General features: G+C 66.7%; 50 protein-coding genes (1 of these 50 running past the window's edge). 34 read left to right on the plus strand and 16 right to left on the minus strand.

The genetic code is table 11. The features are described 5' to 3' along the window. Together VFP86_10445 and VFP86_10450 are read right to left on the minus strand one after the other, a co-directional pair. The coding region (locus VFP86_10445; protein HET9000055.1) for an ABC transporter permease at nucleotides 1–707 on the minus strand (707 nt) is incomplete at its 3' end. Next, nucleotides 704–1540, minus strand: a complete 837-nt coding sequence (locus VFP86_10450; GenBank protein ID HET9000056.1) for an ABC transporter ATP-binding protein — start codon at nucleotides 1538–1540, stop codon at nucleotides 704–706. The genes VFP86_10450 and VFP86_10445, both read right to left, overlap by 4 nt. 92 nt (nucleotides 1541–1632) lie before the next feature. Between VFP86_10450 and VFP86_10455 the strand changes: the two genes are divergently transcribed. The 4 genes from VFP86_10455 to VFP86_10470 all read left to right on the plus strand — a co-directional run bounded on the left by VFP86_10455 (nucleotide 1633) and on the right by VFP86_10470 (nucleotide 6164). Next, nucleotides 1633–2091, plus strand: a complete 459-nt coding sequence (locus VFP86_10455; protein HET9000057.1) for a RidA family protein — start codon at nucleotides 1633–1635, stop codon at nucleotides 2089–2091. Nucleotides 2092–2196: 105 nt separating this feature from the next. Beyond that, entirely contained in the window at nucleotides 2197–3213 is a 1017-nt protein-coding gene (locus VFP86_10460) for a methyltransferase (protein ID HET9000058.1), read from the plus strand. Nucleotides 3214–3373: 160 nt separating this feature from the next. Further along, complete coding sequence (locus tag VFP86_10465) at nucleotides 3374–4390, plus strand: methyltransferase (protein ID HET9000059.1); 1017 nt, start codon at nucleotides 3374–3376, stop codon at nucleotides 4388–4390. A gap of 43 nt (nucleotides 4391–4433) precedes the next feature. After that, entirely contained in the window at nucleotides 4434–6164 is a 1731-nt protein-coding gene (locus tag VFP86_10470; protein HET9000060.1) for a gamma-glutamyltransferase family protein, read from the plus strand. A gap of 1 nt (nucleotide 6165) precedes the next feature. Here VFP86_10470 and VFP86_10475 read toward each other — a convergent pair whose 3' ends face one another. Genes VFP86_10475 through VFP86_10485 form a run of 3 tightly spaced genes read right to left on the minus strand, consistent with a single transcriptional unit; the run spans nucleotide 6166 to nucleotide 8602 of the window. Further along, nucleotides 6166–7284, minus strand: coding sequence for an FAD-dependent oxidoreductase (locus tag VFP86_10475; protein HET9000061.1), 1119 nt, complete (start codon nucleotides 7282–7284; stop codon nucleotides 6166–6168). 35 nt (nucleotides 7285–7319) lie between these two features. Beyond that, nucleotides 7320–8057: a hypothetical protein gene (locus VFP86_10480; protein ID HET9000062.1), complete on the minus strand. Its 738-nt coding sequence runs from the start codon at nucleotides 8055–8057 to the stop codon at nucleotides 7320–7322. Between the two features lie 2 nt (nucleotides 8058–8059). After that, nucleotides 8060–8602 (minus strand): CPBP family intramembrane glutamic endopeptidase, encoded by a 543-nt coding sequence (locus VFP86_10485; protein ID HET9000063.1) that lies wholly within the window; start codon nucleotides 8600–8602, stop codon nucleotides 8060–8062. Between the two features lie 942 nt (nucleotides 8603–9544). Between VFP86_10485 and VFP86_10490 the strand changes: the two genes are divergently transcribed. After that, nucleotides 9545–11254, plus strand: a complete 1710-nt coding sequence (locus tag VFP86_10490) for an amidohydrolase (GenBank protein ID HET9000064.1) — start codon at nucleotides 9545–9547, stop codon at nucleotides 11252–11254. Nucleotides 11255–11269: 15 nt separating this feature from the next. On the opposite strand, the gene VFP86_10495 is transcribed toward VFP86_10490, so the two are convergent. The 3 genes from VFP86_10495 to VFP86_10505 form a co-directional block, all read right to left on the minus strand. Further along, nucleotides 11270–12511 carry an ABC transporter substrate-binding protein gene (locus VFP86_10495; GenBank protein HET9000065.1) on the minus strand — a complete coding sequence of 414 codons (1242 nt, stop codon included), beginning with the start codon at nucleotides 12509–12511 and terminating at the stop codon, nucleotides 11270–11272. Nucleotides 12512–12552: 41 nt separating this feature from the next. After that, nucleotides 12553–12960: a hypothetical protein gene (locus tag VFP86_10500; protein ID HET9000066.1), complete on the minus strand. Its 408-nt coding sequence runs from the start codon at nucleotides 12958–12960 to the stop codon at nucleotides 12553–12555. A gap of 107 nt (nucleotides 12961–13067) precedes the next feature. Continuing rightward, on the minus strand, nucleotides 13068–15017 hold the full coding sequence (locus VFP86_10505; GenBank protein HET9000067.1) for a copper resistance protein CopC: 1950 nt from the start codon (nucleotides 15015–15017) through the stop codon (nucleotides 13068–13070). A 204-nt stretch (nucleotides 15018–15221) separates the two neighbouring features. Here VFP86_10505 and VFP86_10510 point away from each other — a divergent pair, with 204 nt between their 5' ends. Genes VFP86_10510 through VFP86_10540 form a run of 7 tightly spaced genes read left to right on the plus strand, consistent with a single transcriptional unit; the run spans nucleotide 15222 to nucleotide 22135 of the window. Further along, entirely contained in the window at nucleotides 15222–16874 is a 1653-nt protein-coding gene (locus VFP86_10510; protein HET9000068.1) for a peptide-binding protein, read from the plus strand. Between the two features lie 9 nt (nucleotides 16875–16883). Beyond that, nucleotides 16884–17834 carry an ABC transporter permease gene (locus tag VFP86_10515; protein HET9000069.1) on the plus strand — a complete coding sequence of 317 codons (951 nt, stop codon included), beginning with the start codon at nucleotides 16884–16886 and terminating at the stop codon, nucleotides 17832–17834. Next, complete coding sequence (locus tag VFP86_10520) at nucleotides 17825–18712, plus strand: ABC transporter permease (protein HET9000070.1); 888 nt, start codon at nucleotides 17825–17827, stop codon at nucleotides 18710–18712. Before VFP86_10515 ends, VFP86_10520 begins: the two co-directional genes overlap by 10 nt. Further along, nucleotides 18709–19545 (plus strand): alpha/beta hydrolase, encoded by an 837-nt coding sequence (locus VFP86_10525; protein HET9000071.1) that lies wholly within the window; start codon nucleotides 18709–18711, stop codon nucleotides 19543–19545. The genes VFP86_10520 and VFP86_10525 overlap by 4 nt, the downstream gene beginning before the upstream one ends. A gap of 15 nt (nucleotides 19546–19560) precedes the next feature. Beyond that, complete coding sequence (tcuA, locus tag VFP86_10530) at nucleotides 19561–21045, plus strand: FAD-dependent tricarballylate dehydrogenase TcuA (GenBank protein ID HET9000072.1); 1485 nt, start codon at nucleotides 19561–19563, stop codon at nucleotides 21043–21045. A gap of 14 nt (nucleotides 21046–21059) precedes the next feature. Further along, complete coding sequence (locus tag VFP86_10535; GenBank protein ID HET9000073.1) at nucleotides 21060–21569, plus strand: hypothetical protein; 510 nt, start codon at nucleotides 21060–21062, stop codon at nucleotides 21567–21569. Continuing rightward, nucleotides 21566–22135, plus strand: coding sequence for a thiamine pyrophosphate-dependent enzyme (locus VFP86_10540; GenBank protein HET9000074.1), 570 nt, complete (start codon nucleotides 21566–21568; stop codon nucleotides 22133–22135). The genes VFP86_10535 and VFP86_10540 overlap by 4 nt, the downstream gene beginning before the upstream one ends. Here the strand turns inward: VFP86_10540 and VFP86_10545 are convergent. Continuing rightward, nucleotides 22120–22902, minus strand: coding sequence for an SDR family NAD(P)-dependent oxidoreductase (locus VFP86_10545; GenBank protein HET9000075.1), 783 nt, complete (start codon nucleotides 22900–22902; stop codon nucleotides 22120–22122). The two genes, VFP86_10540 and VFP86_10545, sit on opposite strands and share 16 nt — an antisense overlap. Before the next feature lie 129 nt (nucleotides 22903–23031). Between VFP86_10545 and VFP86_10550 the strand changes: the two genes are divergently transcribed. The 3 genes from VFP86_10550 to VFP86_10560 are packed head-to-tail and all read left to right on the plus strand — an operon-like array spanning nucleotide 23032 to nucleotide 26554. Then, nucleotides 23032–24666, plus strand: a complete 1635-nt coding sequence (locus VFP86_10550; protein ID HET9000076.1) for an ABC transporter substrate-binding protein — start codon at nucleotides 23032–23034, stop codon at nucleotides 24664–24666. Nucleotides 24667–24700: 34 nt separating this feature from the next. Beyond that, nucleotides 24701–25648, plus strand: a complete 948-nt coding sequence (locus VFP86_10555) for an ABC transporter permease (protein HET9000077.1) — start codon at nucleotides 24701–24703, stop codon at nucleotides 25646–25648. 15 nt (nucleotides 25649–25663) lie between these two features. Beyond that, a complete protein-coding gene (locus tag VFP86_10560) occupies nucleotides 25664–26554 on the plus strand; it encodes an ABC transporter permease (protein ID HET9000078.1) in 891 nt (296 codons plus the stop codon). A 3-nt stretch (nucleotides 26555–26557) separates the two neighbouring features. Here the strand turns inward: VFP86_10560 and VFP86_10565 are convergent, their stop codons facing one another. Both VFP86_10565 and VFP86_10570 read right to left on the minus strand, forming a co-directional pair. Then, on the minus strand, nucleotides 26558–27457 hold the full coding sequence (locus VFP86_10565; protein ID HET9000079.1) for a TIGR03619 family F420-dependent LLM class oxidoreductase: 900 nt from the start codon (nucleotides 27455–27457) through the stop codon (nucleotides 26558–26560). Next, complete coding sequence (locus VFP86_10570; GenBank protein HET9000080.1) at nucleotides 27454–27993, minus strand: SPOR domain-containing protein; 540 nt, start codon at nucleotides 27991–27993, stop codon at nucleotides 27454–27456. Before VFP86_10570 ends, VFP86_10565 begins: the two co-directional genes overlap by 4 nt. A 168-nt stretch (nucleotides 27994–28161) precedes the next feature. On the opposite strand from VFP86_10570, the gene VFP86_10575 reads away from it, so the two are divergent. The 7 genes from VFP86_10575 to VFP86_10605 all read left to right on the plus strand — a co-directional run bounded on the left by VFP86_10575 (nucleotide 28162) and on the right by VFP86_10605 (nucleotide 37841). Then, nucleotides 28162–30162, plus strand: coding sequence for a S9 family peptidase (locus tag VFP86_10575; protein ID HET9000081.1), 2001 nt, complete (start codon nucleotides 28162–28164; stop codon nucleotides 30160–30162). Between the two features lie 29 nt (nucleotides 30163–30191). Next, complete coding sequence (locus VFP86_10580; GenBank protein ID HET9000082.1) at nucleotides 30192–31379, plus strand: enolase C-terminal domain-like protein; 1188 nt, start codon at nucleotides 30192–30194, stop codon at nucleotides 31377–31379. A 102-nt stretch (nucleotides 31380–31481) separates the two neighbouring features. Further along, the gene (locus VFP86_10585; protein HET9000083.1) at nucleotides 31482–32531 is read left to right on the plus strand and encodes a LacI family DNA-binding transcriptional regulator; all 1050 of its coding nucleotides are present in this window, start codon (nucleotides 31482–31484) and stop codon (nucleotides 32529–32531) included. A 57-nt stretch (nucleotides 32532–32588) separates the two neighbouring features. Next, the gene (locus VFP86_10590; protein ID HET9000084.1) at nucleotides 32589–34520 is read left to right on the plus strand and encodes an ABC transporter substrate-binding protein; all 1932 of its coding nucleotides are present in this window, start codon (nucleotides 32589–32591) and stop codon (nucleotides 34518–34520) included. 34 nt (nucleotides 34521–34554) lie between these two features. Beyond that, complete coding sequence (locus tag VFP86_10595; protein ID HET9000085.1) at nucleotides 34555–35538, plus strand: ABC transporter permease; 984 nt, start codon at nucleotides 34555–34557, stop codon at nucleotides 35536–35538. A gap of 83 nt (nucleotides 35539–35621) precedes the next feature. Beyond that, nucleotides 35622–36680 (plus strand): ABC transporter permease, encoded by a 1059-nt coding sequence (locus VFP86_10600; GenBank protein ID HET9000086.1) that lies wholly within the window; start codon nucleotides 35622–35624, stop codon nucleotides 36678–36680. A 36-nt stretch (nucleotides 36681–36716) separates the two neighbouring features. After that, entirely contained in the window at nucleotides 36717–37841 is a 1125-nt protein-coding gene (locus VFP86_10605) for an enolase C-terminal domain-like protein (GenBank protein HET9000087.1), read from the plus strand. Here VFP86_10605 and VFP86_10610 read toward each other — a convergent pair. Further along, nucleotides 37819–39045 carry an MFS transporter gene (locus tag VFP86_10610; GenBank protein ID HET9000088.1) on the minus strand — a complete coding sequence of 409 codons (1227 nt, stop codon included), beginning with the start codon at nucleotides 39043–39045 and terminating at the stop codon, nucleotides 37819–37821. The two genes, VFP86_10605 and VFP86_10610, sit on opposite strands and share 23 nt — an antisense overlap. A gap of 55 nt (nucleotides 39046–39100) precedes the next feature. Between VFP86_10610 and VFP86_10615 the strand changes: the two genes are divergently transcribed. After that, a complete protein-coding gene (locus VFP86_10615; GenBank protein HET9000089.1) occupies nucleotides 39101–40054 on the plus strand; it encodes an ABC transporter permease in 954 nt (317 codons plus the stop codon). A gap of 5 nt (nucleotides 40055–40059) precedes the next feature. Next, nucleotides 40060–40881, plus strand: a complete 822-nt coding sequence (locus VFP86_10620) for an ABC transporter permease (protein ID HET9000090.1) — start codon at nucleotides 40060–40062, stop codon at nucleotides 40879–40881. On the opposite strand, the gene VFP86_10625 is transcribed toward VFP86_10620, so the two are convergent. Genes VFP86_10625 through VFP86_10635 form a run of 3 tightly spaced genes read right to left on the minus strand, consistent with a single transcriptional unit; the run spans nucleotide 40878 to nucleotide 44288 of the window. Continuing rightward, on the minus strand, nucleotides 40878–41876 hold the full coding sequence (locus tag VFP86_10625) for an LLM class flavin-dependent oxidoreductase (GenBank protein ID HET9000091.1): 999 nt from the start codon (nucleotides 41874–41876) through the stop codon (nucleotides 40878–40880). The genes VFP86_10620 and VFP86_10625 overlap by 4 nt on opposite strands. Beyond that, entirely contained in the window at nucleotides 41873–43474 is a 1602-nt protein-coding gene (locus VFP86_10630) for an ABC transporter substrate-binding protein (protein ID HET9000092.1), read from the minus strand. The genes VFP86_10625 and VFP86_10630 overlap by 4 nt, the downstream gene beginning before the upstream one ends. 4 nt (nucleotides 43475–43478) lie before the next feature. Next, a complete protein-coding gene (locus VFP86_10635) occupies nucleotides 43479–44288 on the minus strand; it encodes a creatininase family protein (protein ID HET9000093.1) in 810 nt (269 codons plus the stop codon). Between the two features lie 121 nt (nucleotides 44289–44409). On the opposite strand from VFP86_10635, the gene VFP86_10640 reads away from it, so the two are divergent. From VFP86_10640 to VFP86_10680, 9 genes are all read left to right on the plus strand, one after another. Next, on the plus strand, nucleotides 44410–45081 hold the full coding sequence (locus tag VFP86_10640; GenBank protein HET9000094.1) for an AzlC family ABC transporter permease: 672 nt from the start codon (nucleotides 44410–44412) through the stop codon (nucleotides 45079–45081). After that, entirely contained in the window at nucleotides 45074–45361 is a 288-nt protein-coding gene (locus VFP86_10645; protein HET9000095.1) for an AzlD domain-containing protein, read from the plus strand. Before VFP86_10640 ends, VFP86_10645 begins: the two co-directional genes overlap by 8 nt. A 201-nt stretch (nucleotides 45362–45562) precedes the next feature. Then, entirely contained in the window at nucleotides 45563–48721 is a 3159-nt protein-coding gene (gene fdnG, locus VFP86_10650; GenBank protein ID HET9000096.1) for a formate dehydrogenase-N subunit alpha, read from the plus strand. Then, the gene (gene fdhE / locus VFP86_10655; protein HET9000097.1) at nucleotides 48721–49611 is read left to right on the plus strand and encodes a formate dehydrogenase accessory protein FdhE; all 891 of its coding nucleotides are present in this window, start codon (nucleotides 48721–48723) and stop codon (nucleotides 49609–49611) included. Before fdnG ends, fdhE begins: the two co-directional genes overlap by 1 nt. Before the next feature lie 15 nt (nucleotides 49612–49626). Beyond that, a complete protein-coding gene (locus VFP86_10660) occupies nucleotides 49627–50457 on the plus strand; it encodes a 4Fe-4S dicluster domain-containing protein (protein HET9000098.1) in 831 nt (276 codons plus the stop codon). A gap of 3 nt (nucleotides 50458–50460) precedes the next feature. After that, a complete protein-coding gene (gene nrfD, locus VFP86_10665) occupies nucleotides 50461–51381 on the plus strand; it encodes an NrfD/PsrC family molybdoenzyme membrane anchor subunit (GenBank protein HET9000099.1) in 921 nt (306 codons plus the stop codon). Nucleotides 51382–51502: 121 nt separating this feature from the next. Continuing rightward, on the plus strand, nucleotides 51503–53278 hold the full coding sequence (gene mobB / locus VFP86_10670) for a molybdopterin-guanine dinucleotide biosynthesis protein B (protein ID HET9000100.1): 1776 nt from the start codon (nucleotides 51503–51505) through the stop codon (nucleotides 53276–53278). Nucleotides 53279–53357: 79 nt separating this feature from the next. Then, nucleotides 53358–54284, plus strand: coding sequence for a formate dehydrogenase accessory sulfurtransferase FdhD (fdhD, locus tag VFP86_10675; protein HET9000101.1), 927 nt, complete (start codon nucleotides 53358–53360; stop codon nucleotides 54282–54284). A 70-nt stretch (nucleotides 54285–54354) separates the two neighbouring features. Next, nucleotides 54355–56562, plus strand: a complete 2208-nt coding sequence (locus tag VFP86_10680; protein HET9000102.1) for an FdhF/YdeP family oxidoreductase — start codon at nucleotides 54355–54357, stop codon at nucleotides 56560–56562. Nucleotides 56563–56580: 18 nt separating this feature from the next. On the opposite strand, the gene VFP86_10685 is transcribed toward VFP86_10680, so the two are convergent. Then, complete coding sequence (locus tag VFP86_10685; GenBank protein ID HET9000103.1) at nucleotides 56581–56832, minus strand: hypothetical protein; 252 nt, start codon at nucleotides 56830–56832, stop codon at nucleotides 56581–56583. Between the two features lie 231 nt (nucleotides 56833–57063). Between VFP86_10685 and VFP86_10690 the strand changes: the two genes are divergently transcribed. Then, on the plus strand, nucleotides 57064–57671 hold the 5' portion of the coding sequence (locus VFP86_10690) for an aspartate aminotransferase family protein (GenBank protein HET9000104.1). The gene runs 724 nt beyond the window's last position; the window shows 608 of its 1332 coding nt (coding positions 1–608); its start codon is at nucleotides 57064–57066; its stop codon lies beyond the right edge, outside the window.

Consider the following 57671-nt stretch of genomic DNA (forward strand, 5'->3'; position numbering starts at 1 on the left):
CCGAGGCCGGAGTTCGAGCCGATCCATTCCCCGACGATCGCGCCGAGCAGGCTCGCGGTGCTCGCGATTCGCAGCGCCGAGAACAGGTACGGGAGCGACGTCGGCCACCGCAGGTACCGGAACACTTCCCACCGGCTGGCCGAGAGGACGTGCATGAGTTCGAGCGCCTGAGGATCTACCGCGGTCAGCCCATCGGCCATGTTCACCAGGGTCGGGAAGAACGTGATGAGGGCCGCGATCGCGATCTTCGGCGCGTATCCGTTGCCGAGAAGGAGGACGAGGATCGGGCTGATCGCGACGATGGGGAGCGTCCGCACGGTCACGGCGAGCGGATAGACGCTCTGGCGGAAGATCCGATTGTGGACAAACCCAACCGCCGCCACGATAGCGATAAGGTTCCCGACGATGAACCCGCCCACGGTTTCGATCAGCGTGGGCCACGTGTTGACGAGAAGCGTGTGCGACTCCGCGCGGAGCGCGTGGACCACCATGAGCGGTGACGGCGCGAGGTAGACCGGTACGTGAAACACGACCACGATGCCCTGCCAGGCGGCCAGCACGGCCAGGAGGGCGGCGACGGAGACGAGCGAGTGTCGCCAACCGGACGGCCGGCGCTTCGCGGGGCGGACGCGACCCCCGGCGCGGCGCGCGCGTGCCTTCGGCTCGATCGCTCCACCGGGCGTGGACGGGGCCGCAGGCAGCGTCACGGATGCTCCAGCGCGTTCCGCAGCGCGGCGGTGAAGTGCGTGAACCGCGGCGTGTCCCGCATCTGCGGTTGGCGGGGGTAGGGGAGATCGATCTCCATGAGCGCGCGGATCTCGGCGGGCCGGGACGAGAAGACCGCGACCCGCGTCGACAGGTACACCGCCTCCGGGATGCTGTGCGTGACGAAGACCACTGTTCGGCGGGTTTCGGTCCAGATCCGGAGGAGCTCCTCGTTGAGCCGGTCCCGCGTGATCGCGTCGAGGGCGCCAAACGGCTCGTCCATGAGAAGGATCGGAGAGTTGTTCATCAACGCCCGGGCGATTGCGACTCGCTGCTGCATCCCGCCGGAGAGCTGCGCCGGCCGTGCCCGCTCAAATCCCTGCAGGCCGACGAGGTCGAGGAGCGCGGGAGGCGACGGGGCATCTGGATGCCGCGCGCCCCACCGTCCGATCCGGAGGGGCAGGGCGACGTTGTCCTCCACGGACAGCCAGGGGAGCAGCACAGGCTGCTGGAACACGATCCCCAGCGCGCGCTCGCGGCGGGCCTGGGCAGGGGATTGGCCCAGGACGGAGATCGTCCCGTTCGTCGGGACCAGGACGTCGGCGATCAGGCGGAGCAAGGTGGATTTGCCGCAGCCCGATGGACCGAGGAGCGACAAAAATTCGCCGTCGGTGACGGTGAGCGAGATGCTCTCGAGGACGCGCAGCGGGGAGCCTCCGTGCTCAAACGCCATGCTGACGCCGTCGACGACAATGGCCGGAGCGCTCACCCGCGCACCCCTTCCCCTCCAGATGATCGGGTACGCGATCTGTTTCTGTGTGGCCGGGGGCGTCACCTCCGCTGGCGCTCCTCCGGAAGGGGTGAGAGGATACCGGTCGGGCGGAGCAGGATCTATCACTCGATCCTGACCGCGAGGAGTGCATGGGAATGGGGCGGATCGACAAGCGATTGCGCGAACTCGGCATTGTTGTTCCGACGATGCCCAAACCTATCGCGAACTACGTTCCCGCCAAGCGCGTCGCTAACATCGTCTACACCGCTGGGCAGGTGTCCGCCGCAAAGGATCGCGAGTACAAAGGGAAGCTCGGTGTCGACTTCAGCATTGAACAAGGCCGGCAGGCGACTCGCGCTTGTGCGATCAACTGTCTCGCCGCAATGCTCACGGTCCTGGATTCGCTCGACAAGGTGAAGCAGCTGGTGCACGTAGGGGGCTTCGTGAACAGCGCCCCGGAGTTTCAGGGTCAGGCGGCGGTCATGAACGGTGCGTCCGATGTGCTCGTCCAGGTGTTCGGAGAAATCGGAACCCACACGCGAACCGCGGTCGGAGTCGCCGGCCTGCCTCTAGGCTACGCAGCCTCCGTATACGTGATAGCTGAGGTCGAATAGGTCGACTGCGTCTTTCTTGCTGAGACGGAGTAGGTACTAGGAAGACTCCGCACGAGTGAGAAACACTGGATTGTATCGGTGCGTCTCTTGGAAGAGGCGAAGGCGATGGATAAGGGTGACCAGAGGCCGTCGGCTAGGATCTTGGACTCAGTCAACGGATTCAAAGTGTCGCAGGCGCTCCATGTCGCCTCGACGCTCAGACTCGCCGATCTCTTGAAGGACGGCCCGCGGAGCAGCGATGACCTCGCCGCAGCGACGGGCACGCATCCGGCTTCCTTATACCGGCTGCTGCGAGCGCTGGCCGCCATCGACGTCTTCCTGGAAGACTCGCACCGCCGCTTCGCGCTGACCCCGCTCGGCGAGTGCTTGCGGTCAGATGCGACAGAACCAGTCGCCCCTTGGGCGGTTTTCATCGGTCAGCCGGAATACTGGCAAGCATGGGGGCATCTTCTCGACAGCGTGCGCACCGGTGAACATGCCTTTCGCCATGTCCACGGCATGAACACGTGGGAGTACTATGCGCGCAATCCAGAGGCAGGAGCAGCTTTTGACGGCGCAATGACGAGTCGCTCCCGCCGCCAAGCCAATGCCGTGCTCAACGCCTGCGATTTCAAACGGTTCGCATGCGTGGTCGACGTGGGAGGCGGGCATGGGCTGCTCCTTTCCGCGATCCTGGCCAACCACCCTCCGCTCCGCGGCGTGCTCTTCGACCAGCCGCATGTCGTGGCCGGCTCCGAACCGGTGCTGCGGGCCGCTGGGGTTGCCGATCGTTGCCAGGTCGTTGGGGGAGACTTCTTCGAGTCCGTCCCGCACGGTGGCGACGCCTACGTATTGAAATTTATCCTCCACGACTGGGAGGACGAGCAAGCGACGGTCATTCTGCGGAACTGCCGCCGCGCAATTGCACCGAACGGGAAACTGCTAGTCATCGAGAGCGAGATCAGCCCGCCGAACGAAGGTGCCACGGGCAAGTTCCTCGATCTGACCATGTTGGTGCATACTGGAGGGCGAGAGCGCACGCGCGAAGAGTGGACGGCCCTTTTTGCCACGGCTGGGTTCCGGATGGTAGGTGCGACGCCGACCGAAGCACAGGCGAGCATCATCGAGGGCGTCCCGGTGTAGCAACGAGCAGAGAACATCAGGCGTCGCTGCCGGGGGCGTCCCTTCGCTGCGAGACCGGCTCGATCACTGCTCGCTTCATGACCTAGATAGACCAGGAAGACTCCGCACGAGTGAGAAACACTGGATTGCATCGGTTCATCTCTTGGAAGGGGCGAAGACAATGGATAAGGGTGACCAGAGGCCGTCGGCTGCGTTTCTGGACTTGATCAACGGCTTCCGTGTATCGCAGGCGATCCACGTCGCCGCGACGCTCGGGATCGCCGACCTCTTGAGGGACGGCCCGCGGAGCTCCGATGAGCTGGCGGCGGCGACCGGTACCCACGCGGGCGCGCTGTACCGGTTGCTGCGCACGCTCGCCGGCGTGGGGGTGTTCCGGGAGGACGTGGACCGCCGCTTCGGCCTGACACCGCTCGGCGAGTGCCTGCGGTCCGACGCGCACGAACCACTGGGTCCGTGGGCCGTGCACATTGGTCAGCCGTATGTGTGGCAGGCGTGGGGGCATCTGCTGGAGAGCGTGCGCACCGGGGAGAACGCCTTCCGCCGCGTCCACGGCGTGAGCGTGTGGGACTACTACGCGCGCAATCCAACGGCGGGAGCCATCTTTGACCGCGCCATGACGGGTCACTCCCGTCTCCAGGCCGATGCCGTGCTCAAGGCCTACGACTTCGGGCGATTCGGGTGCGTGCTGGACGTGGGAGGCGGTCATGGGCTGCTCCTTTCCGCGGTCCTGGCCAAGCACCCGTCGCTCCGCGGCGTGCTCTTCGATCAGCCGCATGTCGTCGTGGGGGCCGAACCCGTGCTGCAGGCGGCCGGGGTTGCCGATCGCTGCCAGGTCGTCGGCGGAGATTTCTTCGAGGCGCTGCCCGATGGCAGTGACGCTCACGTGATGAAGTTTATCCTCCACGACTGGGAGGACGCGCAAGCGACGGCCATTCTGCGGACCTGCCGCCGCGCCATTGCGCCGAACGGGAAGCTGCTGGTCATCGATAGCGAAATTAGCCCGCCGAACGAGGGGGCCCTGGGCAAGCTCCGCGACCTGACCATGTTGGTGCATACCGGAGGACGAGAGCGCACGCGCGAAGAGTGGACGGCTCTCTTTGCCGCGGGCGGGTTCCGGCTGGTGCGTGCGACCCCGACCGAGGCGGGCTTGAGCATCATCGAGGGCGTCCCGACGTAGCGGCAAGCTGGGAAGACCGCGCGTCGAGGTGGAGGCGAGGCTCGTGGAATTTGAATCGTTGCCGACGTTGCGTCCGACGATTCTTGGCACGAAGTACGTGGTGGCGTCCGGCCACTACCTGGCCAGCATGGCGGGGGCGAAGATCCTCGAGCGGGGCGGGAACGTCGTCGACGCGGGTGTCGCCGCCGGACTGTGCATCAATGTACTCCAGCCCGATATGACCAACATCGGCGGCGTCGCACCCATCATCCTGCGGCTCGAGGGGATGCCGGAGGTGGTGACGATCAGCGGCCTTGGGCGCTGGCCCAGGCAGCTTACGCTCGAAGACTACCGGCGGCGGGGAGATGATCTTTCCACGGGCATGGGGAGCGCCGTGGTCCCGGCCGCCCTCGATGCCTGGGTGACGGCCCTCGACCGGTACGGGACGATGACCTTCACCGAGGTGGCGATGCCGGCGATCGAACTGGCCGAGGGCGGATTCCCGGTGAACCGGTTCCTGCACGACAACCTTGGCAAGGCGGCTGAAAAGCTCGCGCAGTGGCCGTCCTCGCGAAGCGTCTTCCTCAGCCGCGGGCGAGCCCCCCGGGTGGGTGAGCGGTTGGTCCAGCCGGAACTCGCCCGTACCCTCAGGATTCTCGGAGAGGTGGAAGCCGGAGTACCGGGCCGGCATGCCGGGTTGCGGGCCGTACGGGATCTTTTCTATAAAGGGGACATCGCGAGACAACTGGTGACGTTTTGTGGGCGAATGGGGGGCTTCCTGACTGCCGAGGACCTGGCGCAGTTTCATGTTCAGGACGAGCCGCCGGTGAGGACCGCGTACCGCGGGTACGAGGTGTACGGCTGCGGCCCGTGGTGCCAGGGCCCGGTCGTCCTCCAAGTTTTAAACATTCTCGAAGGATACGATCTGCCGGCTTACCCACACAACTCTGCGGCCGTGCTGCACCGGATCACGGAGGCGCTCAAGGCGGCGTTTGCAGACCGGCACGGGTATTATGGAGATCCGGAGTTCACGAAGGTCCCGATTCGTGGGCTCCTCTCGAAAGAATACGCTATCGACTGGCGCCGGCGGATCGATCTCACGCGCGCCGCTCCAGGGATGCCGGATCCCGGCGATCCGTGGCCGTATGAGGAGGGCAGGGATCGATCCCTCGCCGCGGGCAGGGTCGCCGCCGTGCCTGGGGCCGAGCCCGCCGACACGAGTTACCTGTGCGTGATGGACTCCGACGGCAACGCCTTTTCGGCGACCCCCAGCGACGGGGTGTTAGATACGCCGCTTGTGCCCGACCTGGGCGTGATCATCTCTCCGAGGGGAAAGCAGTTCTGGCTCGATCCCGACCATCCCAGCTGCGTCGCGCCGGGCAAGCGGCCCCGGCTCACGCCGAACCCCGGTCTCGTCCTGAAGGACGGGCACGTCGCCATCGCCTACGGGACTCCGGGTCTCGACGTCCAACCGCAGGCGATGACGCAGTTTCTAATCAACCTCATCGACTACGGGATGGACGTGCAGGAGGCTATCGAGGCTCCGCGCATCGCGACCTACAGCTTCCCCGCCTCGACGCATCCGCATCCATACCACCCCGGATTGCTGCACGCGGAGAGCCGGATCCCGGCCGACGTCCGCGAACAGCTGGCGCGGATGGGTCACCAGGTCGAGGCGTGGCCCGCCTATATCCCCCAGGCGGGCGGTTTGTGCGCCATCTATAGAAATCGAGACGAGCGGATCCTCGCCGGAGGGGCCGATCCACGTCGCGTGGCCTACGGCGTCGGTTGGTGAGCTATCTCGCGAACCGCGATACGCCAAACGGGGTCAGGTCGATGTCGGACGGGTGTCCGAGCATGAGGTCGGCCGTCACCTTCCCGCTGTAAGGGCCGAGCTGCAGTCCGGTCGGGCCGTGGCCCGTCGCGAGGTACACGCCTCCGATCCCTGGAACCGAGCCGAGGACGGGGAGCCCGTCCTCCGACAGCGGACGGAGGCCGACTCGCATCTCGTGGATCTCCCAGTCGGCGAGACCAGGCGCCACCCGGATCGCCTCGTCGAGCACTTCCCGCACGCCGGCCACGGTCAGGCGAGGATCGAACCCCGAGCCGGTCTCCCTCGTCGCTCCCACGACGACCCGGCTGTCCGGCCAGGGGACCATGTAGTGACCGTGAAAGGCGCTGACAATGGGCCAGTCCGCCGTCGAGACCTGAGGGTTCCGCAGGTGGATGATCTGGCCGCGCTGGGGCGCGACGGGAATCCGGATCCCGAGTTGCTTGCCAAACGCGTTCGACCATGCGCCTCCCGTAATGGCGACGAGCCCCGCCGAAACGGTGTCCTCCCCAATCGCCACGCCGTTGATGCATTGGTTCGTGAGGATCAACCGATCCACGCTCCCCTGCCGCACGCTCAATCCATGGCGCTCGGCCCCCGCCCGCACCGCCCGCGACAGCAGCCTCCCGTCCACGCGGGCGCCGTGGCGGTAGAAGATGGCGCCGTGGACCGCCGCGAGCGGAGGGAACATGCGGTGCGCGTCGGCGGGCGACACCTCGTGGAGATCCTGCTGCGGGGGAGCGCCTCTCTGCTCTCGTCGGTTGAAGATCTGCGCCCGCGCTGCCGCAAACGCCCCGCGCTCATCATCGGTGGCCGCGACGACCAGGAGGCCGCACCGCGCGTATCCCGTCTCGCCCGCATCATCGGCCTCAAGGTGGGCGAGCAGGGTCGAGTAGTACGACACGGCCCGGACGGCGAACTGGACCCACGCATCGGGATCACGCGAGTTTGTCTCCGGCGAGAGGATACCCGCTCCGGCATCGGTCGCCCGTCCAGGGTCCCCTCGGTCGACCAGGAGCGTTTTGGCCCCTCCCCGCACAAGGTGGTACGCTGTGGCGACGCCGAGCAGCCCTCCGCCGATCACGACGGCATCGTACCCTTTTGCGTTTCGTCGAATACTCATCGATGACGAGGGAGGGGGCGGCGCCGGCGGTTGAGGGAGAGCGCCGCGATCGCGGCGAGCACGCCCGCGACCGCCGCGGCAACGGGCACATATCTGGCCCAGGGGACCGGCGCGGTGGCCGGGGGCGCCGCGGCCACAAACACGCCGAGCCTGTCGGTCGGGCCGAAGAGTTGCAGCGAGCCGGCGACGACGTGTGTTTCGAGCGACGTCCAGCCCGACTCCGACAAGCGGAGAAGCATCGTGGCGTGCTTCGGATAGCGGAGCACGGGTGTCGCGGACGTGAGCAGCGCGATTGGGCCCCCGGTATCATACGTGCCTTCCATGCGGTACGCGTTGCCGTCGAACCGCAGGCCTGACGGAGGCGGCGACACGGTCGCCGGATCCAGCGGGGTGATCCGGATGGTGACGGAGGATGCGCCGCCGTGGGGCGCGATCGCGCCGAACCGCAGGATCAGCGCCGCCTGGCCATCGTCGGTGAGCACTGACGATGATTGGGAGCCGGTCGGGGTCAGAGCAACCGTCCCCGACCCCGGCGTCGGCGGTTGGTTGGGCTCGGGGAGGTTCGCCGGTGGGCGGACCCACCGGTACGGCAGAGGGGGCGCCTCGCCTTCGTAGAGGATCTTGGGCGGAACAGCCGGCCAAACGAACGTACCCGCCACGAGATAGGCGACCGAGGCCGCGAGCCCCCACGCCAGCCACCGCCATTGTCCCCCACGTTGCCGTTGAGGGTCCATCCCTAGAGGAGCTGCAGCACGTTCGCGGCCCCATGCGTCAACGCGGGAGCCATCCACCCACCGGTCGCCCACCGCTGCCATCCGAAGATGATGCCTGCCGCCAGATCGAGCGGGAACACACGCACTCCGTACGCGGGAACGTGCACGGCGGCGAAGAGGACGGCGGCCCCGATGATTGCGACCGGGTCCCCGGCCGAGGCCAACCAGCCGTAGACGAGTCGCCTGAAGAAGATCTCCTCTGCGACCGCGGCCACGATCGTCGCGCCGACGGTGAGCGCGGAAAACGGCAGCGGCAGCGGGGTCGTGATTGCCCGTGCCGTCGCAAACGCGAGCACGCCGAGGGCGACGACCGCGATCACACGCGCCGGCCCTCGGTGAGCGTCGCGGCGACCCGGCAGCGGTGCCAGCGCCCCGATCGTGCCGACCGTGATGACCACGAAGGAGGCGCTCCACAAGGCCGGGGGGCGGATCGCCAGCGCCACGCATCCAAGCAGCATGGCCGCCGGCACGAGGAGGAAACCGACGGACTGACCGCGGGCGATCATGAGACACCCTGAGAGTCGTGAGCGGCGCGACGCGCGCTGGTTCGCATTGACGGCATATCGCTGATGGACTATTAGTTTCCGGCGGATTGGGCGAACACCTCTCGCAGGCAAGCGGGGCGTGGATTTCCGCATCCTGCCTGCGTTTGCGGGCGATGCGCCCCATTCGGAGCCGGTCGGCGGTGTTCGGGGTCGGTCGGCCTCATTCGTCCACGTTTTGGCACCAGGAAGGCACCAGCTCATGCGACCCGTTCGTTGGCTAGGTGAGCAACGTATGCGGATCCGAGCTGCGCCCCAGAAGAATACCGGGCCGATCCTACGTTCGTGCCATCATCTGTTTTGCTTCCCACCATTTTAGTGTTTGACGGTGCTCGCTTGTCGATATATTGTAGATATACCGTGGAAATAGTGCTGTAAGATCCAACAAAATCGACTGGCGACCATATATACGATCTTGTCCTTTGCTGACATGGGAGGTCCCGGCACGATGAACGATGAGACTGACTCCCAGTGTCTCTCGCCGCTCGAACAGGCGATTTGGTCTGAAAAGATGAAAGGTGCAAGCTACCTTGAAATCGCCCTGAAGATGTTCCTCTATGAGGCTACTGTCAAGCAACGTCTCAAAATGATATCGCACAAACTCCACGCCCTGCCGCAGACACGAGGAAGCCTGTCCTCTGGCGACCACGCTAACTCCCCACCCAGACCTGCCGCTTAGGCCCACCCTGGAAGGCCACAACACAAGCCGCAGGCGTTCGCGGGGATCGGCGGGAAGCTGGACGGCCTCATGTATGGCACGAGGAAGGCACCAGCCGCAAAGGAGGTCGCGGCCGGATCGCGCCAGCCCTAGCTAGAGGCGACCTAGCGGGGCGCAGGGGATCGACGACCTGCTGATGGACTATAAGAATACCATAGCGTGGTCGCGAACCCTGCGGATGGTGGCCGATGATGCGGTTTCGGGTAATCTCCATCGGGTGTTTGGTGGCGGCGCTGGCGCTCGGCTCAGGGCTGGGAGCGCGGGCCGCAGTCGCGCCTGCCGACATGATCCTGATGAACGGCAAGATCGTCACTCTCAACCCAAAGTCTTCGATTGCGCAGGCGGTCGCGATCGAGCAGGGGAAGATCGTGGCGGTGGGGACCAACACCGACCTCCACCAGTACATGGGCCATACGACGCGGGTGATCGATCTGCACGGCCGAACGGTGATCCCGGGGCTCATCGATTCCCACATGCACGCGATCCGCCAGGGCCTGACATGGGACGACGAGGTGCACTGGCAGACCGTCACATCGCTCGCGCAGGGCCTCAAGATGATCCGCGACCAGGCGGCGCGGACTCCGCCCGGCACGTGGATCGTGGTCGCGGGCGGCTGGCACGAGAGCCAGTTCGCCGAGAATCGCAAGCCGACCCTGGACGAGATCGAGGCGCTCTCCGCGGACCATCCGATTTGGGTGCAGTATCTGTATGACGAGGCGATGATGAACAAGGCGGCGGTCAAGGTGCTCGGATTGACCGCCGAGACCAAGGATCCATTCGGTGGCAAGGTGCTCAAGGACGCGTCCGGGCAGCCTACCGGTGTGGTGACGGGGTTCGGGGGCATCAATGCATTCTACTTTAAGATCCCACGTCCTCCGCTGGACCGGCAGACCACCGACACCCGCAACTGGTTCCGTGAGTTGAACCGCCTCGGCATCACCGATGTCGGAGATGTGGCCGGCGGCGGCCTGATCTGGCCCGACAACTATCAGGCCGTCACGACGCTCCACGACCGCGGGGAGCTCACCGTGCGGTTGCACTGGTACATGCAGCCGAACCGGCCCGGCGGCGAGCTGGACGTGATCAAGCGCTTCGTCACCACGGTCCGGCCGGGCAGCGGGGATGACATGCTGCGGCCGATCGGGGTCGGTGAGCAGGTGCTCGCTTCCTCCTATGACGGAGACGCCTTTGGGCCCCTGCCTCCGCAGTTCTCGGAGAAGGCGATCGAAGACTGGCGGAAGGCCGTCCGGATGATCATCGAGAGCGGCTGGCGCTTCCAGGTGCACACGACCCGCAACCACTCCGCCGAGCAGCTGCTTCCCACGATCGAGGAGATCAACCGCGAGATCCCGCTGGCCAACCGCCGGCTCGGCTTCGCGCACATGGAGGACGTCACCGTCGCCACGATCCGGCGGATCAAGGCGCTCGGGGGAGGGATCACGATTCAGGACCGGTTCGTGTACTCAGGCGACGAGATCGCACACAACTGGCCCGAAGATGTCGCCCGAAAGGCGCCGCCCATGAAGACGATGTTGGCGATTGGGCTTCCCGTTGGCGGGGGCACCGACTCCACGCGGGTCGCACCCTACAATCCGTTCGTCTCCATCTGGTGGCTCGTCACCGGGAAGACGGTCGCCGGACATGTGATTCGCGGATCGCAGGAAAATCTCTCCCGGCTGCAGGCCTTGCGCGTGTACACGCTCGGGAGCGCCTGGTTCAACATGGACGAGGACAAGGTCGGATCGATCGAGCCGGGCAAGTACGCCGACCTCGCCGTCCTCTCGGCCGACTATCTCAGCGTGCCCGTGGATAAGATCAAGGATCTGGCCTCCGTGCTCACGATCGTCAACGGGAAGCCCGTGTACGCAGCCGGGGACTATCAGAGCCTGGCGAGGTAACGGGCGCGCTCGTCTTCACGGAAACACGATGGGGTGCGTCGCAAACGACTCCGGCCACACGACGGCCCGGGTGTAGGGCCGGATCCACTCCCAGATAACGCTGGCCGCGTGCAGATTGGCCCCGGCATCGGGCGAACCCGCCGTCGCGAAGGCCAGGCCGCTGCCGTTCGGCAGCGTGCCTTCCGGGAGGTTGACCGCACGGGCCGCCTCCGCCACGGCGTTTGCGGATAGATCGCGGGCGCGCGGGAGGGTGTACTCGAACAGGCCAAGGCCTCCTGCGAACCCGGCGAGCGCGGGTGCCGTCATCGCTTCCGTATATTGCCTGCGGTACTCCGCCGTGCCCCAGCGAAGCGCACCCGCACCAGCCGGCGCCAACCGGTCAGGCCGGATCACCTCCCCGTCGGGTTTGTCCGACGCGAAGACGCCGACCGCCTCTCGCCCCAAGAGCTGGCCGAACGCCGGCATGCAGTAACTGGAGCTCGTGCCGATGTTGGCGACGAGGGGGACGCGGGCGCGGACCAACCCTCGGCGCAACCCCACGCCATCCTCGAGGTAGGCGGCCACGACGAGGACATCGGGTCGGGCGCGTGCGATCCGATCCGCGAGATCTTCGTACCGCAGACGTCTGAGCTCGTACGGGAACACCGCCGCAAGCGGGAGGCCGGAGCGCCGAATCTCCGCCACGGCCCCGAGCCCCACCGCGCGCCCGTAGACGTCGTCGACATAGGCGACCGCATACCGGAGCGCGCGGTTGAGACGGATGCGGGGAGCCAGCTTATCGCGGACGAACGCCGCCGCCGCCCGCCCGAGGGCGCCCCCGGTCGGCGAGACGCGGAACACCCGTGTGCCGCCGGCGGCTTCCACGCCGAGCTCGCCAACCGCGCCGGTTTCCCAAAATACCAGTCCCAAGCGCGAGGCGGTTGCCGCCGCGGGGCGAGAGATCGTGCTTCCATAGGAACCCACCACAACCGTGACGCCGGACTGCGCGAGACGCTCAACCGCGTCCGGCGCGGCGTCCCACGACTCCGCATCGGCGAGCCGGAGATGGACCGGCCGCCCGCCGACACCTCCGCGGCCGTTGACATATTCGGCCGCGAGCTCCACGCCGCGGTATTCTTCGAGGCCGCCGGCGCCCTGAGCCCCGGCGGTCGGATACACCGCGCCGATCTCGATCGGAGATCTAGCGGGCTCGGCGACCCCAAGCGCGAGGATGCTGACGAGGATCAATCCGAACATGGCGAGACCTATCCGGCGCATCGCGAACCCTCTCCTCACTGTGCGCATTGTGGTTTCGTCCATCACTGCACGTCGAACGTCACGGTCTTGAGCACGCGCGGGTTGAACGGGAAGTGGTCGGTCGCGACGAACTCGGCGGTGAGGAGGTGCGTGCCTGCGGTCACCGGGACATCCTGCTCGACGCCATAGGCCATCGAGACGACCCTGCCGTCGACGCTGAGGTGGACGTGTCCCTTGTCCGGGCTCAGGTCCGCCGAGGTCTGCGGGATGATCGTGCCCCCCGTCAACTGAATCCGAACATGGAGGGTCGTTCCGGAGATCCGTTCGCCGGGGGCGGGGGAGACGATCGCGAGGGCTGCCGTCGATTTGGGGCGGGGCCCGGCGGGCTGCGGCCCTGGCGCCTGGGGGGTCGAGGCCGTCTGCGTGCGTGGGGCGCACCCCGAGAGCAGTAGCATCAGGATCGCGGCCATGACGACTGCGGCGCCTGGGCGATCGGAGCGTCTACCGTTGCGTCGCAGTGCCGGCTGCGTCATCATTCGTCCCGTGTCATGAGGCGTCCTCGCTCCTTTTGATGTCCCTACAGTTGTATCGTCAGACGGGTTCGGAGGACTTCTCCCCCGGCGGTCGCTGCCACGATCTCCAACTGCCACTCCCCCTGCCCGAGGGTCGCGTCTCCGATGAAGTGGCCCGGGCCGAATCGTCGGACGGGGAGGGCGATCGGAGCTGCCCCCTGGCGAGTCATGGTCATCGTCGCGAGCCGGGGCACCGGCAACTCGCCTCCGGCCGCGTCGATGTACGTCGCATGAACCTCGTTCAGGCCGGTCCGCCCCGGATCAAGGTAGACGTCTACCACGCGTCCTCCCGACAGATCGATCGCGTAGAGAGTCGGCTGGCCCGGTGCCTGGATGGTCCGGACGCGTTGGGGCTGACTGGGCACGACGACCGCGATCGGGATCTCGACGGAGTTCACGCCGCGCTCAACGACGACGACGACGTTCCACTTCCCCTCCAGTGAAAGGTTGGGGCCCTGCCCCTGGTAGGTTCCGCTAGGCGTTCGAGTCAGGTCGAGCGTGGACGGCCCGAGATCAGGACGATCCGCCGCGGTGAAACGAAGGCTCACCCGCCCGGCCTGGATCAGCCGGCCCGTATCGTAGTCTCGGAGGTCCGCAACGAATCGGTTGGGTCCCGGGAGCCCGGGGTCGATCTGGAGCCGCGCCCGGACCGAGGTGGCAAAGTCGCTTCCGGTGGCTGCGAGCCGGGCCGCGTTTCCCGCGGCTCTGAGCGCGAAGATCGCCGGCGCCGACTGCGTCAACACGGCGGCGATCATGAGCGTGACGGCGGCCACCACGAGCTCGGCCGCGCCGATCCGCCTGAGGCCGATCAGGGTGCGGGCCGCCGCGGGAACGCTCCGGTACCGGTTGAGTGCGCCGAGGACCGCCAGCAGGATCAGCAGCCCCGCTTTCACCAGGACGAGTCGGCCGTAGATGGTCGTGATGAGCCCGGTCCACGTTCCCACCTCATCGACGGCGCGTGCCGTCCCGGTTGCAGCCACAGTGACGATGAGAACGCCCGCAACCGTCGAGAAGCGCCGCACCGCGAGGGTCCGATCGTCACCTGGGGTGCGACCCAAGACGGCCAAGAGCGCAGCCAAGCCGCCGATCCAGGCGCCGACCGCCGAGACATGCAGCCACTGCACCATCAGGTTGGCCGGACGCCACGCTCCTGAGGCGGCCGCCGCATGTCCTCCCGCGATGTGGGCCAGGATGGCGAGTGCGGTCAGCACGCCCACGACGGCAAGGGAGACCCGGCGCGCGGGTCCGGTCAGCCTGCCACCCGTGACGAGAGACCCTGCGATGGCCACCAGAGGCAGGGCACGCCAGACGAGCGCATTCCCCAGCGATGTTCGCATGAAGCGGACGATATCGACCCCGGCGTCCGCGCGCTGCGCTTCCGCCAGGCCGGCGATGCCGAGCGCAGCAGCGAGCCACGCGACCCACAGAATGCGCCAGGACCCCGCCGCCGCCCCCGGAAACGCCAGGGTCCACACCCACGCGCCGCCGATCAGCACGCAGAGGCCCGCATAGAGCAGCCATCGCGCAACCCCTCCGACCACGGAGGGAGGCGGGCTCGTGACCTCCGGGACCGACGCGGCGGACGGGGTGACGCCAACGCCGAACGCGAACGCTCCGCCGGTGACGTGCCCGTCGATCCGAGATACGGTCCGCCATACGACGGTGTAGACGCCCGTCGACAGGGGGCCGAGGTCGACCCGGAGCGAGTTGGGCCGCCCAGGCACCGACCGCGCCGGGCCCCGCGAGACCTCGAGGCCTGACGTGGTGAGGACCCGGATGCTCGACAGCGACGGTTCCGGATCCTCGGTAAACGCGAGGGTGACGACCTGCGGAGGCGCCAACAACGTTGCCCCGTTTGCCGGATCGGCCTGGCTGAGGAGCGCGTGGGCAGTGACAGAGGGAGCCATGACCAGCGCCACGAGCGCGAGCAGCCCAATAACGGCCGGCCCCTTCATCGTTACCGACGCCGATGCCCCAGGCCCGCCCTGAATCCCAACAGCATTCGGGTCCTCCTTTCGCCTCGGCTGCGTTAGTCTACCATACTCCGTATCACGTTCCCACGCGATCCCGCACCACGCCCACCACAGGGGTGCGGTGGTCCGATCTCGAAGTTCCGGCCCGGAAGGCGGATCACCGGCTCGATACGGGGGGTGTCATACGTGAGGCACTGGGCGCTGAGATCCCGCCCGGGTTTCGGAGCGGCGATCGTCACTTGGGTCGTGCTGACGGCGTTCACGCTGGCACCCGGCTCGGGTGCGCCGAAGGACTCCCTGACGATTGGGCTGAGCAGCGACGCCTCCTTCATCAACGCGCTGATCGCCAGCGACGGACAATCCTACAAGGTCGAGTGGTCGGTGTTCGACTGCCTGGTGCAATACGATCAAAATCTTGGGATCAAGCCGATGCTGGCGGAGAGTTGGGAGTCGTCGCCGGACGGGTTGAGCTACACGTTCCACCTTCGGAAGAACGTCGTCTGGCAGGACGGCCGCCCGTTCACGGCGGACGACGTCGCGTTCTGGATGTACTCGATGCTGAACCCCAAAGTCAGGGCGCCCTCCCGGGCGTTCTTCGGAGGGATGGCCGGGTACGACGAATTGACCAACCCGGATCATCCCGCCGATCCGGCGAGCCTCCCCCGGAAGCCGGTGGAGGTGGTGAATCCATCCACGGTGCGCCTGAACCTCGCGTATCCCTACGCAGCGTTTCTTGGTGTTCTCACATGCCCACGCGGCGGGATCGTGCCCAAGCACGCGCTCGAGGGGAAAGACATGAACACCGCCGAGTTCAATACCAAGCCCGTCGGCACGGGCCCCTACCGCGTCGTCGAGTGGCGCAAAGGCGAGAGCATCGCCCTTACGGCGTTCGACCGCTACTACGGCGGCCGCCCCCCGACGCGGCAGGTGATCTTTAGGATCATTCCGGATCCCGTCGTGCGGACCCAGGCGCTGCGCACCGGCGGGATCGATATGCTCGACGACCCGCCGGCGGATGAGCTGGACAAGTTCGCCAAGGATCCCCAGTACACCGTGGCCGGGGTCTACACGCCCACCTACCAGTACTTTGGATATCGACTCGACCGCCCGCCGTTCTCCGACCTGCGGGTCCGCCGGGCGATGGCGCACGCGGTCGATTTCGACATCATCGTGCGGAAGGTGTTGCGGAGTTACGCGGTGCGCGCCACCGGGCCGATCCCTCCCACCAGTTGGGCGTACACGCCGAAGGTCACGCGCTACCCGTACAATCCCGAAAAGGCGAAACAATTGCTTGCCGAGGCCGGCTATACGCCGGGACCGGACGGGATCATGCAGAAAGACGGGCGCCCCCTTCGCTTTACGCTCAAAGGAGATACGGGGACCCAATCGGTGCGTGATTCTGCCGTGGTCATCCAGGATCAACTCGCCCGCATCGGCGTGGCGGCCGAGATCCGGCTCCTGGACTTTCCGACATTCGTGCGCCAGTTGTTCGCGTCGGATTTCGAAGCGATCCTGGTTGGGTGGACGGGTCACCCGGATCCCGACCCGTTCAGCTATACGATCTGGCACTCCAGCCAGTGGAACGGCCGGAACTTCGCCCACTACAAGAACCCGGATGTGGACAAAGCGCTCGAGGATGCGAGAAGGACGATGGACCTAAAGAAGCGTCGCGACGCGTACGTCCGCTTTCAGCAACTCCTCGCAGACGATGCCCCCTACGTCTGGGGGTACTATCCGAAGGAGATGTACGTGTATCGGAAGGAACTGCGCGGGCTGTCCCTCCTTCCCGCCCAGGCCGCGATCTTTCAATCCTTGCGGACGGCCGCCTGGCAACCGTAGGGTTCCGGGGTGACAGGGTACCTGGTCCGCCGCCTGCTCGGGACGATCCCCATGCTGGTCGGGGTGTCGGTGGTGCTGTTTCTCCTGATCCACGCCGCCCCCGGTGGACCGGAGGCGGCCCTCCTCGGCGGGGATATCTCAAAGGACACGGCGGCACAGATCCGCCGCAGCCTCGGCCTTGATCAACCGCTGCCGGTCCAGTACGTCACGTGGCTCGGGAGCGCGCTTCGTGGGAACCTCGGGATCTCCTACCTCCAGGGCGAGCCGGTCTCGAGAGTGATCCACGCCCATCTCGGGGCCACCGTGCAGCTCGCCGCGGGCGCGCTGACGCTGGCGGTGCTGGCGGCAATCCCCCTGGGGGTCGTCTCCGCCGTCCGCGCGAACACGTGGATCGATCGTGCGGCGACGGGAGTGGCCCTCGCGGGGGTGTCGTTCCCGAGCTTCTGGTTGGGGATTCTCCTGATCCTGTTGTTCGCGAGCGCCCTGCGGTGGGTCCCGGCCTCGGGGATGGCGGGCACCGGCCTCGAGGGCGATGTGGCCGACCGCCTCCGCCACGCGATCCTGCCGACGATCACGCTCGCCTCGACGCAGATGGCGGCGTTCCTGCGTTTCACACGCTCGAGCCTCCTCGACGCGCTACAGCAGCCCTTCGTGGCCGTAGCGCGCGCGAAGGGGCTGCGCGAGCGGCGCGTGCTCCTGCGCCATGCCTTTCGCAACGCCCTGATGCCGTTGATCACGCTCCTGGGCCTCTCCGTGCGGTTTCTCGTCGGGGGGGCCGTGCTCACGGAGACGGTGTTCGCCTGGCCTGGGATCGGACGGCTGGCGGTCGATGCCGTCACCGCCCGCGACTACCCGCTCCTGCTGGGGCTCAACCTCCTGGTCGCGCTGGCCGTCATCGTGGGGAACGTCGTGACGGATCTGCTCTACTCGCTCGCCGATCCTCGCATCGCATGGCAATGAGCGTCGGGGCCGTCGCGCTTGGGGGGCCCGCGCGATCGTTCCCGGGCGCGTGGGCCGTGGCCGCCCGCCAGTTCGCGAAGAACCGGGTGGCGGCCGCGAGCGCGGCCGTGTTTCTCGCTATTCTGCTCACCGCGCTCCTGGCACCGCGCATCTCGCCGTTTCCCCCAGCCCGGCAGGACCTCGACCAGCGGCTCACCCCTCCGAGCCGCGTGCACGTGCTGGGGACCGACGGCTTCGGGCGCGACGTCCTCAGCCGGATCATGGTCGGGGCCCGCGCATCGCTCGCCACCGGGCTCCTTGCGACCGGCCTGGCGCTCGCGATTGGAATCGCGGTAGGGATCTTCGGCGGCTATTTTCTCGGCGGCGTCGATCTCTGGCTGACACGCCTCACCGAGCTCGCCCTCGGAATCCCGCCGCTGTTCCTGGTGCTCCTGATCATCGCGTTGTTCGGCCCGAGCCTGCGCAACACGATCCTGGTCATCGGATTGGTCTACTGGCCGCCAACGGCCCGGATCATCCGGGGGGAGGCGCTTCGCATCCGGCAGTTTCAGTTCATCGAGGCCGCGCGCGCCGTCGGTGCGGCCTCAAGGCGCATTCTCGGACGTCACCTCGTGCCGAACCTGTTGCCGGCGCTGATCGTGCAGGCCACCTTGTTCATGGCGGACGCGATCCTGATCGAGTCAGGGCTCAGTTACCTCGGGGTCGGCATTCAGCCCCCGGCCCCGTCCTGGGGAAACATGCTCGTCGATGGGAGGCGGTACGTGGACAGCGCCTGGTGGATCGCCACGTTTCCAGGAACCGCCATCCTTCTGACGGTGCTGAGCATCAACCTCGTCGGCGACGGGCTTCGAGACGCCCTGGATCCCCGACGCAGGTGAAGATTCGCGTCCGGGATGTCGAGCTGCACTACGAGGAGATGGGATCGGGCCCACCATGCGTCCTCGTGCACGGAGGACCTGGAATCGGCCATCCGGGGACGCTGGCCCCGTTCGCGCCCCTGGCGGATCGGATGCGGCTCATCGCCTACGAGCATCGGGGCCACGGGGAGTCGTCCCGTGCCCCCGTCGATACCTACACCCAGCGCGAACTCTCCGAGGATCTCCGTGCCTTCTGCCACGCGCTCGGGTTGGACCGGCCGGTGATCTTGGGCACGTCCGCCGGCGGGTTTGTCTCGCTGCTCTACGCCGGACGGTATCCCGACGAGCCGCGCGCCCTCATCCTGATCGGGACGGCGGCCAGCCAGAGTTTCATGGCCCGCGCGACGGCGAACATGCAGCGCCTCGGGACCCCCGCGATGCAGGAGGCCTACCGCGCGCTGTGGGATGGGTCCCTCACGGATCCGGGGGCGTTCCAGCGGGCGTTCGAGGCGATCCTGCCGATGTACTATCATGATCGTAGCCGGGTTCCGGCGAGTCTGGCCGGCCGGCGGTTCGATCCGGAAACGAGAGCGGCCCTCATCCGGGATTACGCGACGTACGATGCCCGGCCACAGTTGGGCCGGGTGACCGCGCCGACGTTTGTAGCGGTGGGACGTCACGACTGGATCTGTCCCGTCGAAGAGTCCGTCGAGATCGCGGGGTTGATTCGCGGCGCGGAACTGCATATCTTCGAACACAGCGGGCACTCTCCGCACATCGAGGAATCCGGGGCGCTGCTCGGAGCGCTGCGAACGTTTCTCACCAGGGTGCTGACCGGTCCTCGACCGATGTGACCTCGGGAGACGCGGATGGACAGGGTTGAAGTGATCGTGATCGGAGGCGGCAACGCGGCCCTCTGCGCTGCGCTGGCCGCCGCGGAGCGCGGCGCGGGCGTGCTCGTGTTGGAGCGGGCGCCCGAGGAGAAGCGCGGGGGGAACTCGTTCGTGACGGCCGGCGCGATGCGGTTTCCCTACCGCGGGATCGAGGATGTCGCGCAGATCGTGTCGGATCCGGCTCTTCGGACCCCGGGGAGGGTCGAGATCGGCCAATACCCTGAAGAGGAGTTCCTCGGCGATCTTCAACGGGTGACGCAGGGGGAGGCGGACCCGGAACTCGGCCGCGCGCTGGCGGCGCGAGCGTTTCCCACGATGAAGTGGCTGCGGGAGAAGGGGGTGGAGTTCGTCCTTGCCTACGACCGCCAGTCGTTCCTCGTGAACGGGCGCCACCGATTCTGGGGCGGATTGATCGTCAAGGCGCACGGTGAAGGCCCTGGGCTGATCGGCGCGCTGTACCGGGCCGCCCAGCGATCTCGTGTGGCGGTGCAGTATGGGGCGCGGGCGACGTCACTGGAATGGGAAGGCGGTGCGAGATGGTGGCGGGTCCAGGCCACGGTCGACGACCGGCCGCGCGACTACCGTGCCCACGCGGTGGTGTTGGCCTCGGGTGGCTTTGAGGCGAACCCCGAGATGCGGGCCGCCCACCTCGGGCCGAGATGGAAGGCCGCGAAGGTCCGCGGCACCCCGTACAATACGGGGGACGGAATCCGGATGGGGTTGGCCGCGGGCGGCCGGCCGTTCGGGGACTGGAGTGGGTGCCACGCCGTCGCATGGGATGTCAACGCGCCGGCGACCAACGAAGAGCGGCTGGGGCAGCACTTCGAACGGGACTCGTATCCGCTCGGCATCTACGTCAACATCCGGGGAGAACGGTTCGTGGACGAGGGCGCCGAGTTCCGTAACTACACCTACGCGCGGTACGGCCAGGAGATTATCCGTCAGACCCATCAGGTCGCCTTTCAAATCTTCGACCAGAAGGTCGTGCCGTTGTTGAAGAAGCCGTACACACTTCCCCGCACGACTCGGCTGGAGGCCAGGACTGTATCTGAGCTCGCGCGGAAAGCCGGGATCGAGGTGCGCAGCCTGGAACGGACGATGGCCGAGTTCAACGCCTCGGTCAACACCAACGCGTTCAACCCCGCGGTCCTGGACGGAAAGGCGGCGCGCGGGGTCACCCCGCCGAAGTCGAATTGGGCGCAGCGGCTCGACGCTCCCCCGTATGTGTGCTTCCCGGTGACCTGCGGGATCACATTCACCTTCGGCGGGCTCAAGATCACGCCCCAGGCCGAGGTCGTGGAGGCCGACGGCCGGGTCGTGGCCGGGCTGTTTGCCTGCGGGGAGCTCGTGGGAGGCCTCTTCTACCATAATTATCCGGGCGGCTCCGGCCTCATGGCGGGCGCCGTCTTTGGGCGGACGGCAGGGACGGCGGCGGCGGCGTTCACCGGGCACGGCGGATGACAGGAGAGCGGCAGATGGACTGGAGTACCGACATGGCGAAGGCCCTCAAGACACACGGCTACGAGATGGTGGCATACGTCCCGGACGAGGTGGCCGATCGCCTCCTGCAGCTGCTTCACCAGGACGGTGCGTTCACCATGGTCTCCGCGACCCGCGAGGAAGAGGCGGTGGGGGTCCTGTGCGGCGGGTTTCTCGGCGGAAAGCGAGGCGTGCTGGTGATGCAGGGGAGCGGGTTGGGGAACTCGATCAACGCCTTGTGCGGACTCGCAATCGGCTACCAGATTCCATTCCTCATGATCATCAGCGAGCGGGGCCGCCTCGGGGAGTTCAACTCGGTCCAGGTGCCGATGGGCCGCGCCGCGCCCAAGATCTACGAGGCGCTCGGGATTCAGGCGTTCTGGATCGACGAGGCCGAGGACATCGCCTCGACCGTGGATGGGGCAACGAAGCTGGCGTTCGCGAGCTCGCTCCCGGTCGCGCTCGTGCTCTCCACCGCGCTGAGCGGAGGGAAGACGTGGCGATGATTCGTCTGGAGGCGTTTCAGAGACTCGTCACGCTCCTCGACAACGAACCGGTCCTCTCCAACCTGGGACGGAACACGTACGACCTGTTCGCGGCCGGCCACCGGCCGCAGAACTTTTATACGTGGGGGGCGATGGGGACCGTCTCCTCCGTGGGGCTAGGGCTCGCGCTGGCCCGGCCGGATCTGCGCGTCGTGGTGCTGGACGGCGACGGGTCGTTGCTCATGAACCTCGGGTCGCTGGCCACGATCGCGTCCCTACGTCCCGCCAACCTCGTGCACATCGTATGCGACACCGCGACCTATGAGACGACCGGGGGACAGGTATCCCACACCGCGGGGGCCACCGACCTCGCCGCGATCGGCAGGGGCGCGGGACTCTCCCGGGTCGAGCGGGTCGAGGATCTCGCTCAGTTCGAGCGGACGGCGCGAAGGAGCCTTGTGGAGCCGGGTCCGTGGTTGATCGTGGCCAGGATGGAGGGGACGACCACACCCGTCAAGGTGCCGCGGCGTCCGATCTACGACAAATACCGGTTTATGGAGGCGATCACCGCTCACCCGCGGCTGTAGGGAAGGAAGAAGCGCCCGGCGCTCGCACCGCCGTTCACATCGATGACCGTGCCGGTGATGTACTCGGCGTAGCGGGAAGCGAGGAACAACACCGCCTCGGCGATCTCCGAGGGTTGACCGGCGCGCCCCCACGGGATGTTCTTGATCAGTGTGTCGCGGTAGCTGGGGTTCACGTCCCCGCGCCGCCCCACGTCGATGAGGCCGGGAGAGACCACGTTCACGTGGATGCGGTGCTCGGCCAGTTCCTGGGCCAGCACTTTGCTGAACATGACGACCGCGGCCTTGGACGCACAGTAGTGCGAGGCGCCCCGGCGCGCCGACTCGTAGGCTCCCGACGCGATGCTGACGACGTGTCCGTGGATGCCCTCCGTCACCATCCGGCGGGCAACCGCCCGGGACATCAGGAACGTGCCCTTGAGGTTGGTGTCGATGACGGCGTCCCACTGCTCCTCGGGCATCTCGATCACCGGGCAGTTGGGATACACCGCGGCGTTGTTCACGAGCACGTCGATCCGGCCGAGGTGGCCGGCCGCCTCCGAGACGATGCGCTCGACCGCGTCTGCCGTTCGGATGTCTCCCACGACGCCGAACGCGCGGCCCGGCCCCTCTCCCAACTCCGCCAGCACGGTCTTCACCCGATCGGCGGCGACGTCGACGAGAGCCACCCAGGCCCCGGCCCGCACGAACGCCGTCGCGATCCCGCGGCCGATCCCCGCGCCGCCGCCGGTGACGAGCACCCGCCGTCCCTCAAACTCCGCATTGTTCATCCGCGTTGCCCCCCTGTGTGTGCCGTTGCGACCACGGCCGTACGCCTGTGAGGAGATTCGCCGCGGGACGGCGAAAACGCTGGCGTCGCTGTGACGCGCGGAGGTGGCAGCATGAGGGGGGATCGTCAGATGTCTGCAAGGCCACGTCGCGGGCTCAGCCGACGCGAGCTGCTGCGGCTGGTCCCGGGCGCGGCGCTGGGGGCGACCGGGGCGCTCAGGCCGGCAACGCCGCCCGCGGCGTCGGCGGCCGCCGCGGCGCCCAGGCGCGGCGGGACGTTCAAGATCCCGATCACAGCCAACGTGACTCCGTGGCCGCCCATCGGCCTGATCCAGAACCTGATGGTCAACAAATCCATGTTCAACGGCCTGGTGCGGTACAGCCCGGTCGACTGGACGCCGCAGCCGGACTTGGCCGAGACGTGGGAGATCTCCAAAGATGGGTTGGCCTGGACTTTTCATCTGCGGAAGGGGGTCGTCTGGCACGACGGGAGGCCGTTTACCGCCGACGACGTGAAGTTTTCCCTCGACCTCTACGCCGATCCGAAGGTGAACAGCATCCTGCAGGGCAACCTCGAACCGGTCGCCGGGATCGAGGCGGTGAACCCGACCACGGTGAAGGTGGTGACCAAGCAGCCCTACTCATCGCTCATCGAGCTCTTGTGCTATCTCACGTTCATGATGCCCAAGCACCTGCTGGCCGGGCAGGAGTTCAGCCGGACGAAGTTCCCGGACGCCTTCATTCGACATCCGGTCGGAACCGGGCCGTTCAAGTTCGGTGAGCACATCGTGGGCGATCACTTCACCGTCGTCGCCAACGACCACTACCACGAGGGGCGCCCGTACCTCGACTCGGTGATTTACAAAGTCGTCCGGGACCTCAACTCCACCGTGGTCCAGGTCAAGACGGGCGAGCTCGACATTGCGTTCCCGACCGTGGCGCAGCTCCCCGCGCTGGAGAGCGCGTCGAACCTCTACATTATCGAGCGGGGGCTGATGGACTATCGATTCTTGGGGCTCAACCACACCGACCCGAAGTTCGGCAAGTGGTTCAGAGACAAGCGCGTCCGCCAGGCGCTGGCCTACGCGATCAACGCCAAGGGGATCATCGGCCAGGTTGCCAAGGGCCGGGCGGACCGAAGCAACGGCCCGCTCCCTCCCGCGCTCAAAGCCTGGTTCGTCAAGGGCGCGCCCGTCTTCGAGTACGATCCCGACAAGGCGAAGCGGATGCTCGGCGAGGTGGGCTTCAAACCCGGCCCGGACGGCGTCCTGGCGAAGGACGGCGAGAAGTTCTCCTTCGCGTTCTTCTCCGACCAGGGGCAGCCCGAGCGCGAGCAGACGTCGCTCATCGTCCAGCAGAACCTCAAAGATATCGGCGTCGACGCGCAGTTCCAGACGTTGGAGTTCAATAACTTCATGCAACGGGAGCGGGTGACGAAGGAGTTCTCGGCGGTGTGCTTCTACTACGTCACGCCGGCCACGCCGGATCTGCACTCCTATTGGCAGACCGGGGGATCGACCAACGAGTGGAGCTATTCGAACCCCGAGGTCGATCGGATGTTTCGGGATGGCTTGAGCATCTTCGATCCCGAGAAGCGCCGCGAGCACTACCGGAAGCTCTACACGTTGCTCGCGGAGGAGCAGCCCGTCGTCTACATCTACCATCCGCACGAGCTGCAGGCGGTGAGCAAGAAGGTGCGCGGCTGGGCTAGGACGGACTACCGCGACGCGTTGCTCTACCTCAACCAAGTGTGGGTCGAGGCGTAGAAGACGGTGCGTCGCGGATAAGCGGGTCGGCCCCGTGCAGCGGTACGTGATCACCCGGATCGGGCATTCGATCGTGCTCCTCGTGTTTGTGAGCATCCTGACCTTTGTCCTGATCCACGCGGCGCCGGGCGGGCCGGCGATCCTGCTGGCCCCGGAGATGTCGGGCGAGCAGATCAAACAGGCGGCGCGGAGCCTGGGTCTCGACCAGCCGCTGCCCATCCAGTACCTGCGCTGGTTGGGCAACGTCGCGCGCGGGCGCCTCGGCCAGTCCTATGGGGCCGGTCTGCCGGTGCTCGGCCTGATCGTCGATCGGTTGCCCGCCACCCTCGAACTTGTGGCGACCGGCCTGCTGTTATCGGTGGCCGTGGGAGTGCTCGTCGGTGTCGTGTCGGCCATTCATCGCTACTCCCTGGTCGACCATCTCACAACCGGTGTGGCGTTCTTCGGGATGTCGGTGCCGGTATTTTGGCTCGGCATCATGCTGATCATCGTGTTCTCTATCAGCTTCCGCCTGTTGCCGTCGGCGGGCGCCTATTCGTTGGGGGCGTCCGCATCGGTGGGGGATCGACTCGCGCATCTGGTGCTGCCCGCGGTCGTCCTCGCTACCGCGAATCTGGCGCAGATCGCCCGGTACGCCCGGTCGAGCATGCTGGAGGTCCTGAACGCCGAATTCTTGAGAACGGCGCGGGCCAAAGGCGTCTCCGCGCGGGGGGTGATCTACCATCACGCGCTGCGGAACGCCCTGATACCGATCGTGACCGTCGTCGCGCTGGCGGTCCCCCGCCTCGTCGGAGGGGTGGCGATCACCGAGAGCGTGTTTGCGTGGCCGGGGATGGGACAGCTGGCGGTCGACTCCGCCCTCCAGCGCGACTACCCGATGATCATGGGGATCACGCTCGTCGTCTCGACGGTGGTGGTCCTCACCAATTTCCTGACCGACCTCAGTTACCTGATCCTCGATCCCCGCGTGGAGCTCGGGTAAGGGCCGGGGTGTCCCATGGCACGAGACGTGGCGGACCGGGCGGCGGCGGGCATCCCCGCGGCGCCTGCCCGCCCGCGCCGGCCCGCGAGGCTGCGGCGGTTCTGGCAGAATCCGTTCGCCGTGGCCTCGGCGGTCTTCGTCGCCCTGATGATCTCGGCGGCGGCCTGCGCGCCGTTCATCACGCCGCATGCCCCGGACCGGATCGTGCTGGGTCAAGAACTGCGCGCTCCGTCCGCGCAGCATTGGCTCGGGACGGACCAGAGCGGCCGCGATGAGTTCGCGCGTCTCCTCTATGGGGCACGGATCTCGCTGGTCATTGGGATCGTTGCCGTTCTCGTGTCGGTCAGCCTCGGCACGGTCATCGGCGCCGTCTCGGGGGCGTTCGGGGGGCTGATGGACGCGCTCCCGATGCGCCTCACGGATGCGATGCTGGCGATTCCGCTGTTCTTCCTGCTGCTGGCGGCGTTGGCGGCGATCGGATCCACCGTTGTGAACATCGTGCTCGTGATCGGCCTCTCCTCTTGGATGACGACCGCCCGGGTGGTGCGGAGCGAGGTGTTGCGCACCGTCAACCTCGAGTATGTCACCGCGGCCCGCGCGTTGGGCGCGGGGTCGGGGCGGGTCGTCGCCCGCCACCTCCTGCCCCCGGCGCTGCCGTCCATGCTGGTCTCGTCGACGCTCGGCGTGGGACAGGCGATCCTCGCGGAGTCCGCGCTCAGCTACCTGGGCGTCGGCGTGCAACCGCCGACCGCCTCGTGGGGCAACATGCTGAGCCACGCCCAAAACTACATCTTTGCGTCGCCGCTTCTGGCCCTGTGGCCCGGTATCGCGATCTTGCTGACGGTGCTCAGTTTCAACTTCATCGGGGACGCCGTGCGCGACACGCTGAGCCCATACCAGACCTAGAGATCAGGCGGCGGTTCGGAGACGGTCGAGGATCCGGAACTGATCGTGTAACGGGATCGACCACCGGTTCATGTCGAAGAACACTTCCGCGACGCCGAGGTCGCTCATGCGGCGAAGATCGTCGACGACCTGGTCGTGTGAGCCGCTGAGCGGCGGCCGGGGATCCGGGGCGGGGCTCTCCGTGACGGTCGTGTTGGTCCGCACGACGATCGGAAGCCCGGTGGGGTGGTGGGGGGCGGCGCGCCGAAATCGGGCGATGGTCTCCGTGAATGACTCCCAGTCCGTGGGAATCGTGTGGAGGCCCGCGCTCATTCGCGCCGCGCGCTCGACCGCGGCGGGTTCTCTCGCGGCGATGATGACCGGTGGACCTCCCGGCTGCACCGGCTTGGGGTTGATCTGGGACGGCGGGATCCGGTAGAAGCGTCCGGTGAAACTGACCGGATCAGGTCCCCAGGCCGCGCGCATCGCCGCGACGAACTCCTCGAATCCCGATCCGCGGCGGCGAAGCGGCACGTTGGCCGCTGCAAACTCTTCTTCCGACCACCCCTGGCCGAGCCCGGCGACAAGCCGGGCGCCGCTGAACCGGTCGAGGGTCGCCAGGCGCTTCGCCAGCATCGCGGGGATGTGGAGCGGTGCGACCAGAATGCTGGTCCCCAGCTTGATGCGCGTTGTCTTGGCGGCGACATACGTCAGCGTTTCGATGGGATCGTATGCGACGGCGTAGGACTCCGGCATCGGCCGTCCCGGTTGACCGTCCGCGGTGCGCGGGGTGAGTGGCCGGAGCAGCCGCTCGAGGACCCACACGGTCGCATACCCGCGTCGCTCCGCTTCTTGGGCGGCTTCTACAATCGCCTGCGGGGAGGCGAGCGACCCCGTCTGCGGGAGCGCGAAGCCAAACTTCATCGGGCAGGGCTGAGCGTCGTTTCGAACCCGTTGGCTTGGAGATTGCCGGCAAACTGCTCGGCGGCACTCCGGCTCATTGGCGGCCCGACCCACACGCGGATGATGGGACCCTCGACGATCGAGGCCGTGTAGCCCTTCGCCCGGAGTTGCCGGATCAGGTCATCCGCGTACTCGCGACGCTTGAACGCTCCTGCCTGGACACGGAACTCGGGAGGGCCCGGCGGAACCGCGGCGCGCGCGGGAGAGCCCGCGGCCGCCGGCGCCGAAGAAGGAACGGCTGCGTTTGGCGGCGCCGGGGCCGAAAGCGGCGTTGCCCTCGTGGGAGCAGACGGGCGAGGGACGGGCGGCGAGGTAGCCGGTGGGGGCGCGGCCACGTCCTTTCCGGAGGCCGGTGCCGAAGCAGGGGCGAGGGGTGTCGTGGCCGGTACCGTCTGGGGAGGATGTGTGACCAGGTAGCCCGCCGCGGCGCTGACCACCAACACGGTCAGGAGTCCGGGCACCGTGGCGAGAATCTTGCCGGTCACGACAGCCGCCACCCCTCCCTCTGCCATCAGTGGATACCCGTGTGCGATCCCAGGCTCAATTCCCTTCGGGGATGTGTTTACCTGCTCATCCCACGCGCGCAGAGACTAGGGATTCCCCCCGCGTTGCTGGAACACGTACATGCCCTTGCACAAACGAATGCACCCGAGGAGCCTGAGACGATGAGCAATGCAACCCTCCGTCCCGTGGAAGTCGAAGACCTGGCCGCGATCAAGACCGTCGCGGACGTACACCTGTCGCGCGACGGCCGCCGCGCCGCCTATACCCTCGCCGAGATCGATCTCGACGGGGATCGATACCGCACCGCGATCTGGGTCGTGTCCACCGACGGCGGCGACCCGGTGCGGTGGACGCACGGACCGCAGCGCGACTTCGCGCCGCGGTGGTCGCCCGATGGACGGTGGCTGGCCTTTCTCTCCGACCGCGACGATGACCCCGCGCAGTTGTACATCATGCCCGCAGACGGCGGCGAACCGCGCAGGCTGACCACGATCGCGTCCGGAGCCGGCCCGGCGGTGTGGTCCCCTGACGGAGAGCGGATCGTGTTTGCCACCCGCGTGCCGAAGGAGGTGCCCCCGGTCGAGAAGGAGGCGCAGGCACGCTGGGCCCGGCGGCCCAAGGTGATCACGAGGGCGCAGTATAAGGCCGACGGCGAGGGATACACGTTCGGCGCATCGAGCCAGGTGTTCGTGCTTTCGCCGGCGACCGGGGTGGCGATCCAGGTGACGCGTGACGACGGCGAATGCCTCAACCCCGCCTGGTCACCGGACGGCACACGGATCGCGTTCTGCCGCAGCCGCGGAGGTATCGCGGACTATTCCCTCTTCGACCTGTGGGTGATAGATGCAGATGGCCGCAATGCGCGCCGCCTCACGCAGGATATCGGGCGCGCGTCTTCGCCGACGTGGTCCCCGGATGGGTCGACCATCGCGTGCTACGGCACGGACGACCAGGAACCGGGGGTGGGCGAGTCGTTGACGCGTGTCTGGCTCGTGCCCGCGGCGGGCGGCGCGGCGCGGTGTCTCACCGCCGAGTACGACCGCGGCGCAGCCATCCTCCCCCGTCCGGCCGTGACCCCCGGCCCGGTTTGGTCCGCCGACGGCTCCTCGATCACGTACGTCGTGGCGACGGCCGGGAGCCAGCACATCGTGCGCGCCGATGTGGCGACCGGAGCGGTGTACCCCGTCGTGGCCGGCGAACGGCAGGTGCTCCGCGCCAGCGCGGCGGAGGCTGCCGGAACAATCGCCTTCATCGCCACCGACCCGCACACTCCTAGCGACGTGTTCGCCTGTCAGTGGGAGGGCTCTAGCGAGCGGCGCCTGACGCACGTCAACGCGACCCTGCTGTCGGAGATGTCGCTGCCGCGCGTCGAGCGGCGCACGTTTGCGAATCCCCACGGAGAACCCGTCGAAGGGTGGCTCTTCCGTCCGGTGAACGGCGTCGCGCCATCGCCGTTGCTCCTCGACATCCACGGCGGCCCCCACAGTTTTCACGGCAACCTCTTCACGCTGGGGTACTTTTACCGTTACGTCTTGGCGTCGAGAGGATGGGCGGTGCTCGCCCTCAATCCTACCGGGTCGGGGTCGTACGGGAAGGCCTTCGCCCACGCCATCCGGGGCCGGTGGGGAGAGTACGACCTGCCCGAGCAGGTTGCCGCGGTCGACGCGCTGGTGGCGGAAGGTATCGCGGACGCCCGCCGCCTGGCGGTCGCCGGCTACTCCTACGGGGGCTTTATGACTTCGTGGACGATCACCCATACCGATCGCTTCAAAGCCGCGGTGGTGGGGGCCCCGGTCGTGAACCTCGAGTCCTTCCATGGGACATCGGATATCGGGATGTGGTTTGCGCCGTGGGAGATGCGCGGCAACGTCGATCACGAGCGCGAGACGTACCGGCGGTTATCGCCCATCCACTACGTAGATCAGGTGGTCACCCCCACGTTGATCGTGCACGGCGAAGCGGATGACCGCTGCCCAATCGGGCAGGGAGAGGAACTGTTTCTCGGGCTCATCGCCGCCGGACGGGTCCCCACCGAGTTTGTGCGGTATCCCGGCGAAGGCCACCTGTTCCTCGGCACCGGACGTCCCAGCCACCGGTTGGACGTCAATCGACGGGTGCTCGCCTGGCTGGAGAAGTACACGCTCGAAGACGGCCCGGCCTGAGACGACGCAGCCGGCAGGGGGAGGGAAGCATGCGGATCACGGACCTCGAAGCGATTCCCGTCGCGGTGCCCGATCCTCCGCTTCGAAACTCGTGGGGGGTCCACGCGCCATATTTCCTGCGAACCATCCTGCGGCTCCGCACCGACGAGGGCCTGGTCGGGTTGAGCGAGACCTACGGTCCCGACATCGTCACGCCGCTCATGGTGGACCGCGCCCGCCAGGTGGTCGTCGGGGACGATCCCACCAATATGCAGCGATTCGTCTACCGCCTGCGCTCTCCGATCATCGCCGGCGCGATCGAAGTGGCGTGCCTCGATCTGATCGGCCGGGCCACGAACCGGCGGGTATGCGACCTCCTCGGCGGCCCGGTGCGGGAGCGGGTCGCATTCAGCGCCTACCTCTTCTTCAAGTATGCGGGCGATGACATCTGGGGAGAGGTGGGGTCTCCTGAGCAGATGGCGGCGCTGGCCGGGAAATTTGTCGACCGGTTCGGCTTCACCACGCTCAAGGTGAAGGGAGGCGTGCTCCCCCCGGCCGAGGAGGTTGAGACGATGCAGCTTCTCCGGCAGCGGTTCGGTCCCGACCACGCCCTTCGTCTGGACCCGAACGCGGTCTGGTCGGTGGAGACGAGTCTCAAGGTCGCCTACGAACTCGAGCGGTCAGGCGTCTGGCTGGAATACCTGGAGGATCCGACCGAGGGCATCGCGGGGATGGCCCGGGTGCGCGAGCGCATTACGATGCCGCTCGCGACCAATATGTGCGTGACGGCGTGGGAGGAGATCGCTCCCGCGGTCGAGGCTCGCGCCGTCGATGTGATCCTCTCCGACCACCATGGGTGGGGTGGCTTACGGGCCTGTCAGGAGCTCGGCCGGATCTGCGCGACCTTCCATCTGGGGATCGGGATGCATTCCAACAGCCACCTGGGGATCTCGATGGCGGCCATGACGCATTTGGCGAGCGTCGTGCCGGCCATGGTGGTGGCGTCGGATACGCACTACCCGTGGCTGACCGAAGACGTCCTTTCCGGCGATGGATTCCGGTTCCACGGGGGGGCGCTTGCGATCCCGCCGGGCCCCGGACTCGGCGTAGAATTAGATGAAGACCAGTTGGCCAAGTACCACGAGACGTTCCAGCGCGGCGTCGTGCGCCAGCGCGATGACACCGCCGAACTGGTAAAGCGCGACCCGGGTTGGCTGCCGATCAAACCCCGCTGGTAAGACCAGCCGCCTTTTTGTTGAAAACACGAGCGCCATGTGCTATTGTTCGATTGGTTTCACGCTCTATTCGCGTCTAACAAGGCTTATCTAGGGGCGTGTTCGATGCGAACAACGTTACGGGATGTGGCGCGCCGCGCCGGCGTTTCACTGGCGACCGTCTCCTACGTCCTGAACCGCGGTCCTCGGCCGGTGGGCGCAGAGCGCCGCGAGCGGGTGCTCGCGGCGGTACGGGAATTAGATTACCTGCCTCCCCCTCGTGAGAGGAAACGGTCGCGCCCGCGCACGATCGGTGTCATCGTTCCCGATGCCTCCCACCCCTTTTTCGCCGGCGCCATCCAGGGGATCGACCATGTGGTGTCTCCGGATGGCCATCTCCTGTTTGTCGCGTCGAGCCTCGAGGATCCCGCGCGTGAGCGGCACCTGGTGCACGCGTTCCTGCGTAGTCGAGTAGACGGTTTGATCCTGACCCCGTGCTGCGAAGAGTCGCCGTACGTCGAGCACATGGTCCAGCGTGGGGTGCCGGTCGTGATCATGGATCGAGGCGGCGCATCGCCTTCCCTCACCCACGTGACGATCAACAACTACAGGAGCGCTTTCCAGGCCGTTCGCCTGCTCTGGGAAAGCGGGCATAACCGGATCGCGCTCGTGAACGGGCCCGACCAGATCGACACCTACCGCGAGCGCCTCCGCGGATACACCGACGCGCTGGCGTTTGCCGGTCTTCCATTCGAGCCTGAGCTCGTGTGCCGAGGTCCGCAGACGTTCGACCACGGCCTCCAGGCCACCCGGACGCTGCTGGGGCTGGCTGAGTCTCCAAGCGCGATCTTCAGCAGCAGCGTCCCGCTGACGTCAGGGGTCCTATCGGGGCTGCGCGAGCGCCGGCTTCGAGTGCCGGCCGACATCGCCCTGGTCGGGTTTGGCGATCCGATCTGGGCGTCGCTCGTGACGCCCCCCCTGACGGTCATCGAGCAGCCGACGGTGCTCCTCGGCGAGGCGGCGGCGCGCCTCTTGGTGGCCAGTATCGGCAGAGAGCCGTCTGCGACGGGCCAACGCGTGGTCCTCGAGACGCGACTGATATTGCGGGAGTCCCACTGGCGGGTGGCCCAACCGGCGGCTGGAGTGACGGTCGGGGCGGAGATGTCCGCCGAATAGCGCGGAGCGGAGTTGCTCGGAGAGTCGAGTCGTCAGATAAAAGGGGAGGGGTTGCGCATGACTACAGGGATCGACCGCCGGGAGTTTCTTCGAGTGGCTGCCCTCGGCGCGGCTGGAGCAGTATCCGCCGTGTACTTTCCCACGCGCGGCGCGCGTGGGGCGCTTGCCGCCATGCCCGAAAAATACACAGAGGCGCCGCTGCTGGCCGGCCTGGTGAAACAGGGGAAGCTGCCGCCGCTGGCCCAGCGGCTCCCGGCCGCGGACGACATTCTCGTCGTCAAGCCGATCGAGGAGATCGGTCAGTACGGCGGCACCTGGCGGCTCGTGTGGAAAGGGCCTGCCGATTTCCACGCCTACGGCCGGGAGAACTACGAGCCCGTCCTCCGCTGGCCCCGCGACCCCAAAGATCCAATCCAGCCCGGACTGGCCAAACGCTGGCAGTTCAGCGACGACGGGAAGACGCTGACGCTGTTCTTTCGAAAAGGGCTCAAGTGGTCCGACGGGAAGCCGTGGACGGTCGACGACATCCTCTTCTGGTGGCAGGATATCGAGACCAACAAGGAACTGACGGCGGCGCCGCACGCGGAATGGGTCGTCGACGGCAAGCCGATGACGCTGGAAAAAGTAGACGACTCCACGATCCGGCTCAAATTCGCCGGCCCGAACGGCCTGGTGCTCCAGATGCTTGCGTTCCACGGCAACCAGTGGCCCCTCAATTTCGAGCGGTTCGGCTTCTTTGCCCCGGCCCATTACCTCAGGCAGTTCCACCCGAAATACAACAAGGACATCAAGGACTACAAGCTCTTCAACGAGAAGGCGGACGATCTCAACCAGGAGCGCCCGGCGATGACGCCGTGGCCCGTCTCGCAGTACCGGCCCGGGGACGCCAAACTGGTCGCCACCCGCAACCCCTACTATTGGAAGGTGGATCCGCAGGGGCAGCAGCTCCCGTACATCGACCGGCTCGAGCTCACGCTGGTCGAGAATAACGAAGCGGCGGCCACGCTGGCGCTCTCCTGCCAGATCGACATGCAGTACCGCAGCATGGACCTGAAGAAGTTTCCGCTCTTCGTGCAGAAGTCCGGCGAGTGCGGCTACCGGGTCTACAAGTGGCGATCGGCGCAGGGCAGCGCGGTGCTGTTCTGGCCGAATCAGAGCTACGGCGGCGACCCCGTGCTCCGGAAGATTTTCCAGGACAAGAACTTTCGGATCGCGCTCTCGCTGGCGCTCGACCGCAAGAAGATCAACGCAGTCTCGTATCTGTATCAAGGGATCATCAACGCTCCGTCGGTCGTGCCCGACTCGGCGTACTTCGTCCCCGAAGTCGCCAAGACGTATCAGGACTACAATCCGAAGTCGGCGGGCGAGTATCTGGACAAGGCGGGCCTCAAGCTGAGCCCGGACGGCAAGACACGCCTCAGGCCGGACGGGAAGTCGCTGGAGGTCACGATCGAAACGCAGCTGCAGGGCGCGGACCTCGACGCGGTCCAGCTGGCCGCTGCGGATTGGAACGCGGTAGGGGTGAAGGCCGTCGTCAAGACGATGTCCCGCGACCTCTACTGGCCGCGGGCGACCGGCAACGAAGTCCAGATCGCCACCTGGTTTGGCGATCGGGGAATCGAGCCGTTCGTCGACCCCATCTACATCTTCCCGTTCGACGAGCGCTCCTGGATGGCGCCCGCGTTCGGGACGTACTACAAGACCAACGGCCAGAAGGGCGAGAAACCCGTCGGGTCGCTGGCCGAGATGCAGAAGATGTACGACCAATTCAAGGTGACGGTCGACCGGGCCAAGCAGGTCGCGATCGGCAAGCGGCTCGTCCAGATGGCGGTCGAAGAGTGTATGGCGATCAACACGGTGGGCGCCACCCCCGTCCCGTTGATTGTGAAGAACAACTTCAAGAACGTTCCGATACAATACATGCAGGACTGGATCATCATGTCGCCGGGGAACCTCGACACGATCCAGTTCTTCTTCAAGAAGTCCTAGTGGGCACGCGCACGACCGTACACGGGGGGTCCGCATGATCGCGTTCATCATCCGGCGCCTCTTGGCGATGATTCCCACACTATTCTTCGTGTCGATCGCCACCTTCATCATCATTCAGTTGCCTCCGGGTGACTTCTTGACGTCCCTGCAGGCGCTCGCCGCGAGTTCGGGCTCCGGCGCCGACAAGGCCGCGATGGACAACCTGCGCCACCAGTACGGGTTGGATCAGCCGAAGTGGGTACGGTACGTCAAGTGGGTCTCGGGCTTCCCCCGCGGCGACTTCGGCTACTCGTTCGAGTGGAAACGCCCGGTGCGCGAGTTGATCGCGGACCGGCTCGGGCTGACGATCCTGCTGTCGGTCCTGTCGCTGGTGCTCATGTGGATCGTCGCGGTGCCCGTCGGGATCTACTCCGCCACGCACCAGTACTCGGGCACGGATAACACGCTGACGGCGCTTGCGTTTCTGGGGCTCTCGGTGCCCGATTTTCTCCTCGGGCTGGTGTACGTGTTCATCGGGCTCTTCGTCTTCGGCGCGTCGGTGACCGGCCTGTTCTCGCAGCGGTTCGCCGACGCGCCCTGGTCGGCCGGCAAGGTGCTCGACCTCTCGAACCACCTGTTCTGGCCCGCGCTCATCCTCGCCGTGGCCGGCATGACCCAGCTGATCCGGATTCTGAGGGGGAGCATGCTCGAGGTGGTCGGGCAGCAGTTCGTCAGGACCGCCCGGGCGAAGGGGTTGAGCGAGCAGGTGGTCATCCACAAGCACGCCGTCCGGGTGGCAATCAACCCCCTCGTCAGCGTGATGGGGATGCAGCTTCCGCAGTTGATCTCGGGGGCGACGATCCTCGGCATCGTGCTCTCGCTGCCGACCACCGGCCCGATGTTCATCCGCGCGCTGACCAGCCAGGACATGTATCTGGCGGGGACATTCCTCCTCTTTCTCGCGCTGATGTTGATGGTCGGGAACTTGCTCGCCGACGTCGCGCTCGCCGCGATCGACCCAAGGATTCGCTATCAATGAGCGTGTTCGAGAAGCCGGCCGCCGCGGTCGCCGGCGAGATTCCCGCCGTGACGGCGGCGGCCCCCGCGGCGGGCCGGATAGGGATGACCCGCCGGCAGCTGATCTGGCGGCGCTTCATCCGGAGCCGCGCCGCCGTCATGGGCGGGCTTGTCGTCGTCGGATTTTACATCGTCGCGCTGTTCGCGAACTTCCTCGCGCCGTACGGGGTCGACCAGCGGTTTATCGAGTACCTGTACGCGCCGCCCCAGGGCCTCCATCTTGACCTGCGGAGGGGTCTCTACGTCTACGGGGTGCAGCAGACGGTGAACCCGGACACCTTGCTCACCACGTATGCCATCGACCGAAGCCGCCGCGTCTCCCTCCGCTTCTTCGTGCGGGGGGACTCCTATCCGGTGCTCGGCCTCTTCACGTCCGATCTCCACTTGTTCGGTGTGGGTGATGCGGGGAGCGGCGCGTTCTTCCTGGGGACCGACCGGCAGGGGCGCGACATGCTGTCCCGCATCCTGATCGGAAGCCAGATGTCGCTCACGATCGGCCTCGTCGGGGTGTTCCTCAGCCTCATCATCGGCTCGGTGCTGGGTGTCGTCTCGGGCTACTACGGGGGGCGGGTGGACGAGGTCGTCCAGCGGCTGATCGAAGTCATCCGCTCGTTCCCGGCGATCCCGCTCTGGATGGCGCTTACGGCGGCGCTCCCGCAGCACTGGCCGCCCGAACGCGTCTACTTTGCGATCACCGTGATCCTCTCCGTGATCGGGTGGACGTGGCTGGCGCGTCAGCTGCGCGGCAAGGTGCTTGCGCTTCGAGAAGAGGAGTTCGTCACCGCCGCGCGGGTCATGGGGGCGCACGACGGCCGGATCATCTTCAAGCATCTCCTGCCGCAGGTCTTCGGGCATATCGTCGTGATCGCGACCCTGGCGATGCCGGGAATGATCCTGGCGGAGACCGCGCTCTCGTTCCTCAATCTCGGCCTGCGGCCGCCGCTGACGAGTTGGGGGGTCCTGCTCCAAGAGGCGCAAAACCTCGAGAGCCTGCGCAATTATCCGTGGTTGCTGATTCCCGCGGGGTTCATCTCGGTGGTGGTGCTTGCGTTCAACTTCTTCGGCGACGGTCTCCGCGACGCCGCCGACCCCTACTCGGCCTGATCGCTACCGCACCGATACGCACGGCGGAGGGCTCGGATGCGCATTGCCGAGGTGAAGCTCATCGCCTTTCGGTACCCGTCGCGGGTGGTGCGCGATGCCGAGGGCCACGGGCATCCCGGACCGGTCCACGAGGCGATCCAGACCCTCACGGTGATCACGACCGATGACGCCGTGGAGGGGTATTCGTTCGGGGGGAGCGAGCCGCTGATCCGGGTGGCGGCCGGATGGCTCGCCGGCGAGGATCCGTTCGACCGGGAACGGATCTGGCAGATGCTTCGCCGGCACCAGCGGTTGCACGGCGACGTGCTGACCGACCGGAACCTCGCGATCATCGACAACGCCTTGTGGGACTTGACGGGTCGGGCTCTCGACCTCCCAGTGTGCAAGCTGCTGGGCCGGTATCGGGACACCGTGCCGGCCTACGGGAGCACGATGTGCGGGGACGATCTCCCCGGAGGCCTGAGCTCCCCCGAGGCATACGCGGATTTTGCCGCGGCCCTCGTGTCGGAGGGGTATCCGGCCATCAAGCTGCACACGTGGATGCCGCCATTGGGACCGGACCCCAAGCGCGACGTCGCCGCGTGTCGGGCGGTGCGCGAACGGGTCGGGCCCAACGTCCGCCTCATGCTGGATTGCTATCACGATTACAGCCGGACCGACGCCCTGTACATCGGCCGGGCCCTGGAAGAGCTCGACTTCTACTGGCTCGAGGAGCCGATGAGCGAGCACAGCATGAGCTCGTACGTCTGGCTGGCGAAGGAGCTGCGCATCCCGATCGTCGGGCCGGAAACCGCCGAGGGCAAGATGTTCACCAGGGCGGAATGGATCCTGCAAGGCGCCGCCGATATCAGCCGGTACTCCGCGAACGTGGCCGGGATCACCGCGATGATGAAGGCGGTCCACCTGTGCGAGTCGTTCGGGATCCAACTGGAGGTGCACGGTGGTGGCCCGGCCAACCTGCAGGCGCTGGGCGCGATGGGGATTCCGGGCGAGTACTACGAGCGGGGGTTGCTGCACCCATTCTTCGACTATCGCGAGGCCGCCCCATGGTTCAGCGACCTCATCGATCCGATGGACGCCCAGGGCCGTGTGCACATCTCGCAAAAGCCGGGGCTCGGCACGGAGATCGACTGGGACTTCATCGAGCGGTATAAGGTGTAAGCCAGACCACGAGGCCGGCGATAGCGACGGCGGACCCGAGCAGCCAAAAGACAGGTTCGTACCCGCCGAGCCAGACCCACAGCAGAGAGGCGCCGACGGGACCCACGGCGCGGGCGCCGTTGGCCCACAGCCCGATGGCGCCGTTGACGCTGCCGTAGTAGCGCCGTCCGAAGACTTCCGCAACCGCCGTCGCGCGCGCTAGTGTCGACATGCCGTTGGCAGCGCCGAGGAGGACGATCACCGGGATCACGCTGGGGAGGCGTGCCACCATGGCGAGCAGTGCCATCCCCGCTCCCTGCGCGAGGAAGATCGATGCGGTCGCCGTGCCGGCGCCGAGCCACGAGGCAATCGGGACAAAGAGCAGGCGCCCCGGCAACTGCATCGCCCCCATCCACCCGACGGCGGCCGCTGCGTAGGTGGGTGAGTATCCTTGCGAAGTTAAGTAGGGGATCGCGTGCACGCTGACCGTGGCCGCGACGAATGTGCTGGCGGCAAACGCCACTGCGAGGATCCAGAAGATCGCGGTGCGGAGCGCCGCGCTGAGGGGCATCCCTCCCACCGCGGCGGTGGGGAGATCGTCCTTTGACGGTGGGGTGGCGGGGGCGGGCCGGAGCGCGAGGGCATGGATCGGGATGGTGGTGGCCGCGAGGAACGCCGCCAACACCGCCACGGTCGTGCGCCAGCCGAACCGCTCGAGCAGATGCGCGGTGATCGGCAGGAAGATCGTGCTGGCCAGGCCGCCGGCGAGCGTGAGGACCAGCAGGGCGCGGTCGCGCCGGTACGGGAACCACTGCACGATGGCGGCGAAGGCGGGCTCATACAGCACCGTGGCCATCGCGAGCCCCATGCCGCCCCAGACGATGTAGAGTTCGCCCAAGGTCTGGATCCGTGACCACGCCAGGAGGAGGACTGCGGCGAGGCAGGACCCCGCCGTCATCAGGGCGCGCGGACCATACCGATCGAGCCATCGCCCCACGGGTATCGCCGCCAGGGCCGAGGCGGCCAGGGCCGTGGAGAAGGCACCGGTGACCGCCGCTCGAGACGCGCCGAGATCGCGCTCGACGGCCTGGAGGACGACCGGGAAGCTGTAATAGGCGATCCCCCACGAGATGATCTCCGTGACGGACAGGGCAGCGACGACCACCCAGCCATATGCGGGATCCCTCTCGGGAGTCCGCGGACTCTCCAGCGTCGTCTCCCTCAACGCCAGAATCTTCTGCGGAGCGTCCGCGTGTCCTGCGCCTCGGGACGACGCGGGAATGCGGACGTCGGGATGGAATCTGGTGGAGGTGCTCTCGTTTCTCGCGCGGCGGGTGCTGGGAATGATCCCGATCGTTTTCGGAGCGAGCCTCATCGTCTTTATCGTGGGACATCTCGCTCCCGGCGACCCTGTGCAAATCCTCTTCGGAGATATCAGCGATCCGATCATCGAAGCGCGGGCCCGCGCGAGTCTCGGTTTGGATAAGCCGCTGGCCGTGCAGTACCTGCGGTTCCTGGACCGTCTGGCTCATCTCGACCTCGGAACCTCCTACGCCTACCCGGGGATGCGGATCGGCAGGATGATCGGCGCGGCGCTGCCGGTCAGCCTGGAGCTGGCAATCATGGCGGTCCTCGTGGCGGTGGCGGTGGGAGTGCCGTTGGGAGCCGTGGCCGCGCTCCGGCGGCATTCGCTGCTGGATCGTGCGGTGCGGTTCATCACGGTGCTCGGGATCGCGGTGCCGTTCTTTGTGATCGCGGTGATCCTCGTGCTCGTGTTTTCGCTGAGGCTGCGCTGGCTGCCGGTATCGGGGTGGGGCACGCCTAGGGACCTCGTGCTCCCGATCGTGATTCAGATGCTGCGCCCCATGGCCTACCTCGCCAGGATCACACGGTTGTCGTTGTTGCAGGTGCTGGGGGAGGATTACATTCGCACTGCCCGGGCCAAGGGACTCCCCACCCGCCTCGTCACCTTCCGGCACGCGCTGCGCAACGCGGCGGTCACCATTCTCACGACGGCCGGTCTCACCCTCAGCCTCGCGTTCACGGGGGCGTTTGTCACGGAGACGATCTTCGGCATCCCGGGGATGGGCCGGGCGACGGTGACGGCGATCTTTCAGCGCGACTACCCGATGATCCAGGCCGTGGTCCTTGTGTACACGGGGCTCATCCTGACCCTCAACTTGATGATGGACTTGGCGTATGCGGTGGTCGATCCGCGGATACGCTACGCCTAGCTCCGATGCGGTGGGCGCGGCGGGACCCCCCGACGGCGATCGCGGCCGCGGTGCTCGTGCTCCTCGTGAGCGGGTGCCTTGCGATTCCGGCGGTGAGTCCGTACTCGGTCGGCGGCCAAAACCTGGGACAAACCTTCCAACCCCCGGGACCCACGCATTGGCTCGGCACGGATCACCTGGGCCGCGACATCCTCGTACGTGTCGCGTACGGGGCGCGCATCTCGTTCCTCATCAGCGTGCTGGCCGTCGCCGCGCATACGGTGATCGGGATCGTCGTAGGCATGGCCGCGGGGTTTCTGGGAGGCTGGATCGACGGCGGGCTCATGCGGATGACCGACGTGTTCCTGGTGTTTCCCCCGCTCCTCTTTCTGATCCTGATCACCGGGCTGCTCGGCCCCAGCCTGGTGAACATCATCATTGCCCTCTCCGCGGTGGGGTGGGCCGGAATGGCGCGGCAAGTGCGGGCCGAGGCCTTGGCGCTGCGCGAGCGGGAGTTTGTGACTGCGGCGCGGGCCAGCGGTGCGACCGACTCCTGGATCCTCGGCCGCCACGTCTTCGTCAACATTGTGACGCTGGCCCTGGTCCGCGCGTCCTTGGACATCGGCCCGGTGATCCTGTCGGAAGCCACGCTGTCGTTCCTCGGCATTGGGATCCAACCGCCGACGCCGTCGTGGGGGGTGATGATCGCGGCCGGCTTCACGCACCTCCGCACCTACCCGTACCTGACGGCCATCCCGAGCGCCGTGCTCTCGATCGCCATCCTGGCCGTGACGTTCGTAGGCGAGGGGATCGCCGAGGCGCTGGATCCCCGGTGGAGGCGGCGCTAGGCGTGGCGGGCGCCCGCGCGCACGCCCTCCCACACAGCGGGCATGACTTCACGCAGGAGCAGCGGGATCTGATGCTCGTAGTTGAGCGCGCCGACGCGCACCGCGATGTGACGACACCCAGCCGCCCAATATTTCAGGATCCCCTCCGCGACGACCGCCGGCGGCCCGGAGATGAGCCGGTCGAAGCTGCGAGGTCCGTAGGTCTCTGGCCAGTACCGCCGAACGTACTCTTCCGCTTCGGCGCGGGCCTTGGCCGGGTCAGGCTGGATGTTCACGAGGCTGCCGCAGCCGACGGAAAAATTGCGGAGATCCTTGCCGATTGATGCGGCGAGGGTCTCCAGCCGCTCACGCAGGGCGCCAAACTGGGCCGGAGTCAGGCCGGTCGGGTGCCAGCCGTCCGCGTGGCGCAGGGCCCGGAGCAACATCCGGTCCACCATCTCGGGGGGGCCGTCGAGGTTGGGAGCATTGGCCAGATAGATCGGCGGGGGGGTCTGCAGGGGTTTCGGATAGGCGCTCACATCGTCAAACTGGTGGAACCGCCCGGCGAAGGTGACGTGATCTTCTCGCCAGAGCCGCCGCACGGCTTCCAAAGTCTCCAACAGGCGGGGCACGCGGTCACGCGTGTTCAGCCGGTAGGGGCGCATCTCGCGATCGTCGCCGCCGCCGATGCAGACGGAGAGTTCAATCCGACCCCTGCTGATCACATCGAGGCTCGCCCACTGGATCGCAAACAGGATCGGATCGCGCAGGATGAACGTCGAGAGGCAGCCGACGTTGAGGCGAATCCGCTGCGTGCGGCCGGCCAGCGCGCCGAGCAGGGCGATGACCTCGATGCGGGGTTTCTCGAGGAGGTTGTCCCCGACGCTGACGGCCCCGAAGTGTCCAGAGGCCTCCGCCTGTGCCGCCGCATCGAGCAGCTGCTCGACGGTCAGGATGCCGAGCAGGCACCCCCGGTTCGGCAGGCTCAACGTGAACGTCGCCGGCTGGTCGGTCACTTCACGATCGACGCCGTGGCGAGATGCTCGAGAAAGCCGAGGCCGTAGGGGGTGAGGGTGAGGTCACGCACGTAGGGTTTTTTCAAGATTACTTCACGCACATGGTAGATCGGGAGCACACCGACGTCGTCGAAGACGAGGAAGCGTTCGACCTCGGCCATTTTCCGGAGGACGGCGTCCCGGGTACGCTCGTGGTTTGCGGCATCCACCATCTTGTCGTACGCGGGGTTCACATATCCGGAGAAGTAGTTGAAGGGGGCCTTCGAGGCGAACAGCGCGAACAGGTAATCATTGGGATCGGCGATGTCCGCGGTCCACCCGGTCACCGCGGCAAACGCGGTTCGCCTTCGCATGTCGCTCCGCCATTTGGCAATATCCAGGATCTGCACGTGCGTGTCGATCCCGAGGTTCTGCTGGATCATCGCCGCCACAACCTCAGCCGCCTCCCGCGGCCCGAATCCCCGAGGGTTCGGGCCCAGGAGCAGGGGAGGAAGTCCCTTGCCTCCGGGGTAGCCGGCTTCGGCAAGGAGGGACCGGGCTTTCGACGGATTGTACGCGATGGCAGGGAGGGGATGATACCCTGGAAGGCCGGGGGGAAGGATCTCATTCGCCGGCTGATAGAGCCCGACGAAGACCGCCTTGACGATTTCCGGTCGATTGACCGCGAGGGCGATCGCCCGCCGTATACGGGCGTCCTTGAACGGGGGATAGGCGAAGGTATTCAGCGCAAGGAAAGTGGTCGAAGCGCGGTTGTACTCGACGATCTCCTTGCTCAGCTTTGGATCCCGCCTGAGACGAGTATATTCACTCCCGGGCACCTGGACGATGTCCAGTTCGCCCGCCTCGTACTTCTCGACGTCGACGTTCGGATCGGGAACGATCTGTAGGACGATCCGCTGGATCTTGGGGGCGCCCCCGAAGTATGCCGGGTTGGCGGCCAGCACGATCTGGTTGCGGAGCGACCACTGCACCACCCGGAATGCGCCGGTCCCGTTGGCGTGCGTGGTGCCCCATTCCTGGCCTCCCTGTTCCACCGACTCTCGCGAGACGATGGACGAGGCGACGTGGGCGAGCCGGACGAGGAGATCGCCCTCACTGGGCCGGTCGACCTTGATCTCCAGCTCGGTCGGGCTGACCACTCTGACCCCGCGGAGGCCCGGGGCCTTTCCCGCCTGTTCGTCCTGGTACCCCTCGATCGGCGTCAGGAGGAGTTCGGCGTTCGGGGAGTTCAGCTTGGGGCTCGCCAGCCGATCCAGCGAATATTTGACATCGTTCGCGGTGACCGCTTGACCGTTCTGAAACTTGAGGCCGTCTCTCAGAATGAACCGGTAGGTGCGGCCGTCGGGGGAGACCGTCCAGCTCTTCGCGGTGAAGGGTTTCACTTGTCCTAGTGCGGTGACCTCGAGGAGCGGCGTGTAGACGTCCTGCAGCAAGGCGGTCCCGGTCGGGTCGTCCGTCAGGGCGGGGTCGAGGGTCGTCGGATCGGCCTGGATCGAGATCCGCAGCGCCGCCTCGGTCTGGGCCCCGGCCTGCGGCGCGATCAAAGCGGCACCCAGGAGCACCACGAGTGCGGCGCACAGCGCGGTTGGTCGCAGCATCAATCTACCCCCTTCCTTCTATCATGGCTTCGGACCAGGGGATGCCCGGCCTCGATGAGACCCAGGGCGCGGTGCGGAGCCGTTCGGCGGCAATGACGAGATCGTCCACCAGCGCTCTGGCGATCGTCGTGCCTTTCTCCTTCGTCCCCAACGTCGCGTCACCGTACACGCCGGTATCCGAGTGGCCCGGTCCCGGCTCTCGGTGATAGGCGGATGGGACGAAGACGCCGCGGGCATCCGGCCGCTCAGGAATCTCCGCGACCACTCGCTCGAGGCGCACCACCTCCGGGGCGATGGCGAGGAGCAGCGAGGTCTCATACTCGTCGGCGTGGCTCCCCTTCGGCTGCATGAGCAACCCGGAGATCCGCTGGGCACCGAGGTCCCCGATCCTCGTGACGCCGACGAGCAGCCGGTGCACGCGGTCGAGATCTCGTGCCACGATCTCCAACACCGGGAAGGTGGACACGCCGGTGTTCAGCACAAAGAACCTCCTGGGTCCGTGCCGGTGCATGGAAAGAATAATCTCTTTCATCATCGCCCCAAAGGTGCCCGCTTCGAGGTGGGTGCTCCCCGGAAACGCGGAGAAGTGCGGGTAGTAGCCGTATGTGACCGTGGGCATGATGATGGTTTCGACCTGCTCGGCGACGCGACGCGCCAGATAATCCGCCATGATGTGATCGGTCCCGAGGGGGAGGTGGGGACCGTGCTCCTTGGCGGCCGCTCCCACGGGGATCACGACCAACGGGTCGGCGGTGAGGAGCGGTTCGGCCTCCGCCCACGTGAGCTGTTCCAAGAACACGCCTCGGAGTCCCATGCGCACCCGCCATGTTCTGGCCGCGGCAGTTCTGCGGCGCCGCATCAGAAGTTGTGCTCGTGCGGGAAACGTCAGGGTATTCTCCAGGGCGGGAGGGGGTCCTGCGCGAATAGGGAGGCGCGTGAAGCTGGGCTGCTTTCGTTCGGGGCTCCTCGACGCGCTCCCCCTCTGGCTGGGCGTTGTGCCGTTTGGATTTGTCTACGCGGCGGTGGGACGCCGCGCCGGCCTCAGCGTGTGGGAACTTCAGCTCATGTCCATGCTCGTGTATGCGGGCGGCGCGCAGTTCACCGTCGTGCGTCTCGTCGCCGAGCGTGCCCCGCGTCATTTCCTGATCGTGGCGACGGCGCTCATCAATCTCCGGCACGTGCTCTACGGGGTCTCGCTGGCCCCGCACCTCAAGCAGGTTCGGGCCGGCGTCCGCGCGCTCGCGGCGTTCTTCATCGTCGATGAGAGTTACGGCCTCGGGATGCGGGCGTTTCTCGAGGGTCGCGGATCCGTATCCTATCTCGTGGGGGCGGGGGTCTCATTGTATCTGGCCTGGAACGTGGGGACTGCGCTCGGGATCCTCTTCACGGCGGCCCTGCCCGATCCGAGGAACCTCGGGCTCGACCTCGTGTTTCCACTCACGTTCGTGGCCTTGCTGGCCCCGCTGTTGCGGCACGCGCCGAACCGGTGGGCCGCGCTCACCGCGTTCATCGCGGGTCTGGTTGTGCTGCCGGCGTTGCCTGCCGGCGTGGGGTTCGTCGCGGCGACGATGCTGGGGATGCTCGGGGGGATGTGGGTGCGTGACTGACACGATCGTGGCGATGGCGGTCGCCACGTTCCTCACGCGGGCCATCGGGCTCTGGGGCGCGCCGCTTCGCGCTCCGTGGATGCTGCGCGCGGTCGGGCTGGTTCCGGTCGCGGCGTTTGCGGTCCTCGTGTCGGCCAGCCTCGACCTGAAACCCGGGGCGTGGTTTCGCTGGCTGGTGGTCGCATTGGGCGGGTGGCTCTCCTGGCGCGGGGTTCCGGTGTGGGCCTGTCTTGGGATCGGACTCGCGATCTACCTCGTCGGGTCGTCGATCTTCCGGTGAAGCCGTCCGGTCTGGGGAGGGTGGCCGGTGGAGGAATGATCCTGGGCGGGGTGGCCATCACCCAAATCCGACCTCGTGAGGGGGCGGGGAAGATAGGATAGTGCTTCCGCTGCAGCAAAGGGATTGGTAAACGCCCACCCGAATATTACTATCTTGTTCCACGCAACCTCCTGGCATCTTCCAACGACGTTTCTGGGGGGGATGATCGTGGCCACGCTCACGCGTCGAGGTTTCTTGAAACTGACGGGGGTGGGCGTGGGCACGCTCGCCCTCTCAGAGCTGGGGTTCGACCTCGCCCACGCGTACCAGGTTCGTCAGACTCTCCGCATCGCCGGCGCCACCCAATCCCACTCAGTTTGTCCGTACTGTGCCGTGGGGTGCGCGCTCGTGGCCTACACGCGGAAAGAGGCCGACGGGACGGTCAAGATCCTGCAAATTGAAGGCGACCCGGATAGTCCTATCACCGAGGGCCGGCTGTGCCCCAAAGGGGCGACGGCCATGCAACTCGCCACCTCGGCCCGGCGCGTGGAACACCCTCTGTACCGAGCGCCTGGCGCATCCTCCTGGCAGACGGTGTCCTGGGATTTTGTGCTGGACAAGATCGCCCAGCATGTCAAGGCGACCCGCGATCGGACGTTTGTTGCCACGGATGCGGCGGGCAATGTCGTCAATCGGACGGAAGGCATGGCATTCGCCGGCGGGGCGACGTTCAGCAACGAGGAAGGGTACCTCGCCACGAAGGTGATGCGCGGCCTGGGCGCGGTGTACTTAGAGCAGCAGGCCCGGGTCTGACACGGCCCCACGGTGGTCAGTTTGGCCGCCACGTTCGGAAGAGGGGCAATGACAAATCACTGGAGGGACATCAAAAACGCCGACTTGATTTTGATCAACGGCGCCAACCCGGCGGAGGCGCATCCGGTCGGGTTCCAGTGGTTCATGCGCGCCAAGCTAGATCCCGCACGCGGCCCCGGCAAGGGGGGTGGGGCCAAGATCATTCACGCCGATCCCCGCTTCTCCCGCACGTCGGCGGTGTCCGACATCTACCTCAGGATCCGGACCGGCACCGACGTGGCGTACTATGGTGGGCTGATCAACTACGTCCTCCAAAGCGACCTTTATCACGCCGAGTACGTCAAGCACTACACGAATGCTGCCTTCATCGTGAAAGAGGGCTACGCGTTCACCGACGGCTTGTTCAGCGGCTACGACAAGGACAAGCGGACCTACGATACGTCGACGTGGGCGTACGAAGGCGACGAGGCCGCAAACGCGGCCTTTGAGCGCACGCAAAAAGAAGCGCTCGCCCACGGCGAGGCCCCCTCCACGGGCGCCGGTGTCAGCTTCGCCAAGCGGGACGACACCCTCCAGAATCCGCGTACGGTGTTCCAGCTGCTGAAGAAACACTACGAACGCTACACCCCGGAGATGGTCTCGAAGATCACCGGCATCCCCCCGGAGGACTTCCTGAGGGTCGCGAAGCTCGTCGGCGAGATGGGCCGGCCCGACAAGGTGATGACGATCGTGTACGCGGTCGGGCTCACCCATCACACCACCGGTAGCCAGATGATTCGGACGGGCGCCGTGCTGCAGCTCCTGCTCGGCAACATCGGGCGCCCCGGCGGGGGCATGAACGCCGAGCGCGGGCACGCCAACATCCAGGGGAACACCGACAACGCGATCTCCTGGGATATCCTGCCCGGATACATGCGCGTCCCGGCACCCGGCCAAAAGTCCCTCAGCGATTACGTCGCCAAGAGCGCGTCGAAAAAGTCCGACCCGCATTCCTGGAACTTCTTCGGCACCAACTACCGGAAATTTACGGTGAGCCTGCTCAAAGCCTGGTACGGAGATGCGGCCACCAAGGACAACGACTTTGCCTTCCACTATCTCCCCAAGCCGGCCGGGAATTCCTCGTGGATGTCCATCTTCGACCAGGCCCTGCGGGGGAAGATGGAAGGGCTGTTCCTCTCCGGCATGATGGCGACGAGCATCGGTCCCGACGTCAACCAGGTGCTCCAGGCGCAGGCAAACTTGAAATGGCTCGTGGTCATGGATCCCTTCCCGACCACCAGCTCCGAGTTCTGGCACGCTCCCGAGATGGACCCGAGCAAGGTCCAGACCGAGGTCTTCCACATCCCGTGCACGCACTGGATCGAGAAGGCCGGCTCGTTCACGAACAGCGGTCGGTGGGTGCAGTGGAAGGACCAGGTCATCCCTCCGCAGGGCGAGGCCCGGGATGACCAATCGGTCCTCGCCGACCTTTTCCAGCGCGTCAAGGCACTGTACCAGGCCGATCAGCAGAACGGCAAGTTCCCAGACCCGATTCTGCACCTGACGATGGACTACAAGGACCCGCGAAAGCCCGAGCTGGACGAGATCGCCCAGGAGATCAATGGCAAAGACCTCAAGACGGGGAAGCGCCTGGCGACCTTCGCCGCGCTCAAGGACGATGGCACCACCACCGCGGGCAACTGGATCTACACCGGCTTCTATCCGGAGGCGGGCAATCTCGCCAAGCGACGCGATGGGGTGCAGGACCCCGCCAAGAACGACCCGACCGGGATGGGGTTCTATCCCGGGTGGGCGTGGAGCTGGCCGCTCAACCGGCGGGTGCTGTACAATCGTGCCTCGGCAGACCTCGATGGCCAGCCCTGGGATCCAAAACGCCCCGGGATCCAGTGGGAGGGCAAGAAGTGGGTCGGCGATGTGCCGGATTATCCTCCCACGATGGACCCCAAGGATCCGAAAGCGTGGCTGCCGTTCATCATGAACGGCGAGGGCGTCGGGCGGCTGTTCAGCAACTCGCTGCTCGACGGGCCGCTGCCCGAGCACTACGAACCCGTCGAGTCGCCGATCGAGAACCCGCTGCATCCCCAGGTATCCGCGTCGCCCGTGGCCTTCCTCTACGACCAAGCGGCCGGCCGACCCAACCGCTTTGGGACCGCGGCGGAGTTCCCAATCATCGCCACCACCTACCGCCTCACGGAGCATGAACACTACATCACCCAGCAGGTCCCGCACCTTGTCCAGCTCCAGCCAGAGGCCTTCGTCGAGTTGCCCGAGGGCCTGGCCCGGGAGAAGGGGATCAAGAACGGCGATATGGTGCGCGTGCTGTCAAAACGCGGCAAGATCGAGGTGCGCGCGATCGTGACCAAGCGGCTCGGCCAGGTGGAGGTCGGCGGCAAGAAGGTGTGGCAGCTGGGCATCCCCATTCACTGGGGCTTCGTCGGTATCTCGGCCGAGCTGTACCCGGAGAAGTCCAAACACTGGCTGGTCAATCAGCTCACCCCGTTCGTGGGTGACGCAAACGCCAGGACGCCCGAGTTCAAGGCGTTCCTCGTGAACGTTGAGAAGATGTGATGGGACCGCAGGCCGCGGCAGTTGGGCAGTGGACGGAGCGCCGCCGTCGCGCCACGGAACTGGCGGAGCGCTGGCCGTTTGCCACAGAGGTGCTGACGTTTTACACGGCGCTTCTCGACGCGCAGGAGCGGGCCTATGAAACGGCCCGGGCGGAATTGTCCGATCCTTCTCGGACAGTCCCCTATGCCGTCGCCCGCGTCCTGCCCATGGTGAGAGCGGTGACCACTGCCACCGGGCCCCAGAAGCTGGCGCGCGCGGTGGCCGATCTGCCTCCAGCTGGAGGGAACGGGTCCACCGCACAGTGGGAGGAGAAAGTGAAGCGCTGGCTCGACGGCGGGGAACTGTCCGCAGTCGACCGCTACATGGCTCGCGCCGCGGTCGGACCGGTGCTCGAGGCGCTCGGCCAGGCATTCGGCCGAGTGTGGGACGGACCGCGCGATGCGCGCCACTGTCCCCATTGCGGCGGCCTGCCCCAAGTCAGCGTCCTCGCCTCTACGGGCGAGGACCTGGTCGCCCCCCGTCGCTATCTGGAGTGCTCCCGGTGCGCCCGGCGGTGGGCGTATCCACGCATGACCTGCGCCGGATGCGGCGAGACCGAGGCCCACCACCTACCGATCTTTGCCGAGGAGGGCACCACCGAGGCCGAGGCGACAGGCACGGTGGTACGGGGATTGGGGGCCGCTCCCGCCGGGACGCCGGCCGCCGGCGCGCGCTTTCGGCACGTCAGCATCTATGCCTGCCGGAGTTGCTCTCGCTATCTGCTGAACGTTGATCTCAGCCGGGATGCCCGCGCGGTTCCGGTGGTCGATGAGATGGCAGCCGTGCCGCTTGATCTGTACGCCAGGGAACAGGGCGTCATGAAGATCGTGCCCAATCTCATGGGCCTCTGAAGGGAGCTGGGGAAGATGCCGGAGGCGGTAGGCTTCTTCACAGACACCAGCGTCTGCATCGGCTGCAAAGCCTGCGAGGTGGCCTGCAAGGAGTGGAACCAGCTCAAGGGCAACAAGCCTGTGTTCCTCGACAGCTTCGACAACACGGGCAAGCTCGACGAGGAGAACTGGCGCCACGTCGCGTTTATCGACAAGGTTCCCGAGGCTCCCGCGACCACGGGCAACGGGGCGGCGTGGCTGATGTTCTCGGATGTGTGCAAGCACTGCAAACACGCCAGCTGTTTGGAAGTGTGCCCCACAGGGGCGATCATCCGGACCGAGTTCGACACGGTGTTCATCCAGCAAGATGTCTGTAATGGCTGTCGGGACTGCATCTCCGCCTGCCCCTTCGGCGTGATCGGGTTCAACGAGCTGTCGGGCACCGTGCACAAGTGCACCTTCTGCTACGATCGACTGCAAAGTGGCCTGATGCCGGCCTGCGCCAAGGTCTGCCCAACCCAGGCGATTCAGTTCGGGCCGCTGAGTGAGATGCAGAAGAAGGCCGATGCGCGGCTGGGGACCCTCCGTGCCCAAGGTAATACGCAGGCTAGTCTCTACGGTCGGGACGACAAGATCTACGGGGGCCTCAACGCGTTCTTCCTGCTCATGGACAAGCCGGAGGTCTACGGACTCCCCAACGCGCAGAATGCGGTCCTCCCGCGGCGCAACAACCGGATGAGCTATCTCGGCATCGTCGTGACCGCCGCCCTCAGCATGGTGGCCGGCCTCGTCGCGTTCCGCGACCGGGGAGAAGCCAGGCGGGCTGAGGAGGCGGCCCGCCAGACCGACACGACGAAGAGGTCGTAGGCGATGGCAGAGCACTTCGTTCAGCCTCCGCACTGGGAATGGTACATTCTCGGGTATTTCTTCCTCGGCGGGCTCAGTGGGGGCACGTATGCGCTGGCGACCATGCTGAGGATCTGGGGCGGTCCTCGCGACGAGACAACTGTCAGGATCGGGTTCCTTACGGCCTTTCCGCTGCTCGTGGCATGTCCCATCTTGCTCTCGATCGATCTTGGGCAGCCGCTCCGTTTCTGGCACATGCTGATCGAGACCACGCCCGGCCACGTGGGCCTGGTGTTTAAGTACTGGTCGCCGATGTCGGTCGGGAGCTGGGTGCTGCTGATCTACGGCGTCTTCGCGTTTGTCTCGTTCCTGGAGGTGCTGGTGCCCGGTGGCCTCTCGCTGCCCCGTATCCTCTCCGGCGGGATCGGCCGCATTTTTATCGTCGTGGGGTCTATCCTGGGTCTCTTCGTCGCATCGTATACCGGGGTGCTGCTGAGCGTCTCGAACCAGCCGATTTGGAGCGACACCTGGGCCCTCGGAGGTCTCTTCCTCGCGTCGAGCCTGGGCGGGTCGGCGGCGCTGCTCTCCTGGTTGGCGCGGCATCGCCCGGAGGCGGAGGGGACCGAGCGCCGCCTTTTCTTTGCGGACCGCTCCTTTGCGCTGTTGGAGCTAGTCTTGATCGCCCTATTCTTTGTGAACCTCGCGGGCGCCGGGACGCTGGCGAGAGCCCTTGCGGGACCCTGGGTAGGATTTTGGGGGTTGGTGGTCGCGAGCCTTCTCCTCCCGCTCGCCGGCCTGGGGAGGCCACGCACCGCGGTCGCGGCCGGTTCGGGCTCGGCGCCTGCCGGCCGCGCGGCGGGTGGATCGCGTACCATGGTCCTTGCCGGCGTGCTGATCGGTGTGCTGTTGATGCGGTTCGTGGTGATCTTCAGCGCACAGTTCTGATCTAGGCTCGCACTCGCGCCACCTCCCCGCACCGACGGCCGGATTGACACGGCCCAACAAGAGACTCGACAATAGACTCACCTGCCGGACCCACTCCTCGTCAGGCAGGACGGTGAGGCGCGTGTCGCGACTCGAAGACGCCGTAGAGCGGTTGCTGGCGGCGACGACCCCGCTGCCGTTGGAGTCCGTCCCCATCTGGGAGGCGGACGGGCGAGTCGCGGCCGCAGATGTGGACGCGCCGGGGCCGGTTCCCCACTTTCCCAGGCCCGCGATGGACGGCTATGTGTGCCACGACGCGGATCTCCGCGACGCGTCCCCCGGCCGGCCCGCGATCCTCCGGATCACCGGCGCGGTCCGCATGGGAGACCTGCCGGGCCGCGGTCCCGGGCCGGGGGAAGCGTGGTCGATCACCACGGGGGCGCCGCTGCCGGAACGCGGCGATCGGATCCTGCCCGTGGAGGCGGTCCGTCTCGCCGGTGATCAGGTGAGGGTTGAACAGCCACCCAGCGGGAAAACACACATCGTCACCGCCGGGGAGGCGATTCGCGAGGGCGCCCCGTTGATCAGGAGGGGCGAGGTCATCCGGCCGGCAGGTGCCGGGGCCCTGGCCGCGTGTGGTGTCGGGACGGTGCGCGTGCACCGCCGCCCCCGTATCGCTCTTGTCTCGACCGGAGACGAACTGGTCGATGTGACCGAGGCGGCGGCGCCGCTCCCGCGCGGGCGGGTGTTCAACAGCAACGCCGTGACCCTGGGCGGCTTGCTCCGCACCCTCGGGTGTGAGGTCCAGTATCGCGGCATCGTGCGTGATGCTCCGGAGGAGTTGCGCGCCGCATTTGCCGCGCTCCGCGACGAGTTCGACGTGGTGCTGTCGACAGGGGGAGTGTCGATCGGCCGGCACGACGCGGTTCACCGCACCTGGCTCGACCTCGGGGCGCAGCGGATCGTCGGTCGCGTCGATCTCAAGCCCGGCGGTCCATTCTTTGCGGGGCGGTTACGCGACTCCTGGGGCGTGGGCCTTTCGGGCACCCCGGTGGCCTGCCTCGCCGCGTTCCACCTGCTGGTGCGCCCATTCTTCGCGCGATTGGCAGGGCAGCGGCACGCGGTCAGACCCCTCCAGCAGGTCACGCTCGCAGATGCGATCGGCCGCCCCACGGACCGGATGCGCGCGCTATGGGCACGCACGCATCCTGCCGAGTCCGGACGCACGATGGCCACGGTTCTCGACGGCGACGATGTCGGCGACTTCGCCTCGCTGCTCCACGCCACCGCGTTGGTGCTCATCCCACCGGGATCCCCTCCGCTGCCTGCCGGATCCCGCGTCACGGCGCTGTTGTTGGACCGCGAGGAGGACCGCGATCGATTGGTCGTCACCCCGCCCCGCCCGGGCCCACTCGTGATCGGAGTGGTCGGGGAATCGGGGAGCGGGAAGACGACCGTGATCGTCGATGTGGTTCGGAGGCTGGCGGAAGACGGCATCCGCGTCGCGGCCGTAAAGCACGCCGCCCACGGGTTCGACCTTGACCGCGAGGGGAGCGACAGCGCCCGCGTGGCCGGTGCGGGCGCGGCATTGGTGGTGCTGGCGGGGCCCACGGAGACCGTGCTGCGCATCACCGCCCCGCTGCGCTCTCCTGATCATGCCGCGGGCCTTGCGACCCTCGTCGCCGAGCAGATCTGGGGAGAGCTCCCCGCGCTCGTGCTCGTCGAGGGCTTTCAACACCCGTCCGGACCCGTCATTACCGTCGGCCCGCAGAAGCCGGGCGCAGCGGCGGGGGAGGTGCTCGCTGCGGTTCTCGCGGTGAACGGCGTGAACGGGCAGCGGCTGGAGACGGAGCTCCAGCGGGTCTCAGAAGCCGTGCGCTCTCGAGTACGGGCAGGACAAGCGGAATGGCCTCGCTGATCCTGAGGGCGGCATCGATTGACGCTCTTCTGGGCCGATGCTACCATGGCCGCGACGACGTCACCTCTCGAGGTCGGCAGTGGCAACCCCAATCAATCGTCTAGCGGCAATGGAGGGCGATCCAGGTCCCGAGCCTCCTCGCACGAGCACGACGAGACGGCGCGTCGGCCAGGTACAGGGAGGCGCGGCGCGGATTCGCGACGACGTGCTGGCGGTCGAAGAGCCGCTCGAGATCCGCCTGTACCCCGGCGACGGCCGGCCACATGTGCAGATCTCCGTCACCATGCGCACTCCAGGGCACGATTTTGAGCTGGCCGCGGGCTTCCTCTTCACCGAAGGGATCGTGCGGGACGCGGGGCAGGTCGACCATATCAATTACTGCGCGGACCATACACTCGAGAGCGCGCAGCGCTACAATATCGTGAACGTCTTCCTGCGACCGGGCGTGCCGTTCGACGCGGAGCGCCTCCGGCGGAACTTCTACACGACCTCGAGTTGCGGGGTATGCGGAAAGGCCTCGATCGAGGCGATTCAAGTCCGGGGCATCTGCCCCATCCACGACGACGCGTTCGCAGTGGAGGGCGAGGTGTTCGCCCGGCTCGGCGGTGCCCTGCGCGGGTCGCAGGCGATCTTTGACAAGACCGGGGGGCTGCACGCGGCCGCGCTCTTTGACAGCGCCGGTCAACTGCTCGCCACCCGGGAGGATGTGGGACGGCATAACGCAGTGGACAAGCTCGTCGGCGATGCGTTTCTCCGGCACCAGCTCCCACTCAGCCGGCGCCTGCTGATGGTCAGCGGCAGGGCGAGCTTCGAGATCATGCAGAAGGCCGCCGCAGCCGGCATCCCCCTGGTGGCGGCCGTGTCCGCCCCCTCGAGCCTCGCCTGCGACCTCGCCCGTGCCTTCGGGATGACCCTCGTCGGGTTTCTGCGGGGCGATCGGTTCACGGTGTACACCGGGTCGCACAGGATCCGGCGGGACGGAACACCGCTCACCAACGTCGAGTAACCCTCTTCCTGTGACCGTCCGCCAGCGCGGCGACCGCACGCGATCCCGGCGGTATGTAGGGCCCTCGCCTATGGGGTTGGGCTACACGAAGCCCAACCACTATCTCGAGATGGCCAAGGTGCTCGGCGAGAACCGCGATCAGCTCGCCTACGCCTGGCGGATCCTCAACAACGGGTGCTGCGACGGATGCGCGCTCGGCACGGTCGGATTGCGCGATTGGACGATCAGCGGAATCCATCTTTGCACGATCAGACTCAAGTTGCTTCGGCTCAACACGATGCCCGCCGCGGATGTCCGGGTGCTGGAACACCCCGAACGGTTGCGGGGGCTTTCGGCCAAATCGCTGCGGCGGCTGGGACGACTTCCCTATCCGATGGTCTGGCGTCGGGGGGAGCCCGGCTACCGGCGCGTTGCCTGGGACGAGGCGCTCACCGTCTGCGGCGAGCAGGTCCGCCGGGTAATGGCCGAAGATCCCGACCGGATGTACTTCTATATGACGTCCCGGGGCATGACGAACGAGGCCTACTTTGTCTTCCAGAAGGTCGCCCGGTTCCTCGGGACCAACAACGTCGACAACGCCGCCCGCGTGTGCCATGCGGCCAGCACCACGGGGCTCAACGCGACGATTGGATACGGCGCGACGACGTGTTCCTACACCGATTGGATCGGGACGGATCTGTTGCTCCTTATCGGCACCAACCTCGCCAACAATCAGCCCGTGGCCGTCAAGTACATCGACGAGGCCAAGAAGCGGGGGACGCGCGTCGTGGTGGTCAACCCCTATCGCGAGGAAGGCCTCGATCGTTACTGGGTCCCGTCATCGTGGGATAGCGCGGCGTTCGGCACCCGCATCATGGATGCGTTCTTCCAGGTCGGCGTCGGCGGGGATGCGGCGTTCCTGACCGGCGCGCTCAAGCACCTCATCGAGACGAACAGGGTCAACGGGGACTTCATCGACCGGTACACGGTCGGGTTCGACGACCTGCAGCAGTACGCGCGGGCAGTGCCGTGGGGCGCACTCGAGCGCGCGGCGGGGACGACCGCCGCGGAGATGCGCCGGTTTGCGGATCTCTATGCGGGCGTCGAGACGTCGATCTCGGTGTGGTCGATGGGCATCACCCAGCACGAGCACGGAGCGCAGAACGTCTTTGCGATCAGCAACCTGGCTCTTGCCTTGGGGCGCATCGGCCGCCCCCACACCGGCCTGATGCCGATACGCGGCCACTCGGGTGTCCAGGGGGGTGCCGAGGTCGGAGCCGTTCCGAACGCATACGGGCTGGGGCGCAAGGTCGGCGACCCCGAGACGATGGCGGCGATGAAAACGTTCTGGGGCTTCGACGTTCCCGGGAAGCCCGGGCTCACCGCCGCGGCGTCCATGAACGCCGCGCATGACGGGAAGGTCGCCCTGGTCTACTCCGTGGGAGGCAACTTCCTCGAGACGCTCCCCGACCCAGTGTACGTACGGGAAGCCCTGGATCGCATTCCGGTCAAGATCTTTCAGGATATCGTGATCAATCCGATGATGCTCCTCGCCCCCGTCGAGGTCTCGATCATCCTCCCGGCGGCCACACGATACGAGACTCGGGGCGGGGTGACGGAGACGACGACAGAGCGCCGGATCGTCTTCAGCCCGGAGATTCCGGGGCGTCGGATCGGCGACGCCAAACCGGAATGGGAGATTCCCATGCTCATCGCCGAGCGGGCATGCCGCGACCGCCGCCATCTGATCCACTTCGATTCGACCGCGCAGATTCGTGACGAGATCGCGCGGGTCATCCCGCTCTATGACGGGATCCAGCGGCTCCGCCAGAAGGGGGACCAGGTGCAGTGGGGCGGACCGAGGCTGTGTGCCGACTACCGCTTCAACACCCTAGACGGCAAGGCGCGCTTCGTGATTCCTCACTGGCCGGAACGCGATACCCCGCCCGGAATGTTCTGCGTCACCACCCGCCGCGGGAACCAGTTCAACAGCATGGTGTGGGGTGAGCACGATCCCCTCACGGGTTCCGACCGGGATGACGTCATCATCTCGGCCGAAGATGCACGCCGCCTGACCCTGAAGAAAGGCGATCCCGTCCTCTTGCGCTCAGAGGTGGGAAGATTTTGGGGCAAGGTGAGGATCGCGGAGATCGCTCCGGGCACCTTAGCGGTCCACTGGCCTGAGGCCAATGCGTTGATCCGGACAGGCCGTTACGACCCGAGCTGTGGCGAGCCGGACTACAATGCGATCTGCGACCTCAGCGCGGTAGTACCATCGGCCGGCGACGAAGGCCGCTAGGCAGGCCTCCGAGCCTGGTTATCCGGCGAGCCACCGCGGTTCCGCCGTCCCGGTCTCTGCGATCTGCCTCGACCACACACCGTACGACAGGCAGTAGGCGCGGATGATGTCCTCATCCTCGGCCGCGTCATCGATGTCCGGGCCGGCCGTTCTCCGCGATAGGGACAGGAGGTTCAATCGGTTGCGCTCATGGATATCGATCACCGCGCCGACAAATTCCTCGATGGTCGGGTTGGTGAGCCGCCGCAGCTCCTCGAGAATGGTCTCCATGACCATAGTCCTCCCTGGACTCAAAAATTCTCACTACCTTCATATACCCAGATCGAGGGGGGCCACATTCCCATTCCAGAGAGTTCTTGCAAAATTGTTACAGGGCGCAGCCACGATCACTCGATCGCCTCAGGAGGGCCTCCGGAGGATGCCCCCTCCGGCCCTCGAATACCTAGCCAGCCGCGGGCCCTGGGGCCGGCGCGCCAGACGCTTCGCCGCGAGGATGCATCGATGGCCAAAGTGTACGGGCAGACGGTGTTTGAGCAATACCTTCGGGCCAACCGCCGGTCGAAGGAGCTCAACGACCGCGCCCGGTTGCTGCTCCCGGGGGGCATAACGCGGACCTCGGTGTACTTCGACCCCTTCCCGCCGTACATGGAGTATGGCGCAGGGTGCCGGATCCACGACGTCGACGGCAACGAGCGGATCGATTTTTCCAATAACTACACCGCGCTCATCCTCGGGCACTGCCCGCCCGCGGTCGTGGACGCGGTGCAGGCGCAGGTGACTCGCGGCAGCGCATTCGCGGCGCCGACCCGCTACGAGATCGATCTCGCCGGGACCATCACCGAGCGGATCCCGTCGGTCCGGCGCGTGCGGTTTGCGAGCTCGGGGACCGAGGCCGTGATGTTTGCGCTCCGCCTGGCCAGGGCCTTCACGGGCCGCCGGAAGATCGCCAAGGCCGAGGGGGGATTCCACGGCACCTCCGAGTATGCCGCCGTCTCGGTGAGCCCCGATCTGCACCTGGCGGGCGACGCGCGCACCCCCGTGTCCCTGGCGTCCGCGCAAGGGGTGCCCGACCGCGTCGTGGAGGACGTGGTGGTGTTTCCCTTCAACGA

This window comes from bacterium, from assembly GCA_035703895.1.
GTDB lineage: Bacteria > Sysuimicrobiota > Sysuimicrobiia > Sysuimicrobiales > Segetimicrobiaceae > Segetimicrobium.

Coding starts and splice junctions, on each gene's coding strand:
- VFP86_10620 (HET9000090.1), top strand. CDS start 40,060: ATGCGGTGGGCGCGGCGGGACCCCCCGACGGCGATCGCGGCCGCGGTG.
- VFP86_10550 (HET9000076.1), top strand. CDS start 23,032: ATGTCTGCAAGGCCACGTCGCGGGCTCAGCCGACGCGAGCTGCTGCGG.
- VFP86_10630 (HET9000092.1), bottom strand. CDS start 43,474: ATGCTGCGACCAACCGCGCTGTGCGCCGCACTCGTGGTGCTCCTGGGT.
- VFP86_10685 (HET9000103.1), bottom strand. CDS start 56,832: ATGGAGACCATTCTCGAGGAGCTGCGGCGGCTCACCAACCCGACCATC.
- VFP86_10465 (HET9000059.1), top strand. CDS start 3,374: ATGGATAAGGGTGACCAGAGGCCGTCGGCTGCGTTTCTGGACTTGATC.
- VFP86_10585 (HET9000083.1), top strand. CDS start 31,482: ATGCGAACAACGTTACGGGATGTGGCGCGCCGCGCCGGCGTTTCACTG.
- VFP86_10575 (HET9000081.1), top strand. CDS start 28,162: ATGAGCAATGCAACCCTCCGTCCCGTGGAAGTCGAAGACCTGGCCGCG.
- VFP86_10455 (HET9000057.1), top strand. CDS start 1,633: ATGGGGCGGATCGACAAGCGATTGCGCGAACTCGGCATTGTTGTTCCG.
- VFP86_10590 (HET9000084.1), top strand. CDS start 32,589: ATGACTACAGGGATCGACCGCCGGGAGTTTCTTCGAGTGGCTGCCCTC.
- VFP86_10545 (HET9000075.1), bottom strand. CDS start 22,902: ATGAACAATGCGGAGTTTGAGGGACGGCGGGTGCTCGTCACCGGCGGC.
- VFP86_10600 (HET9000086.1), top strand. CDS start 35,622: ATGACCCGCCGGCAGCTGATCTGGCGGCGCTTCATCCGGAGCCGCGCC.
- nrfD (HET9000099.1), top strand. CDS start 50,461: ATGGCAGAGCACTTCGTTCAGCCTCCGCACTGGGAATGGTACATTCTC.
- VFP86_10540 (HET9000074.1), top strand. CDS start 21,566: ATGATTCGTCTGGAGGCGTTTCAGAGACTCGTCACGCTCCTCGACAAC.
- VFP86_10500 (HET9000066.1), bottom strand. CDS start 12,960: ATGGCCGCGATCCTGATGCTACTGCTCTCGGGGTGCGCCCCACGCACG.
- VFP86_10560 (HET9000078.1), top strand. CDS start 25,664: ATGGCACGAGACGTGGCGGACCGGGCGGCGGCGGGCATCCCCGCGGCG.
- VFP86_10580 (HET9000082.1), top strand. CDS start 30,192: ATGCGGATCACGGACCTCGAAGCGATTCCCGTCGCGGTGCCCGATCCT.
- VFP86_10660 (HET9000098.1), top strand. CDS start 49,627: ATGCCGGAGGCGGTAGGCTTCTTCACAGACACCAGCGTCTGCATCGGC.
- VFP86_10460 (HET9000058.1), top strand. CDS start 2,197: ATGGATAAGGGTGACCAGAGGCCGTCGGCTAGGATCTTGGACTCAGTC.
- VFP86_10480 (HET9000062.1), bottom strand. CDS start 8,057: ATGGACCCTCAACGGCAACGTGGGGGACAATGGCGGTGGCTGGCGTGG.
- VFP86_10535 (HET9000073.1), top strand. CDS start 21,060: ATGGACTGGAGTACCGACATGGCGAAGGCCCTCAAGACACACGGCTAC.
- VFP86_10490 (HET9000064.1), top strand. CDS start 9,545: ATGATGCGGTTTCGGGTAATCTCCATCGGGTGTTTGGTGGCGGCGCTG.
- VFP86_10635 (HET9000093.1), bottom strand. CDS start 44,288: ATGGGACTCCGAGGCGTGTTCTTGGAACAGCTCACGTGGGCGGAGGCC.
- VFP86_10505 (HET9000067.1), bottom strand. CDS start 15,017: ATGAAGGGGCCGGCCGTTATTGGGCTGCTCGCGCTCGTGGCGCTGGTC.
- VFP86_10680 (HET9000102.1), top strand. CDS start 54,355: ATGGGGTTGGGCTACACGAAGCCCAACCACTATCTCGAGATGGCCAAG.
- VFP86_10615 (HET9000089.1), top strand. CDS start 39,101: ATGCGGACGTCGGGATGGAATCTGGTGGAGGTGCTCTCGTTTCTCGCG.
- VFP86_10520 (HET9000070.1), top strand. CDS start 17,825: ATGGCAATGAGCGTCGGGGCCGTCGCGCTTGGGGGGCCCGCGCGATCG.
- tcuA (HET9000072.1), top strand. CDS start 19,561: ATGGACAGGGTTGAAGTGATCGTGATCGGAGGCGGCAACGCGGCCCTC.
- VFP86_10605 (HET9000087.1), top strand. CDS start 36,717: ATGCGCATTGCCGAGGTGAAGCTCATCGCCTTTCGGTACCCGTCGCGG.
- VFP86_10495 (HET9000065.1), bottom strand. CDS start 12,511: ATGCGCCGGATAGGTCTCGCCATGTTCGGATTGATCCTCGTCAGCATC.
- VFP86_10485 (HET9000063.1), bottom strand. CDS start 8,602: ATGATCGCCCGCGGTCAGTCCGTCGGTTTCCTCCTCGTGCCGGCGGCC.
- VFP86_10595 (HET9000085.1), top strand. CDS start 34,555: ATGATCGCGTTCATCATCCGGCGCCTCTTGGCGATGATTCCCACACTA.
- VFP86_10565 (HET9000079.1), bottom strand. CDS start 27,457: ATGAAGTTTGGCTTCGCGCTCCCGCAGACGGGGTCGCTCGCCTCCCCG.
- fdhE (HET9000097.1), top strand. CDS start 48,721: ATGGGACCGCAGGCCGCGGCAGTTGGGCAGTGGACGGAGCGCCGCCGT.